The organism is Thauera sp. WH-1, from assembly GCF_047806685.1.
Taxonomy (GTDB): Bacteria; Pseudomonadota; Gammaproteobacteria; order Burkholderiales; family Rhodocyclaceae; genus Thauera.
Genome location: NZ_JBLQGP010000005.1, coordinates 169,388 through 224,382 on the forward strand (window position 1 = coordinate 169,388; position 54,995 = coordinate 224,382).

At 66.9% G+C, this 54,995-nt stretch carries 58 protein-coding genes and 1 pseudogene (1 of these 59 cut by a window edge); 18 read left to right on the forward strand and 41 right to left on the reverse strand.

All coding sequences use genetic code 11. The features are described from left to right. The 10 genes from ACMV5O_RS07485 to ACMV5O_RS07530 all read right to left on the reverse strand — a co-directional run. Positions 1-844, reverse strand: partial view of a TIGR00730 family Rossman fold protein gene (locus tag ACMV5O_RS07485; RefSeq protein WP_013721839.1) — the 5' portion only. Its footprint begins 23 nt before the window's first position; only the first 844 of its 867 coding nucleotides appear in the window; its start codon is at positions 842-844; its stop codon lies beyond the left edge, outside the window. After that, on the reverse strand, positions 844-2,253 hold the full coding sequence (locus ACMV5O_RS07490) for an MBL fold metallo-hydrolase RNA specificity domain-containing protein (protein WP_416162880.1): 1,410 nt from the start codon (positions 2,251-2,253) through the stop codon (positions 844-846). Before ACMV5O_RS07490 ends, ACMV5O_RS07485 begins: the two co-directional genes overlap by 1 nt. Before the next feature lie 7 nt (positions 2,254-2,260). Beyond that, complete coding sequence (locus ACMV5O_RS07495; RefSeq protein ID WP_010792188.1) at positions 2,261-2,464, reverse strand: DUF2892 domain-containing protein; 204 nt, start codon at positions 2,462-2,464, stop codon at positions 2,261-2,263. Between the two features lie 20 nt (positions 2,465-2,484). Then, entirely contained in the window at positions 2,485-4,023 is a 1,539-nt protein-coding gene (locus tag ACMV5O_RS07500) for an efflux transporter outer membrane subunit (RefSeq protein WP_416162881.1), read from the reverse strand. Continuing rightward, complete coding sequence (locus ACMV5O_RS07505; protein ID WP_017244799.1) at positions 4,020-5,138, reverse strand: ABC transporter permease; 1,119 nt, start codon at positions 5,136-5,138, stop codon at positions 4,020-4,022. The genes ACMV5O_RS07500 and ACMV5O_RS07505 overlap by 4 nt, the downstream gene beginning before the upstream one ends. Positions 5,139-5,142: 4 nt before the next feature. Beyond that, positions 5,143-6,312 carry an ABC transporter permease gene (locus ACMV5O_RS07510; RefSeq protein WP_416162882.1) on the reverse strand — a complete coding sequence of 390 codons (1,170 nt, stop codon included), beginning with the start codon at positions 6,310-6,312 and terminating at the stop codon, positions 5,143-5,145. Next, positions 6,309-8,081, reverse strand: coding sequence for an ATP-binding cassette domain-containing protein (locus ACMV5O_RS07515; RefSeq protein ID WP_416162883.1), 1,773 nt, complete (start codon positions 8,079-8,081; stop codon positions 6,309-6,311). Before ACMV5O_RS07515 ends, ACMV5O_RS07510 begins: the two co-directional genes overlap by 4 nt. Position 8,082: 1 nt before the next feature. Next, positions 8,083-9,123, reverse strand: coding sequence for a secretion protein HlyD (gene hlyD, locus ACMV5O_RS07520; protein WP_263476980.1), 1,041 nt, complete (start codon positions 9,121-9,123; stop codon positions 8,083-8,085). Positions 9,124-9,150: 27 nt separating this feature from the next. Continuing rightward, positions 9,151-9,576: a hypothetical protein gene (locus tag ACMV5O_RS07525; RefSeq protein ID WP_083768689.1), complete on the reverse strand. Its 426-nt coding sequence runs from the start codon at positions 9,574-9,576 to the stop codon at positions 9,151-9,153. Positions 9,577-9,763: 187 nt separating this feature from the next. Then, positions 9,764-10,372 (reverse strand): TetR/AcrR family transcriptional regulator, encoded by a 609-nt coding sequence (locus tag ACMV5O_RS07530; RefSeq protein ID WP_062798538.1) that lies wholly within the window; start codon positions 10,370-10,372, stop codon positions 9,764-9,766. 335 nt (positions 10,373-10,707) lie between these two features. Between ACMV5O_RS07530 and ACMV5O_RS07535 the strand changes: the two genes are divergently transcribed. The 4 genes from ACMV5O_RS07535 (at position 10,708) to ACMV5O_RS07550 (ending at position 14,942) form a co-directional block, all read left to right on the forward strand. Continuing rightward, positions 10,708-12,462 (forward strand): PHA/PHB synthase family protein, encoded by a 1,755-nt coding sequence (locus tag ACMV5O_RS07535; protein ID WP_416162884.1) that lies wholly within the window; start codon positions 10,708-10,710, stop codon positions 12,460-12,462. Between the two features lie 118 nt (positions 12,463-12,580). After that, positions 12,581-13,024, forward strand: a complete 444-nt coding sequence (locus ACMV5O_RS07540) for a phasin family protein (RefSeq protein WP_066921861.1) — start codon at positions 12,581-12,583, stop codon at positions 13,022-13,024. Positions 13,025-13,034: 10 nt separating this feature from the next. Further along, positions 13,035-13,781 carry an acetoacetyl-CoA reductase gene (gene phbB, locus ACMV5O_RS07545; RefSeq protein ID WP_416162885.1) on the forward strand — a complete coding sequence of 249 codons (747 nt, stop codon included), beginning with the start codon at positions 13,035-13,037 and terminating at the stop codon, positions 13,779-13,781. Between the two features lie 264 nt (positions 13,782-14,045). Further along, the gene (locus tag ACMV5O_RS07550; RefSeq protein WP_013721833.1) at positions 14,046-14,942 is read left to right on the forward strand and encodes a LysR family transcriptional regulator; all 897 of its coding nucleotides are present in this window, start codon (positions 14,046-14,048) and stop codon (positions 14,940-14,942) included. 280 nt (positions 14,943-15,222) lie between these two features. On the opposite strand, the gene ACMV5O_RS07555 is transcribed toward ACMV5O_RS07550, so the two are convergent. Further along, entirely contained in the window at positions 15,223-15,486 is a 264-nt protein-coding gene (locus ACMV5O_RS07555; RefSeq protein WP_416162886.1) for a hypothetical protein, read from the reverse strand. 136 nt (positions 15,487-15,622) lie between these two features. Here ACMV5O_RS07555 and ACMV5O_RS07560 point away from each other — a divergent pair, with 136 nt between their 5' ends. Then, complete coding sequence (locus ACMV5O_RS07560) at positions 15,623-16,393, forward strand: hypothetical protein (protein WP_416162887.1); 771 nt, start codon at positions 15,623-15,625, stop codon at positions 16,391-16,393. On the opposite strand, the gene ACMV5O_RS07565 is transcribed toward ACMV5O_RS07560, so the two are convergent. Further along, positions 16,372-16,839: a winged helix-turn-helix transcriptional regulator gene (locus tag ACMV5O_RS07565; protein WP_324542837.1), complete on the reverse strand. Its 468-nt coding sequence runs from the start codon at positions 16,837-16,839 to the stop codon at positions 16,372-16,374. The genes ACMV5O_RS07560 and ACMV5O_RS07565 overlap by 22 nt on opposite strands. A gap of 133 nt (positions 16,840-16,972) precedes the next feature. Here ACMV5O_RS07565 and ACMV5O_RS07570 point away from each other — a divergent pair, with 133 nt between their 5' ends. Further along, complete coding sequence (locus tag ACMV5O_RS07570) at positions 16,973-18,283, forward strand: D-amino acid dehydrogenase (protein WP_416162888.1); 1,311 nt, start codon at positions 16,973-16,975, stop codon at positions 18,281-18,283. Positions 18,284-18,390: 107 nt separating this feature from the next. Continuing rightward, positions 18,391-19,452, forward strand: coding sequence for an alanine racemase (alr, locus tag ACMV5O_RS07575; protein WP_416162889.1), 1,062 nt, complete (start codon positions 18,391-18,393; stop codon positions 19,450-19,452). Positions 19,453-19,472: 20 nt separating this feature from the next. Here the strand turns inward: alr and ccmI are convergent, their stop codons facing one another. The 18 genes from ccmI to ACMV5O_RS07665 all read right to left on the reverse strand — a co-directional run bounded on the left by ccmI (position 19,473) and on the right by ACMV5O_RS07665 (position 36,024). Next, the gene (gene ccmI, locus ACMV5O_RS07580; protein ID WP_416162890.1) at positions 19,473-20,696 is read right to left on the reverse strand and encodes a c-type cytochrome biogenesis protein CcmI; all 1,224 of its coding nucleotides are present in this window, start codon (positions 20,694-20,696) and stop codon (positions 19,473-19,475) included. Next, entirely contained in the window at positions 20,693-21,256 is a 564-nt protein-coding gene (locus ACMV5O_RS07585; protein ID WP_416162891.1) for a cytochrome c-type biogenesis protein, read from the reverse strand. Before ACMV5O_RS07585 ends, ccmI begins: the two co-directional genes overlap by 4 nt. Beyond that, the gene (locus ACMV5O_RS07590) at positions 21,246-21,839 is read right to left on the reverse strand and encodes a DsbE family thiol:disulfide interchange protein (protein WP_416162892.1); all 594 of its coding nucleotides are present in this window, start codon (positions 21,837-21,839) and stop codon (positions 21,246-21,248) included. The genes ACMV5O_RS07585 and ACMV5O_RS07590 overlap by 11 nt, the downstream gene beginning before the upstream one ends. Before the next feature lie 20 nt (positions 21,840-21,859). Further along, positions 21,860-23,842 (reverse strand): heme lyase CcmF/NrfE family subunit, encoded by a 1,983-nt coding sequence (locus ACMV5O_RS07595; protein ID WP_416162893.1) that lies wholly within the window; start codon positions 23,840-23,842, stop codon positions 21,860-21,862. A 4-nt stretch (positions 23,843-23,846) separates the two neighbouring features. After that, positions 23,847-24,293: a cytochrome c maturation protein CcmE gene (gene ccmE / locus ACMV5O_RS07600; RefSeq protein ID WP_416162894.1), complete on the reverse strand. Its 447-nt coding sequence runs from the start codon at positions 24,291-24,293 to the stop codon at positions 23,847-23,849. Continuing rightward, positions 24,290-24,517, reverse strand: a complete 228-nt coding sequence (gene ccmD, locus ACMV5O_RS07605) for a heme exporter protein CcmD (protein WP_416162895.1) — start codon at positions 24,515-24,517, stop codon at positions 24,290-24,292. Before ccmD ends, ccmE begins: the two co-directional genes overlap by 4 nt. After that, entirely contained in the window at positions 24,517-25,305 is a 789-nt protein-coding gene (ccmC, locus tag ACMV5O_RS07610) for a heme ABC transporter permease CcmC (RefSeq protein WP_416162896.1), read from the reverse strand. The genes ccmD and ccmC overlap by 1 nt, the downstream gene beginning before the upstream one ends. A 64-nt stretch (positions 25,306-25,369) precedes the next feature. Next, positions 25,370-26,038, reverse strand: coding sequence for a heme exporter protein CcmB (gene ccmB / locus ACMV5O_RS07615; RefSeq protein WP_416162897.1), 669 nt, complete (start codon positions 26,036-26,038; stop codon positions 25,370-25,372). After that, the gene (gene ccmA / locus ACMV5O_RS07620) at positions 26,032-26,658 is read right to left on the reverse strand and encodes a cytochrome c biogenesis heme-transporting ATPase CcmA (protein ID WP_416162898.1); all 627 of its coding nucleotides are present in this window, start codon (positions 26,656-26,658) and stop codon (positions 26,032-26,034) included. The genes ccmB and ccmA overlap by 7 nt, the downstream gene beginning before the upstream one ends. A 157-nt stretch (positions 26,659-26,815) precedes the next feature. Then, positions 26,816-27,445: a NapC/NirT family cytochrome c gene (locus tag ACMV5O_RS07625; RefSeq protein WP_324542815.1), complete on the reverse strand. Its 630-nt coding sequence runs from the start codon at positions 27,443-27,445 to the stop codon at positions 26,816-26,818. A 21-nt stretch (positions 27,446-27,466) separates the two neighbouring features. Further along, a complete protein-coding gene (locus ACMV5O_RS07630; protein ID WP_416162930.1) occupies positions 27,467-27,919 on the reverse strand; it encodes a nitrate reductase cytochrome c-type subunit in 453 nt (150 codons plus the stop codon). Between the two features lie 158 nt (positions 27,920-28,077). Then, positions 28,078-29,022, reverse strand: coding sequence for a quinol dehydrogenase ferredoxin subunit NapH (napH, locus tag ACMV5O_RS07635; RefSeq protein ID WP_416162899.1), 945 nt, complete (start codon positions 29,020-29,022; stop codon positions 28,078-28,080). Continuing rightward, positions 29,019-29,894, reverse strand: a complete 876-nt coding sequence (gene napG, locus ACMV5O_RS07640; protein WP_416162900.1) for a ferredoxin-type protein NapG — start codon at positions 29,892-29,894, stop codon at positions 29,019-29,021. Before napG ends, napH begins: the two co-directional genes overlap by 4 nt. 74 nt (positions 29,895-29,968) lie before the next feature. After that, a complete protein-coding gene (gene napA / locus ACMV5O_RS07645; protein ID WP_416162901.1) occupies positions 29,969-32,515 on the reverse strand; it encodes a nitrate reductase catalytic subunit NapA in 2,547 nt (848 codons plus the stop codon). Position 32,516: 1 nt separating this feature from the next. Beyond that, positions 32,517-32,771, reverse strand: coding sequence for a chaperone NapD (locus ACMV5O_RS07650; protein ID WP_416162902.1), 255 nt, complete (start codon positions 32,769-32,771; stop codon positions 32,517-32,519). Then, a complete protein-coding gene (napF, locus tag ACMV5O_RS07655; RefSeq protein WP_416162903.1) occupies positions 32,768-33,289 on the reverse strand; it encodes a ferredoxin-type protein NapF in 522 nt (173 codons plus the stop codon). The genes ACMV5O_RS07650 and napF overlap by 4 nt, the downstream gene beginning before the upstream one ends. A gap of 147 nt (positions 33,290-33,436) precedes the next feature. Then, entirely contained in the window at positions 33,437-34,081 is a 645-nt protein-coding gene (narL, locus tag ACMV5O_RS07660; RefSeq protein ID WP_416162904.1) for a two-component system response regulator NarL, read from the reverse strand. After that, the gene (locus tag ACMV5O_RS07665; protein ID WP_416162905.1) at positions 34,078-36,024 is read right to left on the reverse strand and encodes a HAMP domain-containing protein; all 1,947 of its coding nucleotides are present in this window, start codon (positions 36,022-36,024) and stop codon (positions 34,078-34,080) included. Before ACMV5O_RS07665 ends, narL begins: the two co-directional genes overlap by 4 nt. Before the next feature lie 254 nt (positions 36,025-36,278). On the opposite strand from ACMV5O_RS07665, the gene ACMV5O_RS07670 reads away from it, so the two are divergent. Further along, positions 36,279-36,977: a Crp/Fnr family transcriptional regulator gene (locus ACMV5O_RS07670; protein WP_416162906.1), complete on the forward strand. Its 699-nt coding sequence runs from the start codon at positions 36,279-36,281 to the stop codon at positions 36,975-36,977. 234 nt (positions 36,978-37,211) lie between these two features. Beyond that, positions 37,212-37,478, forward strand: coding sequence for a MerR family transcriptional regulator (locus tag ACMV5O_RS07675; RefSeq protein ID WP_416162931.1), 267 nt, complete (start codon positions 37,212-37,214; stop codon positions 37,476-37,478). 458 nt (positions 37,479-37,936) lie between these two features. Here ACMV5O_RS07675 and ACMV5O_RS07680 read toward each other — a convergent pair. The 6 genes and pseudogenes from ACMV5O_RS07680 to ACMV5O_RS07705 form a co-directional block, all read right to left on the reverse strand. Continuing rightward, positions 37,937-38,404, reverse strand: a pseudogene (locus ACMV5O_RS07680) (PolC-type DNA polymerase III); the annotation flags it as partial. A 55-nt stretch (positions 38,405-38,459) separates the two neighbouring features. Next, positions 38,460-38,648 (reverse strand): DUF3460 family protein, encoded by a 189-nt coding sequence (locus ACMV5O_RS07685; protein ID WP_416162907.1) that lies wholly within the window; start codon positions 38,646-38,648, stop codon positions 38,460-38,462. Positions 38,649-38,724: 76 nt separating this feature from the next. After that, positions 38,725-40,953, reverse strand: coding sequence for a RelA/SpoT family protein (locus ACMV5O_RS07690; RefSeq protein WP_416162908.1), 2,229 nt, complete (start codon positions 40,951-40,953; stop codon positions 38,725-38,727). A 21-nt stretch (positions 40,954-40,974) separates the two neighbouring features. Continuing rightward, positions 40,975-41,190, reverse strand: coding sequence for a DNA-directed RNA polymerase subunit omega (gene rpoZ, locus ACMV5O_RS07695; protein ID WP_416162909.1), 216 nt, complete (start codon positions 41,188-41,190; stop codon positions 40,975-40,977). 2 nt (positions 41,191-41,192) lie between these two features. Further along, positions 41,193-41,807 carry a guanylate kinase gene (gene gmk / locus ACMV5O_RS07700; protein WP_416162910.1) on the reverse strand — a complete coding sequence of 205 codons (615 nt, stop codon included), beginning with the start codon at positions 41,805-41,807 and terminating at the stop codon, positions 41,193-41,195. Positions 41,808-41,821: 14 nt separating this feature from the next. Next, positions 41,822-42,688: a YicC/YloC family endoribonuclease gene (locus ACMV5O_RS07705; protein ID WP_416162911.1), complete on the reverse strand. Its 867-nt coding sequence runs from the start codon at positions 42,686-42,688 to the stop codon at positions 41,822-41,824. Between the two features lie 91 nt (positions 42,689-42,779). On the opposite strand from ACMV5O_RS07705, the gene ACMV5O_RS07710 reads away from it, so the two are divergent. The 8 genes from ACMV5O_RS07710 (at position 42,780) to ACMV5O_RS07745 (ending at position 49,356) form a co-directional block, all read left to right on the forward strand. Then, positions 42,780-43,730 carry a serine/threonine protein kinase gene (locus tag ACMV5O_RS07710; protein WP_416162912.1) on the forward strand — a complete coding sequence of 317 codons (951 nt, stop codon included), beginning with the start codon at positions 42,780-42,782 and terminating at the stop codon, positions 43,728-43,730. A gap of 8 nt (positions 43,731-43,738) precedes the next feature. Next, the gene (locus ACMV5O_RS07715; RefSeq protein WP_416162913.1) at positions 43,739-44,665 is read left to right on the forward strand and encodes a PP2C family protein-serine/threonine phosphatase; all 927 of its coding nucleotides are present in this window, start codon (positions 43,739-43,741) and stop codon (positions 44,663-44,665) included. A gap of 8 nt (positions 44,666-44,673) precedes the next feature. Beyond that, positions 44,674-45,393 (forward strand): ribonuclease PH, encoded by a 720-nt coding sequence (rph, locus tag ACMV5O_RS07720; protein ID WP_416162914.1) that lies wholly within the window; start codon positions 44,674-44,676, stop codon positions 45,391-45,393. 4 nt (positions 45,394-45,397) lie between these two features. Next, positions 45,398-46,003, forward strand: a complete 606-nt coding sequence (gene rdgB, locus ACMV5O_RS07725; protein ID WP_416162915.1) for an RdgB/HAM1 family non-canonical purine NTP pyrophosphatase — start codon at positions 45,398-45,400, stop codon at positions 46,001-46,003. Further along, a complete protein-coding gene (gene hemW, locus ACMV5O_RS07730) occupies positions 46,000-47,223 on the forward strand; it encodes a radical SAM family heme chaperone HemW (RefSeq protein ID WP_416162916.1) in 1,224 nt (407 codons plus the stop codon). Before rdgB ends, hemW begins: the two co-directional genes overlap by 4 nt. 26 nt (positions 47,224-47,249) lie before the next feature. Continuing rightward, positions 47,250-47,579, forward strand: coding sequence for an OmpA family protein (locus ACMV5O_RS07735; RefSeq protein WP_416162917.1), 330 nt, complete (start codon positions 47,250-47,252; stop codon positions 47,577-47,579). Positions 47,580-47,684: 105 nt separating this feature from the next. Then, positions 47,685-48,323, forward strand: coding sequence for a TetR/AcrR family transcriptional regulator (locus tag ACMV5O_RS07740; protein WP_345793474.1), 639 nt, complete (start codon positions 47,685-47,687; stop codon positions 48,321-48,323). A 49-nt stretch (positions 48,324-48,372) separates the two neighbouring features. Continuing rightward, entirely contained in the window at positions 48,373-49,356 is a 984-nt protein-coding gene (locus ACMV5O_RS07745; RefSeq protein ID WP_416162918.1) for an MDR family oxidoreductase, read from the forward strand. Between the two features lie 428 nt (positions 49,357-49,784). On the opposite strand, the gene ACMV5O_RS07750 is transcribed toward ACMV5O_RS07745, so the two are convergent. The 5 genes from ACMV5O_RS07750 to ACMV5O_RS07770 all read right to left on the reverse strand — a co-directional run bounded on the left by ACMV5O_RS07750 (position 49,785) and on the right by ACMV5O_RS07770 (position 53,873). Further along, complete coding sequence (locus ACMV5O_RS07750; protein WP_416162919.1) at positions 49,785-50,537, reverse strand: SDR family NAD(P)-dependent oxidoreductase; 753 nt, start codon at positions 50,535-50,537, stop codon at positions 49,785-49,787. Between the two features lie 183 nt (positions 50,538-50,720). After that, entirely contained in the window at positions 50,721-51,170 is a 450-nt protein-coding gene (locus tag ACMV5O_RS07755; RefSeq protein ID WP_416162920.1) for a DUF2703 domain-containing protein, read from the reverse strand. Positions 51,171-51,549: 379 nt separating this feature from the next. Further along, entirely contained in the window at positions 51,550-51,771 is a 222-nt protein-coding gene (locus tag ACMV5O_RS07760) for a hypothetical protein (RefSeq protein ID WP_416162921.1), read from the reverse strand. 79 nt (positions 51,772-51,850) lie between these two features. Continuing rightward, positions 51,851-52,498: a potassium channel family protein gene (locus ACMV5O_RS07765; RefSeq protein WP_416162922.1), complete on the reverse strand. Its 648-nt coding sequence runs from the start codon at positions 52,496-52,498 to the stop codon at positions 51,851-51,853. A 40-nt stretch (positions 52,499-52,538) separates the two neighbouring features. Beyond that, entirely contained in the window at positions 52,539-53,873 is a 1,335-nt protein-coding gene (locus ACMV5O_RS07770; RefSeq protein ID WP_416162923.1) for a TrkH family potassium uptake protein, read from the reverse strand. 463 nt (positions 53,874-54,336) lie between these two features. On the opposite strand from ACMV5O_RS07770, the gene ACMV5O_RS07775 reads away from it, so the two are divergent. Next, on the forward strand, positions 54,337-54,987 hold the full coding sequence (locus ACMV5O_RS07775) for a hypothetical protein (protein WP_416162924.1): 651 nt from the start codon (positions 54,337-54,339) through the stop codon (positions 54,985-54,987). Positions 54,988-54,995 lie beyond the last annotated feature (8 nt).

Here is a 54,995-nt window from a genome sequence, read left to right on the forward strand (position 1 = left end):
CCCTGTTGACGTAAAAGCGTTCGAGGGCACTGACGATTTCCTCCGCATCGTCTACGCAGGTGAACAAGTCGAGATCGGATGAAGAGACATAGCCTTCGTCGAGCAGAAGATCGAAATCAACTACGCGACGCCAGAATGCACGGCCGACCAGCACCACCGGAACACGCTGCATCTTTCTGGTCTGGATCAAGGTGAGCACCTCGAACAGCTCATCGAGCGTTCCATAGCCACCGGGGAAGGCCACCAAGCCCTTGGCGTGCAACAAGAAGTGCATCTTGCGCAGCGCGAAATAGTGGAATCGGAACGCCAAATCCGGGCACATGTAGGGGTTGGGTGCCTGTTCGTGGGGCAGCGTGATGTTGAGGCCAATCGAACGTGCGCCGACCTCGAAAGCACCGCGGTTGGCGGCCTCCATGATGCCGGGCCCACCCCCGGTGACGACGACGAAATCACGGCGGTTTTGCTGCTGGAAACGCGCCGAAATAAGGCCCGAGAAACGCCTCGCTTGCTCGTAGTGACGTGCCTGTTCGACCCGGCGATTGGCCCGCGCAAGCTCTTGCCGCAGCCCGACATCCTCCGGAGTGACGAGCGCCTGACGCTCCAGAACGCCAAGACGGGCTTCTGCCGTCTCGGCATCGCTCACGCGTGCGCTGCCGAAGACCACTACCGTCGAGCGAATGCCTTGCTCGTGCAGGATGCGCTCGGGCTTGAGCAGTTCGAGCTGTAGTCGCAGCGGCCGCAGTTCGTCCTGGCCAAGCAGCTCGATGTCTTCGTACGCAAGCCGGTACGTTGGCGACTCGCGGATGGCGCGCAGGCGTTCATCGAGATCTTCTGCGGGCTTCATCACTCGTGCGCCAGAAAGTCCGGCCAGCGCAGCGCATGGCCATACTCGGGCACCGTGACCTGCCAGCCGAGTTGCTGCTGCAAGAGGTCAGCGAAGGCTTGCGCGGCCGACGATTCCCCATGCACCACGAAGGTTTGCGCCGGTGCTTGAATGAAAGCACGGGCCCAATCCAGCAGCGCCTTCTGGTCGGCATGCGCCGAGAGGCCGTCCACGCTGTGGATCGCCGCACGTACCGGGATGTCCTCGCCGAAGATGCGTACACGTTCGGCCCCCTCGATCAGGCGCCGGCCAAGCGTCCCCTGCGCCTGGAAACCGGGAAACAAGATGCTGCATTCGCGGCGTGGCAAGTTGTGGCGCAGGTGGTGCCGGATACGTCCCGCGTCGCACATGCCGCTGGCAGAAATAATGATGGCCCCGGAGCGAATCCGGTTCAGCGCCATGGACTCCTCAGCGCTCGCTGTGAAATCCAGGTACGGGAGGTTCTCGCCGCGCGCGTGCCATCCGGCCAACCGCTTCGCCTGTTCGTCGAACAATTCGAGATGTTCACGCGTGATGCGTGTGGCCTCGGTGGCCATCGGCGAATCGACAAACACCATTGGACGCTGCAGACGCCCTTCGCAGGTGAGACGATGTAGGTGGTAGAGCACCTCCTGGGTTCGGCCGACCGCAAAGGCCGGCACGATGACGTTGCCGCCGCGCTCGAACAGGGTTTTCTCGACGATGCCGATCATGTCCGCTTCGGTCGCCGAAAAATCCTTGTGCCGGCGGTCACCGTAGGTGGACTCGATGACGAGGATGTCGGCTTCCTCAATGGGTGTCGGGTCGCGCAGGATGGGGCGTCCCGGCTGGCCCAGATCGCCGCTGAACACGATCTTCGTGGGGTAACCGTACTCGGTAATCCACACTTCCACGATGGCCGAACCAAGGATGTGTCCGGCATCACGAAAGCGGGCGCGCACCCCGACGCGGAGTGCGAACTCCCGGTCGTATTCGATACCTCGTACCTGCTGCAGGCATTCGTGTGCATCCTGCAGGGTATACAGGGGTGGCGGCACGGTCTTTTCTTTGAGCCGCTTGGCAACCCGCTTGGCATCGCTTTCCTGGATGTGAGCGCTATCGGGCAGCATCACCCCGAGCAGATCAACCGTCGCTGGCGTGGCGTAGATGGACCCCTTGAACCCGGCGCGCGTGAGTTTGGGCAATAGCCCGCTGTGGTCGATGTGGGCGTGGGTCAGCAGGACGAAGTCAATGGACGCCGGGTCGAACGCGAACGGCTCGTGGTTGCGTGCTGCTGCTATACGCCCACCTTGAACCATGCCGCAATCGACCAGGAAGCGGACATTAGCCGCTTCGACCAGGAAGCACGATCCGGTGACTTCTCGGGCTGCGCCCAAAAAACTGAGTTTCATAGGGCGTTCACTCGGGTTTTCGCATCGGGCAAGTGCTGAGGCCGAGCAGGCGATAGCCAGGACAGCGGCCTGCCAGGCCGGTGAGGAGTGGCATGATTCCAATGAGTCCCAGCCAACGCCAGGATGAGTCCAGCCACAATGGGAGACTGAGCAAAATCAGTCCGATGACGATGCGCACAATGCGGTCGAGATTTCCAACGTTGATTTGCATGACGGTCTCCTTTTGTTGAGTCAGCGGCTTGAAAACGCGACGGGGGCGGCAGCGCCCCGCAGCGGATGGGTTGCGGTCGATGCCGTCGTGGATACGTCCCAGCCACCACCAAGGGCCTTGTACAGCGCCACCAGTTGCACGGCGGCGTTGGTATGCGCGCGTGCGGCTGCGGTTTCGGCCTCGTGCAGACTGCGCTGGGCAGCCAGCAGTTCGACCAGCGCAATGTCGCCCGCCGCGTAGCGCGCCTTGGCGTGGCCGTAGCTGGTGCGCGCGGCATCCAGTGCCATACCGCGGCGCTCCAGTGTGTCCAGCCCGCCGTGGTAGTCGCCAAGCGCGCGCTCGGCATCGCCCAGCGCCGCCAGCACGGCCTGCTCATAGGCCAGCGCGGCCTGTCGCTCGGCCGCCTCGCGTGCCCGAATTTCGGCTCGCACACGGCCACCGTCGAACAGGCGCCAGGAAATCAGCGGCAGGATGGAAAAACGCGAGCTGGATGCATCGAACCAATCGCCCGTACTGAGCGCTTGGAACCCGCCGCCGACACCGATGGAGAGTTTGGGGAACAACTCGGCCGCGGCCACGCCGATGTCGGCGGAACTCGCTGCCAGGCGACGTTCCGCAGCCAGCACGTCCGGGCGCCGGCGCAGCATCTCTGCGCGCTCGCCCACCGGCAGCGCCCGCAGCGTGCTCGGCGTCAAGGGGCCATCCAGCAGTGCCAGCTCCCGCTCCGGCGGCGCGCCCAGCAGCACGCCCAGGCTGAGTATCGCGGCGCGCTGACGCGCCTGGATATCCGGGATGAGCGCGTTGACTGCTGTCCATTGGGCGTACGCCGCCTCCACGTCGGCGGCCGACGCGTCGCCCAGCGCATGCCGCAGGCGCACCAATTCCAAGGTCTGCTGCAGCGTATCCAGTGTGGCCTGTTGTGCGTGCAACTCGTAGCGGGCGCCGACGGCGGTGAACCAGGTGCGCGCGACCTCGGCCACGATGCGCATGCGTACGCCCTGCGCCTCGGCTTCGGTCGCCTGCAGGCGGGCGCTGGCGCCTTCCAGCGCCCGCCGCTTGGCCCCGAACAAGTCGGCCTCCCAGGCCGCGTCGAAGCCCGCGTCGTAGATGGTCTGCGTGGCGTCAAGGCCGGGGATCGAACCTACGGGCAGGGGTCCGTTCTCGCTTTGACGGCGCCGGTTGACGCTCGCGCCAGCGGCGGCGGTGGGCAATGCCTCGCCGGCCACACGATCGCGCAGGGCGCGTGCCTCATCGATGCGTGCCGCAGCCTGGCGCAGATCCAGGTTCTGTGCCAGCGCCGTGGCCATCAGGCGATCGAGGATGGGATCGTCCAGTGCAGACCACCATTGGCTCAAGTCTGCGGACTGGGATTCGCTTGCCAACGGCAAGCTCCAGCCGCTGCCGACGTCGACCGGCGGCGGCTCGCGGTAGTCGGGGCCCACGCTTGCGCAGGCAGTCAGCAGCACGCAGGACAGGGCCAGCGCGAGCGGACGCGCGCGCCCAGGGGTCAGGCCGGTGACGGTTGCGCGAAGAAAGGGAGTGCGGGGCTTGGATTTCATTGCAGGCGTCCTCGGACGAATACGGTGGCCATCGTCAGCGTGGCCAGGGCGATGACCGCCAGCGGCCACAGGCTGGCGAGAATGTCACCGGGCGGCATGGCCTTGAGAAAGCTGCCTTCGACGATGATGAGGAAATGGGTCAGTGGAATGGCCTGAGCCAGCCATTGCAGGACGACAGGCATGTTTTCCACAGGTGTCGCAAAGCCGGACATCAGCACCGCCGGCACGCCGATGGCGAACGCCCCCAGGATGGCCTGCTGCTGCGTCATGCTGACCGCGGAAATCATCAGACCGATGCCGACCACCGACAGGATGAACAGCACCAAACTGGCGAGCAGGAGCGCAAACGAGCCCGTAAACGGGATGCCGAACAGGAAGACGCCCGCGCTGATCATGAACAGGCCCAGCGCAGTGCCAATTGCGAGTGCCGGCAGTGATTTGGAAATGATGATCTCTGGCGTCGAGGTGGGCGACACCAGCAACTGGTCGAAGGTTCCGAGTTCACGTTCGCGCGCAATCGACAGCGAGGTGATGAGCAGCGCGCTGAACAGCGCCAGGATGCCCGTCAGGCCGGGCACGATGAACCAGCGGTAGACCAGATTCGGGTTGAACCAGTGGCGCACGACCACGGGCGTTGGTGCCTGGGCGTCGGGCACGACCTCGGCGCCGACATCGGCGGCGATGGTGGACAGATAGGCCACGGTGATCTGCCCGGAGTTGCTGCGCCGGCCATCGACCAGTACCTGCGCGCGGCCACTTTCGCCGGCGGCGATGGAGCGCGAGAAATCCACCGGGATGGCGAGCGCGGCGATCACCTCGCCACGGTCGATCAGCTCGTGCAGCTGCTGCTGGCTGTCGACATGCCGGACGTGGGTGATGAAGCGGGCGCTGTCCAGGCGCTGTACCAACTCGTGCGACCACCGCCCCGCATCCTGATCGTAGACGGCGATATCGACGTTACGCACTTCCAGCGTCGCGGCAAAGGCGAACACCAGCAACTGCAGGATCGGCGGCACGAACACCACCATGCGGCTGCGCGGGTCGCGCAGGACGCTGAGCACTTCCTTGATGAACTGGGCGCGCAGGCGGGTGAACGAGAATGCGGAAGTCAACATCGCGTCACTCCAGGTTCTTGCGCGTGGCGCGCTTGGCGATCACGAAGAACAGCACCCCGATCGCCGCCATGGCCGCCAGGTTGGGCAGGAACACGGCCCAGATGTCGCCGGCCAGGAACACCGTCTTCAGCGAATCGACGAAGTAACGCGCCGGAACCAGCCGGGTGATGGCCCGGATTGGCGCGGGCATCGCGTCGATCTCATACAGAAAGCCCGACAGCATGAAAGCCGGCAGAAAACCCGTGAACAGCGCGATCTGCGCTGCCAGGAACTGGTTGCGTGCCAAGGAGGAAATCAGCAGACCCTGACCCAGCGCCGGCACCATGAACACCGCCGACAGCAGCAGCAGCGCCGCCAGCGAGCCCCGCATCGGGACCCCGAACACGAACACCGCCAGCGCCGCCGCACCCAGCGTGGACAGCATGCCGAGCACGAAGTACGGCAGCAGCTTGCCGATCAGGATTTCGGCCACCGAGGCCGGCGTGGACAGCACCGCCTCCATGGTGCCGCGCTCCCATTCACGCGCCACCACCAGTGCAGTCAGCATGGTGCCGATGATGGTCATGACGATGGCGATGGCACCGGGAATCAGTGCGCGGCGGCTTTCCAGCTCGGGGTTGAACCAGTAGCGCGGTTCCAGCATGACGGCCTGCGCTGGTGCTCCGACGTCCAGTCCGGCACGCCAGGACTGGACCACGCCGCGGGCGTAGTTCTCGACGTAGTTGGCGGTATTGGGGTAGGAGCCGTCGGTGACGATCTGCACCAGCGGCTCGCTGCCACGCTGGGCCAGCCGCTGCTCGAAATCCTGCGGGATCACCACGTAGCCGCGCAGGTCGCCTGAGACCAGCTGGTCGGCCACTTCGCGCCGGTCATGGGCGAAGTGGGCATCCAGGAACTTTGTGCCGGCAAAGGCCGCCGCAAGCTCCTGCGCTGCAGCGCCGGGCGACTCCAGCACCACGCCGACGCGGACATCCTTCGCATCCAGCGACACCGCATAGGCGAACAGCAGCAGCAACACCACCGGCAGCACGAACGCGATCAGCAGCGTCGAGGGGTCGCGCAGCGCCTGGTAGCTTTCCTTGGTGACCAGGGCGATCAAGCGCCGCAGATCAAAATCGCGCAGGTCGGTCTGCTGTGGTCCATTCCCGTCCTTGTGCTTTGTGGTGCCGTTCATGTGGCGGCCTCCAGCTCGCGGTCCGCCGACTCCACCAGGTGAATGAAGGCGTCCTCCATCGTCGGGTCGGGTCGTTCGGGGCTGACCGCCGAACGTTTGAGCGCGTCGGGCGTATCCAGCGCAATCAGTTGCGCACGCGAGAGCATGGCCACGCGGTCGCAGTATTCGGCCTCGTCCATGAAGTGGGTGGTGACCATGATGGTCACGCCCTTGCGGGCCAGTCCGTTGATGTGGGTCCAGAATTCGCGCCGGGTGATCGGGTCCACGCCCGAAGTGGGTTCATCTAGGAACAGCACGGGCGGCCGGTGCATCAGCGAACAAGCCAATGCCAGGCGCTGCTTGTGGCCCAGCGGCAGGGAATCGGGCGTGGCGGACAGCCAGTCGCCCAGATCGAAGGTTTCGATCATCTCGGCAATGCGCTCGCGACGGGTGTTGCCTTCCAGTCCGTAGACGCCGGCCGAGAATTCCAGGTTCTGCTGCACCGAGAGCAGGCCGTAGAGCGAAAACTTCTGCGCCATGTAGCCGAGCCGGCTCTTGGCTGCGCCGGTGGCGCGGCGCAGATCATGGCCCACCACATGCGCTTCGCCAGCCGTGGGTTTCAGCAGGCCGCACAGCATCTTGAAGGTGGTGGACTTGCCGGCGCCGTTGGGGCCGAGCAGGCCGAAGATTTCGCCCTTTTGCACCTCGAAGCTGACGTTGTCGGTGGCGGTGAACTCGCCGAAGCGCTTGGTGAGGTTTCGGCACGACACGGCAATGTCGGAACCCAGCTCAACCGGCGGCAGACGCTCGGCCAGCGTCGAAGTGCCGCCGGGGCCACCACCGAGCAGATCGATGAAGGCGTCTTCGAAGCGCGCGGGCACCTGCGCCAGCTCCACTCGCGCCTGATCGGACAGGGCCTGGAGCTGCTCCGCTTGAGCGCCCTCGCGCAACACCACGCGCACGCCGGCGCCCTGGATCACGCCATCGCTCACGCTGGGCAGGTCGAGTGCCTGGGTCAGGACCGCTCGTCGCTCGGCACCGACGTCTTCCAGACGGAAACTGCGGCCTTCGAGCTGCGCGGTCAGCTCCTGCGGCGGGCCATCGAACAGGAGCTGCCCTTGGTTCAGCAGCAGCACGCTCTCGCAGCGCTCGGCTTCGTCGAGATAGGCGGTGGACCAGACCACGGCCATGCCTTCATCGGTCAGCGCCTGCACCATGCGCCACAAGTCCTGGCGGCTGACCGGGTCGACACCCACGCCCGGCTCGTCCAGCAGCAGCACCTTCGGCCGCGCCATGAGCGCACAGGCAAGGCCCAGCTTCTGCTTCATGCCGCCGGAGAGCTTGCCGGCCAGGCGTTTGGTGAAGGGTCCGAGCCGCGTGAAGTCCAGCAGCTCGGCAAACAGATCGGCGTTGCGGTCCGCATCCATGCCGCGCAACTGCGCATACAGGCGCATGTTCTCCATCACCGACAGGTCTTCGTACAGTCCAAAGCGTTGCGGCATGTAGCCGCTGGCGACGTGAATGGCGTCGTTGTCCTTGACCACGTCATAGCCTGCCAAGGTGACGTGGCCGGCGTTCGGCACCAGGAGGCCGGTCAGAATCCGCATCAGCGTCGTCTTGCCAGCGCCGTCGGGGCCGACCAGACCCGTCAGCCGCCCATAGTGGATGCGCGCGCTCAAGCCCCGCAGCGCCTTTACGTCGCCGAAATGCTTGTCCACGCCCTCGATGACGACGGCAGCGTCTTCGCCCGCACCCGCAGACACGGCGGCGATGGCAGGGCTTGCCTGCATTTCAACGCTCCCCCGCCGGGATACTGGTGCCGGCTTTCGCATCGACCTCGATCGTCACCGGCATGCCCTGGCGCAAGGCACTGTCGCTGTCGGCTTCGTCGATGACGATGCGCAGGCGGTAGACCAGATCCGTGCGCAAATCCGTCGTCTCCACCGTCTTGGGGGTGAACTCGGCGCGCGGCGAGATGAAGCCGATCTGGCCGCGATAGACCTTCTCTGATGAATCGCTTTTGACGCGCACCACAGTACCGGGCGCGATGCGCCCCAAGTCCGACTCGCCCACGTAGGCGCGCACGTAAACCGGCTTGTCCAGGCTCAGGCTGTAGACCGCGCTCTGGCTTGCGACCATGCTGCCGGGCTCCCGCACTCGTGCGATGACGGTGCCGCTACTGGGCGCCATCAACTCGGTGTCCGCCAAGGCTGTCGTGGCTTGCGCTGCGGCAGCCTGTGCGGCCGCAAGGCGAGCTTCTGCCGCGGCGATGTCTTCCTTGCGAAAACCTTCGGATGCTTGCGACAGGGCCGCCTTGGCCGCTTCGACGCCAGCGGCTGCCTGGTCGCGCGCCGTGCGGGCTGCATCGACCGTGCGCTGGCTGCTGGCGCCCGATGCCAGCAGGCCACTCTGGCGCTGGAAATTGCGCTCGGTCTCGGTGGCGAGCGCCTGGGCCTGCCTGAGGGCTTCGCGCGCCTGGGTGATTTCCTGCGGTCGCAGGCCGCGGCGCAGCTTGGCCAGTTCGGCCTGCGCGACCTGCACTTGGGCTTGCGCGGCGGCCAGCGCATCCCGGTAGGGCTGCGCGTCCAGCGTGGCCAGGCGATCGCCGGCGCTGACGGCATCGCCCTCGTCGAAAGCCATTTGCATCACGCGCCCGGGCTGACGGAAGGCCAGTTGCACCTCGCGGATGTCGACGTTGCCGTAGAGGCGCAATGCATCTTGTTGTCCATGGTCGCGCGACAACCAGAACGCCAGTGCGCCGCCAAGAGCGAGCACGACGACGGCGATCACGACCCAACGGGTTTTCTTGAAGAGGAGGTTTGGAGTTTTCATCGATGGGTTTCCGCTGGATAAAGGTGCTCAGTGCTCGCGTGCGACCGGCGCATTCGCCGCTGACCGGCGCCAGGCGATGGCCGCTATGCCAGCCCACACCAACGTGCGCAGCGTCATGGCGACCACCGTGCGTCGCTCCCAGGCGCCACCCAAAGCCACATGCACTCCGAAAGCGAGGAACACGAGTGCGGTCGCCACCGTGATGACAATCGCTAACCACGCGGCCCAGCGCCGGCGCATCCACAAGCCGACGCCGGCGACGATGTAGGCGAACCCGGCCAGAAAATTGAACCAGAGCACGAAGGGCACATAGTGGCCGGCGGCTTGGCGCGCCGCGCCGTCGACAAACAGAACGGCGCCGCCCTCCCGAAGAGTGAGCAGACCGAAGCCGATCGCGAGCAGGGAGATCAGCCAGTTCCAGAGGCTGCGTTGTGGATGAGTGGTCATCTTCATGGCCTTTACTTGATCGCGGAAACTCCCAAGCCTTCGCCGTCGTCGCGGCGTGCGTGTGCGTTCCGCCGGGCGGTCGGGCTGAGTGTTGAATGACGCGGATTCGCGCTGGAGGCGCAACGCGATCGCATGACCGTGGTGTGCCTCTCGGCCGACCGGGCAACTGCGTGGCGGCAGGATGGAAGGCGTTTCATCGGGTGTGCGTGATGCCACGGAGATAGATGGCAAACACGGCTGGCGCATCACGACGAATGCGACTGACCTTGCCGGCCAACAGCGACTGCATGACCAGTCCCTGGATCGTGCCGATGAACAACACGGCGGCGGCATCCACGTCCAGATCCGCATCCAGGTCGCCTTGCGCCTTGCCTGCCTCCATCAGGCGGCGCAGGCGCTGTTCGTATTGACGGAGCAAGGTCTGCACCATCCGCTTGGCGAGCGTCTCGCCAGAGCGTTGCAGTTCTCCGAACAGCATGCGCGGCACGCCGGGATGCTTGGCCACGAAGTCGATGTGCGTCATGAACATGGCTTCGAGTGCTGCGGCAGGAGACGCGGCGCCCTCGGCCGCCTTGTCCACGCGCACCAGTAGACGCTCACCGACCCAGGTCATCGTTGCCTCCAGGATCGCGTCCTTGGTGGGGAAGTGGCGAAACAGCGCGCCCTGCGTCAAACCCATTCGATCGGCGATGGCCGTGGTCGTGATTTCGGCCGGGTTTTGCTCCGCGGCCAAGTCCACCACCGCTTGCACTGTGGCAGCACGCCGCTCTTCAGCGGACAGATATTGAGGACGTTCGCTCACCGATCAGACTCCATAAAGTAAGTGACCTATTACTATCCTAACATGCAAAACATCCGCGTCGCAAGATCGGGAATACGGTTCATCGCACGGGAAAGGATGGTTCCTGCCCCATCCATGGATCGTGGCCAAGTGAGCTGACGAGACCCAGGAAGCGAACACACCCCTCAGGCGGATCATGAGTAATCGGTCGGCAAGTCGGCCACCTCAGTCAGAGCAAGAGAAGCGATTTCGTTCGAGCGAAGGCGGAAATCCCCCGGGCGTTCTTCAAGGCTTTGCATCTTTTCCCGTAGGCATTATGATAGTAATAAGTTACTTACAACATCGGAAGATCAGAGATGAACACCCTTGCCATACCTGACAAGCCCGCGCCGGCACCGTCCGTCTGTCACCCCGATGTCCTGGATACGCTTGCGAACGCGTGCCGGGCACGCGGCACTGGCGGGTTGTCGCCGGCGGCGGGTTTGCTGGCTTGGTACGACTGGGCGCTGCACCTGAGCCTTTCACCGGGCAAGCAGCGCAGCCTGATCGACAAGGGGTTGCACAAGCAGCGACGCTTGGCGCGTTACGTCGCGCACGCTGCAAGTGCCCACGGCTGCCCCACGTGCATTGAGCCGTTGGAACAGGATCGGCGCTTCGAGGCGCCGGCCTGGCAGCAATGGCCGTTCAACGTGATCCACCAGGGCTTCTTGCTGCAGCAGCAGTGGTGGCACAACGCCACGACCGGCGTGCGCGGCGTGTCGCGCCATCACGAGAACATGGTCACTTTCGCCGGGCGGCAGTGGTTGGACATGTGGTCGCCATCGAATTTCATCTGGACCAACCCGGAAGTGCTGGAAGCCATCAAAACCAGCGGCGGCGTCAACCTGTGGCGCGGCGCGATGAACTTCCTCGACGATGCACAGCGTCTTGCGCTTGACGATGAACCGGCCGGGGTCGAAGGCTTCAAGGTCGGCCAGGACGTGGCGGTCACGCCAGGAAAGGTGGTGTTCCGAAACCACCTCATCGAACTGATCCAGTACACGCCGACGACGCCCGATGTGTATGCCGAGCCGGTGTTGATCGTGCCTTCCTGGATCATGAAGTACTACATCCTCGACCTGTCACCGCACAACTCGATGGTGAAGTACCTGGTCGACCAGGGGCATACGGTGTTCATCCTTTCCTGGAAGAACCCGACCGCGGCCGATCGCGACCTCGGCCTCGAGGATTACCGGTGGCTGGGGGTCATGGATGCACTGGACGCGGTCACGGCCATCGTGCCCGAGCGCAAGGTGCAGGCGGTTGGCTATTGCCTGGGCGGCACCTTGCTGACGATCGCCGCAGCCGCGATGGCGCGCGATGGCGACGAACGGCTGCGCAGTTTGACGCTGCTGGCGTCGGAGACCGACTTCCGCGAGTCGGGCGAAATCGCGCTTTTCATCGACGACAGTCAACTCGCCTGGCTGGAAGCCGGGATGTGGGACAAGGGCTATCTCGACGGCAAGCAGATGGCCGCCTCTTTCCAGATGCTCAACTCGCGCGACCTGATCTGGTCGCGCCGCGTGCGCGAGTACCTGCTGGGCGAACGGCAGGAGTTCAATGACCTGATGGCATGGAATGCCGACGTGACGCGCATGCCGTATCGCATGCACAGCGAGTACCTGCGGCGTTTGTATCTGAACAACGATCTGGCCGAGGGACGCTACCGGGTCGGCGGACGGCCGGTGGCGATCGCCGACATCGAAGTGCCGATGCTCATCGTCGGCACGGTGCGCGACCACGTTGCCCCCTGGCCATCCGTGTACAAGATGCATCTGCTCAGTGATGCGGAGCTGACCTTCGTACTGACCAGCGGCGGGCACAACGCCGGCGTGGTCAGCGAGCCGGGGCACCCCCGGCGCAGCTACCAGATTGCGACCCGCAGCGTCGGCGCTCGCTACGTCGATCCGCAAACGTGGCGTACCGAAACCCCTCTGAACGAGGGCTCCTGGTGGCCAGCCTGGCAGCAGTGGCTGGCACGACATTCGACCGAGCGGGTATCGCCGCCCGCCATGGGCGGCACGCAGGTCCCGCTTGGTGATGCACCGGGAACCTATGTGGCAATGCGCTGATACGACGCGCCGAAGCCGAGACAAGACAAGACAAGACAAGACTATTTCAACAGGGACATCGCTAGGGATGGCCTACACCCGCCCCGAAGGGGGCCCACCATGACCGAAGGGCACTGCAATGAGCAACGAACTGCCAATCCATCTCTACAAAGCCAATGCCGAGCTGCAACTGCAGATCACGCGCTTGCTGCAGGAGAGCAGCCATCACTGGCTCGAAGTCATGCAACAGCTCAGCGCTGGCGGCGTGCTGGAGACCACCTCGCGCATCCAGGGCCTCCAACAGGCGGCCGACTGGCAAGCGCTCGCGACCTTGCCGTCCGAGGTGTTCTGGCGTCTGTGCCAAGGCCGCATGGGCGATGCCCAAGCGGTCGGGCAAGTAGCAGCCAAGAGCCAGACGGCCTTTGCCAATGGACTGCGCCAGGCGCTCACGACTTGGCAGGAGTCTGTCTCCGAGGCATTCGGCGCGAGTGGCGACGCAGCCTCTTTCACGCAGCTTTGCCAGCGCTGGACGCAGCCCTGGACCGCCCCAAGCGCCGTACCCCAGGGCAAGACCAAGAAATGAGGGGACGGCAATGAATACGACGCAACGGACGGCGCTGGTGACGGGAGGCAACCGGGGGTTGGGCGCTGCGATCGCCCGTGCCCTGCACGATGCCGGCCACCGCGTGATCGTCACGCATACCCCCGGCAACACCACGATTGGCCAGTGGCAGCAAGCGCAAGCGACACAGGGCTACACATTTGCTGCCTACTGGGTGGATGTATCCGACTACGAATCAACGCAGGAACTGGCGCGGCGCATCCACGCCGACGGTCATCGGATCGACATCCTGGTGAACAACGCCGGCATCACCCGCGATGCAACGCTGCGCAAGCTCGACAAGACCGGTTGGGATGCCGTACTGCACACCAACCTGGACTCCATGTTCAACGTCACCAAGCCGTTCATTGATCCGATGGTCGAGCGCGGCTGGGGTCGCATCGTCAACATCTCGTCGATCAACGGCAGCAAGGGCCAGTTCGGGCAGACCAATTATTCGGCGGCCAAAGCCGGCGTGCACGGGTTCACGAAGGCGCTGGCGCAGGAGGTCGCGCGCAAGGGTGTGACGGTCAACACCGTGTCGCCGGGTTATCTGGCCACCGAGATGGTGATGGCGGTGCGGGAGGACATGCGCCAGAAGATCATCGATGCGATTCCGGTTGGCCGTCTGGGCCAGCCGGACGAGATTGCGGCACTTGTCGCCTTCATCGCCAGCGAAGCCGCCGCCTTTATGACCGGCAGCAACGTGGCGATGAACGGCGGCCAGCATATGTATTGAGTAGTCGAGGGGCCTGCGGCATGAAAGTCTGGACCATTCGCTTGGGCAGTTCACCGAAGAGCATCCTTTACACACTCGGGTGCTCGGACACGAAGCATGCGCATTGACACGAGGGTGTTTGCGTGCTGACGGATAGTGATCTGCAAGTCCTCCGGTTGACCGCACGTTTAGCAGGCGTCGTCACCCTGATCCTGATTGACATCCCCATCGTTTGGTGGCTGGCTCGTACCAAGACCTGGTGGAAAGGGCCGATGGGAGGCTGCCTTGGAGCCTAGATTGCTACGCTATTTCGTTGCAGTCGCGGAAGAGCTGCATCTCGCCCGCGCGGCCGAGCGTCTCGGGATCGAGCAATCTCCCGTATCGCGAGCAATGCGCGACCTGGAAAGCCAGCTTGGCGTGCAGTTGTTCGACCGCAGCACCCGCCTGACGCGGCTGACCTGGGCCGGCCAGGTGTTCCTAGGCGAATGCCGACGCGTGATGGCCACCGTGGAGCAGGCAGTCAAGAGTGCCAAGGCGGCGGCACAGGGCTACCAGGGCCATCTGCGCATCGCGATCTGCGACGGCCTGGCGCAGCCCCGCATCGCCACCTTGCTGGCACGCAGCCGCGAGGAGGAGCCCGAGATGGAGATTCGCGTCTTCGAGCTGCCGTTCGCGCAGCAGCTCAAGACGCTGCACGACGATCTGCTGGACATCGGCTTTGCGTTGTCAAACGCGGTACATGATGGCCTCGTCGCCGAGCCGGTGTGGACCGATCCGCTGTCGGTGATCGTGCCCGCACGCCACCCCTTGCTGGCACACGTGCAGGTGCCGCTGGCCGAAGCCCTGAAGTTCCCGCTGGTTCTGTGCCATCCCGAATCGGGATCGGGCTGCCGCCATCAGATTCAAGCGCTGCTGCAGGACGCAGGCACGCCGCTCAAGCTGGTCGATGAAGTGACCAGCCTGGGCGTGATGCTGACCCTGGTCGGTGCCGGCTACGGCATCGGTTTCGCCATCGCCTCGCAGGTGCAGACGCTACAGCGCCCGGACATCTCCATTCGTCCCTTGGCCGGCAGCCCACCGGTGCTCTCTACCTACCTGCTGCGCCGCCGGGGCGAACCCTCGGAGCCCATGAAGCGGTTCATCGAGCGGGCGAAAGGCGGGCGGGACCGCGCCTGTCGATGATGAGTCAATCCTTTGAGGACGCAGCTCACCTGTCCGTAGCGGCCTGTGGCGTGATGTGCCAGTGGACAGATAGACTTCGGTATGAAATCCGATGCTCTGGCTGTTGATGGATGTGCTTGGCTCGCTTTGGATCACCCGCAACGGCCTGCGTTGACCAGGCCGAAGACTTGAGTCCACAATCGAGTCCATTCCGTGACGCTTGGATCGGAAAAAACGTTCGTAATAAACGAGTTAGCGACCGGGTGCTGTTCCCTTCACCCGCTCCACCAGTCCCGCGCCATCACTTGTCGCTTGCGCCGCGTGTGCGCCAGGCCTCAAGGTCGGCGCGCTCGATGTAGGTTTCGAGCCGGTTGATGTTGCCCGGGAGCTGGCGCCCTTCCCATTGCTCGGTCGCCCAGCGCTTGACGTTGGCGCGCAGCGCGCAATGCTGGATTGCGTCGGCCAGCATGACCTCGGCGTCATGCTGCGACATCGCCTCGCCGGCCAGCAGCTTTGCGGCCTGCTGCAGCGTCAGGGTGGTGGCATGCTCGATCTCGGTGCTCATCGTCGTCTCCCTGGAAGCCCGGAATGGGCCGGTACGCCCTGTCGACCGCCGCGGGCGCGCAAGGTGCGCGGGACGCGTTTCCTGCAGGCCCGATTCAGCGCTAGGCTTGCAGGGCGGCATTCATTTCAGGATAGCCATGAAAACCGTCCTTGCGCGCCACGCCTGGTGGCTGGGGCCGGCCCTGCTTTGCGTGCTGGCCGTCGCCCTGCTGCTGGCACCGCCAATCGCCCAGCCGCAGGAATATCACCGCCTTGCCGACGCCAGGGCGCTGGCCATTGGCCACTGGCGCTTGCCTAATGCGGCCGATGTGCTGAGCAGCCTGGCCTTCGTCGCCGTCGGCGTCGCAGGCCTCGGTCTGATCCGCCGCGCCCCTGTGCCGCAGCAACTGGCGCTCGGGATCTTCTTCGCCGGCCTCGCACTGATCGGCCCCGGCAGCATCCACTATCACCTGGCGCCCACCGACACGACGCTGTTCTGGGACCGCCTGGCGATGAGCATTGCCTTTGCCGGCGCCGTCGGCGCAGTCGCCGCTGAGCGCCTGGGGCCGGTCGCCGGGCGTGTCTGGCTGTGGAGCTGGCTGCTGCTGGGCGTGCTGGCGCTGGCGCAATGGCGCGTTGCCGACGACCTGCGGCTCTACCTGCTGCTGCAGTTCGGCGGCTTCGCCCTGCTGAGCATGTGGCTGGCGCTACCCTGCCCGCCCGGCCACCTGCGCCTGCCGTGGGGCTGGCTGCTGCTGGCCTATGCGCTGGCAAAGATCTTCGAAGTGGCCGACCAGGCGGTGTGGACGCTGAGCGGCGGCTTCGTCGCCGGCCACGCCCTCAAGCACGGGGTCGCCGCGCTCGGCGTGCTGCCGCTGCTGCACGCCCTCGCCCACCATGGACGGCCTCACAGCTCGGGCGGCAGATAGAGGCTTTCCTTGACCTCTTCCATCACCACGTAGCTGCGCGACTCGGTTGCCGACGGCAGCTTGAGCAGGATGTTGCCGAGCAGGCGCCGGTAGTCGCTCATCTCGGCGATGCGGGCCTTGATCAGATAGTCGAAGTCGCCCGACACGAGGTGGCATTCCATCACCTCGGGCACGAAGGCGAGTTCCTTCTTGACGCGGTCGAAGGTGTCGTTCGACTTGGCAGCGAGCTTGAGCTCGACGAACACCAGCAGCGGCCTGCCCAGCGCGCGCGGGTCGATGCGCGCGTGGTAGCCCATGATGACGCCCTCGCGTTCGAGCCGGCGCACGCGCTCGGTGCACGGGGTAGGCGACAGGCCCACCCGATGCGCCAGTTCGGTCATCGACAGACGCCCATCCTTTTGCAGCAAGTCGATGATCTTGCGGTCGATGCGGTCGAGTTCGCGCATTTCACTGCCCCCGGCTGATCTTAGCACTCAGTTTAGTTTATTCCACTATTTCTTTGCCAATCCTGAGCGTCTTTCACTGCCATATCGTCAATAAACTGCCGACATTCAACAGCAAAACGGCAGGAGACTTGAGATGAACGTAATCGTACTCGGAAGTGGCGTGATCGGTACCACCACGGCCTGGTATCTGGCCCAGCGCGGCGCGCGCGTGACCGTCATCGACCGCCAGCCGGGCGCCGCGCTGGAGACCAGCTTCGCCAATGCCGGCCAGGTCTCGCCAGGCTACTCCACGCCCTGGGCCGCGCCCGGCATCCCCCTCAAGGCCATGAAGTGGCTGTTCCAGCGCCATGCGCCGCTCGCCATCCGAGCCGACGGCAGCCTGTTCCAGCTGCGCTGGATGGCGCAGATGCTGGCCAACTGCACCAGCGCGCGCTACACGGTCAACAAGGAGCGCATGATGCGCGTCTCCGAGTACAGCCGCGACTGCCTGCGCGAGTTGCGCGCCGACACCGGCATCCACTACGAGGAACGCAGCCGCGGCACGCTGCAGCTGTTTCGCACCGAGGCCCAGTTCGAGGCCGCCGCGCGCGACATCGCGGTGCTGGAAGAATGCGGCGTCCCCTACGAACTGCTGAGCGCGGACGAACTGGGCCGTGCCGAACCCGCCCTCGCCGGCCGCGGCGCAAGCCTGGCGGGCGGCCTGCGCCTGCCCAATGACGAGACCGGCGACTGCCACCTGTTCACCGCCCGGCTCGCCGAGATGGCTCGTGCCGCGGGCGTGGAGTTCCGCTTCGGCGTCGACGTGCATGAGCTGCTGCACCAAGGCGGTCACATCGACGGCGTGCGCATCGGCAGCGGGGCGGACGCGCAAGTGCTGCGCGCCGACCGCTACGTGCTGGCCTTCGGCAGCTACTCGCGCCAGATGGCGGCCAGCCTGGGGCTCGACCTGCCGGTCTATCCGGTCAAGGGCTATTCGCTCACCGTGCCCCTGGTGGACGCCGACGCCGCACCGGTGTCGACGGTGCTGGACGAAACCTACAAGGTCGCGGTGACGCGCTTCGACGACCGCATCCGCGTCGGCGGCATGGCCGAGCTCGGCGGCTTCGACCTGCGTCTCAACCCGCGCCGGCGCGAGACCCTGGAAATGGTGGTGGGCGACCTCTTCCCCGGCAGCGGCGACCTCGCACGGGCCGAGTTCTGGACCGGCTTGCGGCCGATGACGCCGGATTCGACGCCGATCGTGGGCGCCACGCCCTATCCCGAGCTGTTCCTCAACACCGGCCACGGCACCCTCGGGTGGACGATGTCCTGCGGCGCCGGCGCGCTGCTTGCCGACCTCGTCTGCGGCCGCCAGCCGGCGATCCGCTGCGATGACCTCGGCCTGGCGCGCTACGGCCGCGCCGCTACCCGCGGCGCGCGCGGGCTCAGCCTGTCGCCGGCCTGACGCCGGCAGACCGCACACGTGGCACCGGCAGGGGGATGCGCGAGATTGCGCACCCCCTGCTTTGCCTGCACCATTTCGACCTCCAAGCTGCCAACCGGATGCCTCCCATGCGCCCCGCCCGCGCCCTGATCGATCTCGCCGCCCTGCGTCACAACTACCGCCTTGCCCGTGAGCGCCACGGCGGCCGTGCCCTCGCCGTGGTGAAGGCCAACGCCTACGGCCATGGCGCCGTGCAGTGCGCCTGCGCCCTGGAGGGCGAGGCGGACGGCTTCGCCGTCGCCTTTCTCGAGGAGGCGCTGACGCTGCGCGCGGCCGGCATCCGCAAGCCGATGCTGCTGCTGGAAGGGGTGTTCGAGGCCAGCGAGCTGGCCGACGCGGTGCGCGAAGACCTGTGGATCGTGATCCATCACGAAGCCCAGCTGCGGATGCTGGAGACGACGACGCTGGCCGCGCCGCTTCATGTCTGGCTCAAGATCAACACGGGCATGAACCGCGCCGGTTTCCTGCCCGAGGCGGCCAGTGCCGCCTGGCAGCGTCTGCAGGCGAGCGGCAAGGTGGCCGACATCACGCTGATGACCCACTTCGCCCGTGCCGACGAACCGCAGGTGATCACCACGAGCGAACAGATCACACGCTTCGACGCCGCCACCGCGGCACTGCCGGGCGCGCACAGCCTCGCCAACTCGGGCGCCATCCTGGGCTGGCCGCAGGCGCGGCGCGACTGGGCGCGGCCGGGCATCCTGCTCTACGGCGCCGACCCGCTGCCACAGGAGGGCAACGGGCTGCAGCCGGTGATGACGCTCGAAAGCGCGGTGATGGCGGTGCGCGAGATCGCCCCCGGCGAGGCGCTGGGCTATGGCGGCCGCTTCGTCGCCGACGCCCCCACGCGCGTCGGCCTGGTCGCGATGGGCTACGCCGATGGGTATCCGCGCGGCGTGCCGGACGGCACGCCGGTCAGCGTCGATGGTCACCCCAGCCGCATCATCGGCCGGGTGTCGATGGACATGCTGACGGTGGATCTGAGCAGGCTCCCCACGGCTACCATCGGCAGCCGCGTCGAGCTGTGGGGGCGCGAGGTGCCGGTCAACCGCGTTGCCGCCGCGGCCGGCACGATCGCCTATGAGCTGCTGTGCAACGTGAAGCGGGTGCGCTTCAGCTACCAGGGCTGAGCGCGGCCCGGCCTTCCGGTTCAGTCGCGAACGCGGTCGATCACCACCCGCAGGCCGCTCGCATCCGGCGCCACCGCGGCGCTGGCACCCTCGAGGTCGCCGCTGCGTGCGGTGGCATCGCCCCCCTTGGCGACGCGCGCGGCGACGATGATGCGCTCGGGCACCGGCATGTCGCCCATCATCATGGTCGCGCCGTTGAAGCTGAAGTCGAGCGGCAGTTCGCGCGCGGTGAAGCGCAGCGCCGCCAGCGGCGGTCCGCCCGCCTCGCCGCGCGCGAAGACGAACACCACGTCTTCCGGCGCGACCTTGTCGCCAAGGGCCTCGGCAAGCTCGAGGCGGCCGCTGGCCGTCAGCGCCGTCGTCGCCGCAGGGGCCGCGCCTTCGTCGGCGGCGAGGGGCGCCATGCCCGCCCTCGCGCGCGCATTGTTGATGCTTTCGCGCACCCCCGCCGCCATCTCGTTGCCGGACGGGATCTGCGCCAGGATGCGCTCCCAGTGGCTCGCGGCGCCGGCAAAGTCGCCGCGCTGGTAGGCGGCGGTGCCGGCCAGCGCGAGGGCCTTGACGTGATTGGGCGCGACTTCCAGCGCACGCTGCACCAGCGCCTCGGCCTCACCCTGCACCGAGCCGCTCACCACCGCCGTGACGTCGGCCCAGTCGGTGAGCACGTCGGGATCCTGGGGCGTGAGCGCACCCAGCCGCGCATAGGCGGCAAGCGCCTTGGGGTAGTCCTCGAGCACCACGTAGGTGCGCGCGAGCATCGTCCACCCCTCGACGTTGTTGGGCTCGTTCTCGAGCCGAGTAACGAGTTGCCCGACCATCTCAGTCACCTGCTCGCGGGTGAAGCCCTGCTGCGTCGTGAGATTCTGCGGGTCGAGGGCATCGGGCTCGCCGATCGCCAGGTAAACCGCCACTGCCACGGCCGGGATCGTCAGGGCCATGCCGATCGCCCACGAGCGGCTCGGGCGCACATCGGCACTGTCGGCCGCCTCGGCCGCCGCCTCGCCCTCCTCGAGGGCGCGACGCTCGAGCTCCTCACGGCTCCTGGCATGGCTGGCGGCATCGATCTGGCCTGAGGCGAGGTCGGCATCGAGCTCGGCGAGCTGTTCGCGCAACACGGTCAGCACCATCGTGCTCTGCTGCGCCTGCTGGCGCCGCTTGCGCGCGCCGGCGCCAAGCAGCGGCGGCAGGATCAATAGCAGGGCACCGGCCAGCAGCAGGCCGGCGAAAAGGATGAACGCGGTCACGAACGGGACTCCGGAGATTCAGTGTTTGACGGCGCCGTCTCGGCGCCCGCGAGCAGCGCGCGGGCGCGCTCGCGCTCCGCCGCCGACAGGCCACGCTCGGCCTCGGCCTCCGCACGCCGCCGGCGCAGGCGGAAGGCGAGCCAGCCCGCGCCGCCCACCAGCAGCATCGCCGGCCCCAGCCACAACAGGGCGGTCGCAGCACGGAACGGGGGCTGGTAGAGCACGAACTCGCCATAGCGGGCAACGACGTAGTCGACGACCTGCTCCTTGGTGCTGCCGGCCTCGAGCTGCTCGCGCACCTGGTCGCGCAGGTCGACCGCCAGCGGTGCGTTCGACTCGGCGATCGACTGGTTCTGGCAGACGAGGCAGCGCAGCTTGTGCGCAAGCTCCATCACATCGGCCTCGAGCTCTGGGTTCGCCGCCACAGTAGGCGCCAGGCCCGGATCGGCTGCCGCCTGGCCGTCCTGCGCCCAGGCCGCTGCGCTCAGCGCCAGACCGAGGCCGCAGACGAAGGCGAATGCGGTGCGCCGCAGCGCGAACAGGGATCCCTCAGCCCGCACGGCGGACCTCCTCGATCTTGGGGATCAGCACGTTCTGCAAGGCCTCAGGCGTGATCGGTCCGATGTGCTTGTAGCGGATCTTGCCTTCGCGATCGATAAGGAAGGTCTCGGGCACGCCATACACGCCGAAGTCGATGCCGACGCGGCCGTCGATGTCGAGCACCGACAGCACGTAGGGGTCGCCATGATCGGTGAGCCAGCGCCGCGCGCGCTCGATCGCCATGCCGGTCTCGGCCTCCAGCGCCAGGCCACGCGGGTTGATGGCGCCGTCGCCGCGCACCTCCTTGTAGTTGAGGCCGACGATCGGCACCAGCTTCTGCTGCGCCATGCGCACCAGCACCGGATGCTCCTCACGGCAGGCAACGCACCACGACGCCCACACGTTGAGCAGCCACACCTCACCACGCATCTCCTCGAGCGCAAAGGCCTGCTCGGGCTGGTCGAGGCGGGCCAGACTGAAGTTGGGTGCCGGCTTGTCGATCAGTGGCGAAGGCACTTCGCGCGGGTTGAGGGTGAGGCCGAAGGCGAGAAATCCGGCGAGGCCGAAGAACAACAGCAGGGGAACGAGAAACTTGGCTTTCATGGGCTTCCTTGGGACTTCACTCAGGCTGCGCCAGCGACACTTTGCGCAGCCCCGACCTTGGCATCACGCTCGGCGAGCCGGCGGTAGCGACGATCCGCCGCGGCGAACAGCCCCCCCAGGCCCATCAGCGTGCAGCCGAGCCAGATCCAGCTGATGAAGGGCTTGTAGTACAGACTGACGATCCAGGCGCCATCCTCGAGCTGCTCGCCAAGCGAGACATAGACGTCGCGGAACGGCCCGATATCGATCGAGGCCTCGGTCATCGGCATGCCCTGCGCCCAGTACAGGCGCTTCTCGGGAGTCAGGGTGGCGATCGCACGGCCGTCGCGGGTGACGTCGATGACACCGCGCTCGGCATCGTAGTTGGGACCGTCGGCCTCGATGGCGCCGCGGAAGGTGAAGGTATAGCCCGCCATCTCGGCGCGCTGACCCTGCTGCATCTTGACGTCGAGTTGCTGCTCGAGGCTGCCGACCAGGGTCACCCCGATGATGAACACGCCGACGCCGAGGTGGGCCAGCCACATGCCCCACCACGCAGCGGTGATCGAGCGCAGGCGCGAACCGGCCGACGCACCGGCGCGCTCCTTCAGGCGGCCGACCAGCAGCTGGAGGCTGGTCAGCACCACCCAGGCGGCGAGGAACAGGCCCAGCGCGGTACGCCAGGTCAGGTGATCCACGGCCATCGCCACGCCGACGCCAATCAGGATGCTGGCGATGAAGGCCGGCGCCACCTTGCGCGCGGCGGCGACGAGGTCGTCATCCTTCCAGCGCAGGAAGGGGCCGAACATCATCAGCACTACCACCGGGGTCATCAGCGGCACGAACACCGCCTCGAAGTACGGCGGGCCGACCGAGATCTTGCCAAGGTTGAGTGCGTCGAGGAACAGCGGATACAGCGTGCCGATCAGCACCGAGCTCGAGGCCACCGTGAGCAGCACGTTGTTGCCGAGCAGCGCGGTCTCGCGCGACACGAAGCTGAAGCTGCCACCGCCTGCCAGCTTGGGCGCGCGCATCGCATACAGCAGCAGCGAGAAGCCGATCACGAGCACCAGCAGCGCCAGGATATAGAGGCCGCGCTTGGGGTCGGTGGCGAAGGCGTGCACGCTGGTGATGACGCCCGAGCGCACGAGGAAGGTGCCCAGCAGCGACATCGAGAACGCCGCGATCGCGAGCAGCACCGTCCAGCTGCGGAAGGCGCCGCGCTTTTCGGTGACGGCCAGCGAATGGATCAGCGCCGTGCCCAGCAGCCAGGGCATGAAGGACGCGTTCTCGACCGGATCCCAGAACCACCAGCCGCCCCAGCCCAGCTCGTAATAGGCCCAGCCCGAGCCGACCGCAATCCCGGCCGTCAGGAACACCCACGCCACCGTCGTCCACGGCCGCGACCAACGCGCCCAGGCGGCGTCGAGGCGGCCCGACAGCAGGGCGGCGATGGCGAAGGCGAAGGCGACCGAGAACCCGACATAGCCCATGTAGAGCAGCGGCGGGTGGATGATCATGCCCGGGTCCTGCAGCAGCGGATTGAGGTCGCGTCCCTCGGCCACGCCCGGCAGCAGGCGATCGAAGGGGTTGGAGGTGACCAGGGTGAAGGAGATGAAGCCGACGCTGACCCAGCCCAGCACGCCGAGCACGCGCGCCAGGAAGGCCTCGGGCAGATGGCGCGAGAACACCGTCACCGCCACCGTCCATAGCGACAGCGACATCGCCCACAGCAGCAGCGAGCCCTCGTGGTTGCCCCACACGCCGGTGATCTTGTACATCAGCGGCGTCGCGCTGTGCGAGTTGGAGGCCGCGAGCTGCACCGAGAAATCGCTGGTGATGAAGGCCCAGGTCAGGCAGACGTAGCTGAACAGGATGAAGAAGAGCTGACCCTGTGCGGCCGGCCGGCCGACCGCCATCAGCGCCATGCTGTTGCGCTGGGCGCCGACCATCGGCACGACGGCCTGCACCAGCGACAGCACCAGGGCAAGGATGAGGGCGAAATGTCCGAGTTCGGGGATCATGATGTCACTGGCTCACGGTCTGGGCGGCCTTTTGCGCCTGCTCGACGGCATGTGCGGCTTCGGGCGGCATGTAGTTCTCGTCGTGCTTGGCGAGCACCTCGGTGGCGCGGAACACGCCGTCTTGCTCGAGGCGGCCCTGCACCACCGCGCCCTTGCCTTCCTTGAAGAGGTCGGGCAGCGTGCCGCGGTAGGTGACCGGGATGACCTTGGCGGTGTCGGTGATCGCGAAGCGAACGGTCAGGCCGTCGCCCTCGCGCGCAATCGAGCCGTCCTCGACCATGCCGCCGATGCGGAAGGTCTTGCCCAGCGGCGCCTTGCCTTCGGCGACCTCGGAGGGGGTGTGGAAGAACACCAGGTTCTGCTGGAAGGCGCTCAGCACCAGGGCGACGGCCGCCACCAACAGGGCGACACCGCCGCCGACCAACATCAGACGCTTGCTACGGGCTTTCATGTTTCAGACTCCAGGGCGGGCTCGCGGGCGCCGCCGTTATGCTTGCCAACCTCTTTGCCGACCGCACGCCGCCAGCGCAGCAGCCGGCGCGTCGTGTCCTTCCGACGCTGGAACAGGAGCACGAGTTCCAGCGCGATGAGGCCGAAGGTCAGGGCGTAACTGCCCCACACGAAGACGGCGGCCCCACCCATGTCCCAGAATGCGGACCAGCTTTCCCATTGCATCAGGCACGCCCTCCCTTGTTCGCGGCCTCGGCCTGCAAGGCCTTCTCGAGCACCGCGCCCACCCATTCGGTGTGGCGCTCGCGCTCGAGGATCATCGGGCGCACGCGCCACAACACCACGGCGATGGTGTACATCCACGCCGCGATCGCCATCACCAGCATGCCGGCGAGCATGGTCGCCGCCATCGACGGCGCCTTGGTGAGGCTCACCGAGGCGCCCTGGTGCAGGGTGTTCCACCAATTGACCGAGAAATAGATGATCGGAACGTTCACCGCGCCGACCAGCGCGATGATGGCGCCGGCGCGGTCGGCGCGGCGCGGGTCCTCGATCGCGCGGGTAAGCGCGATGAAGCCGAAATACAGGAAGAGCAGCAGCAACTGCGAGGTCAGTCGCGCATCCCACACCCAGTACGCGCCCCAGGTCGGCTTGCCCCACAGCGCCCCCGTCCACAGCGCCAGGAAACAGAAGATCGCACCGGTGGGGGCGAGCGCCTGGCTCATCACGAAGGACAGGCGCGTGTTCATGACCAGACCGACTGCAGACCAGAAGGCCATCACCAGGTAGATGAACATCGACATCCAGGCCGCCGGCACATGGATGAAGATCACGCGGTAGACCTCGCCCTGGGTGGCGTCGGTCGGGGCGACGAAGAAGCCGAGCCACAGGCCCACCACGGTCAGCACGACTGCGATCGCGGCAAACCAGGGCGCCAGGGTTCCGGCCAGGGGGTAGAAGTGCTGCGGGGAGGCAAAGCGGAACAGGCTGCGCCCGCGTTCGGAAGTCGTCATGCGTCGAAAGGTCGCTTTTACGGTCGGCCGCAGCCCGGTTGCAGGAGGCGCGGTCTTTTCATCATCAATCGGTCGATATGCGCAGTGCCGCTGCACATGCCCATGGCGCCAGCGCAATGGCTCCGGTCAGGCCGCCGCCAAGCAGCAGCAGATGGGCGACGGCCCCACTTCCGGACAGCTGCGCCTCGACCGCTCCGGCGCCGAATATCAGCACCGGCACGAACAGCGGCAGCACCAGCAGGGCCAGTAGCATGCCGCCACCGCGCAGTCCCAGCGTCAGCGCCGCACCTACCGCACCGAGGAGCGTCAGGATCGGCGTGCCCAGCGCCAAACTTATTACCAGCACGGGCAGGCCACCTTGCTCCAGGTCAAGCAGCAGCGCCATCGCCGGCGCCACCGCGATCACGGGCAGGCCGGTACTAAGCCAGAAGGCCAGCACCTTTGCCATCACCCATACGGCAGCCGGTTCCCTAGACAGGAGCAGCTGTTCCAAGGTTCCATCCGCGTAGTCCTGCGCGAACAGCCGGTGCAGGGACAACAGGCAGGCGAGCAGCGCGGCGACCCATAGCACGCCGGGCGCGATCGCGCGCAACTGGTTGGGCTCGGCGCCGACGCCGAAAGGGAACAGGCAGACGACGATGACGAAGAAGGCGAGCGTGACCAGTACGTCGGCGCGGCCGCGCCAGGCCAGCAACAGGTCGCGCCGCAGCACGGCGAGGAAGGCGCTCAGCATGCGAAGGCGCCGACGTCGAGCACGGCGGGCGGGCGCGCAAAGGGGGCGTCCTGATGGGTCGTCATCATGACGATGCCACCGGCCGCGCAGTGCTCCGACAGGGTCGCGGCGAGATCGGCCACGGCATGCACGTCGAGCGCGGTGAAGGGCTCGTCGAGCACCCACAGCGGGCGCCGGCCGGACAGGAACAGGCGGGCGAGACCGACGCGGCGGCGCTGCCCCTGGGACAGCACCCGGGCCGGCAGGTCGAGCTGATTCTCCAGGCCAATGCGCACCAGGGCCTGCACGCAGTGCTCTGCAGCGACGTGGTCGCCAGCGGCCGCGCAGGCAAAGCGCAGGTTCTCGAGCGGGCTCAGCAGGTCGTTGAGCGCAGGCGCATGGCCCAGGTAGAGCAGTTCGCCGTGGAAGGCCTCGCGCTCGCGACGGATGCAGTGCCCACGCCAGCGCACTTCGCCGGCTTCAGGCAGCGCCAATCCAGTGACAAGGCGCAGCAGGCTGGTCTTGCCGACGCCGTTGGGGCCGGCAATGCGCAGCATCTCGCCGTCCTGCAGACGGAAGGCGAGGTCGCGGAACAGCAGGCGATCGCCCTTCAGGCAGGCGAGTTCTTGGGCTTCGAGCATGGGGACGAATTGAACCACAGGGACGGCAGGCGGCGCCATCGGAACGACAGCCGGGACAATGAAGTACCCCTCGCGGCGCCGATCGGGCGCGGCGACACGAGGGGTGCCTGCATGCGGGGGGCGCGGGGACGGCAACGCCCCCACGACGCGGACAGGCTTACTGCTGGGCGGCGGGCGGCACCGGATGCATCATCTCCGGCGGCACGCCGCTACGCTCGGCCCCGATGTTCTGCACCACCGGCGGCAGCGAATGGGCGATACCCTTGTGGCAGTCGATGCAGGTCTTGCCCTCGGCGAAGCCGGCCTGGTGCATCTGGTTGGACCGACGGCCCTGCACCGAATAGTCGAAATACTCGTAGTTGTGGCAATTGCGGCACTCCTGCGAGTTGTTCGCCTTCATGCGGCGCCATTCGTTCTCGGCCAGGCGCAGGCGTTCGTTGTTGAACTTCTCCGGCGTCGAGATCGTACCCATCACCTTGCCGTACAGCTCACGCGAGGCCTTGACCTTGCGGACCATCTTCGGCCCCCACTCCTTGGGCACGTGACAGTCCGGGCAGGTCGCGCGCACGCCGGTGCGGTTCTGATAGTGGATGGTGTTGCGATACTCCTTGAAGACGTTCTCCTCCATCTCGTGGCAGGAGATGCAGAACTTCTCGGTGTTCGTCATCTCCAGGGCCCAGTTGAAGCCGCCCCAGAAGATCACGCCCGCGGCAAACAGCAGCACGATCGCACCCCAGCCGGCGTTGCGAATGCGCTGCACGATTCCCTTCTTGTTGTCGTCGGTCATTTCATACCCCGTTCGTCATCTTCAGCGCAGGCCCTGGGCGCGCTGGAACTGGTTCTCGACCAGCGGGCGGGCGTCGGTCTGCGGCACGTGGCACTGCAGGCAGAAGTAGCGCCGCGGCGAGATGTTGGAAAGCTCCGTGCCTTCACGATCCTTGAAATGGGTGATGCTGACCTTGGTGGCACCGGTCTCCCGGTAGCGGGTCCAGGAGTGGCAGTCCATGCATTTGTTGAAGTTGATCGTAACCTCGTAGCCCTCGACCTTGTGGGGGACCAGCGGCGGCTGCTGCACATAGTCGCGCGGCAGCGGGGCCTGATCCGGAATCAGCTTGTAGTTGCCGACCGCCAGCTCGGGGTCGGCGACGTCGGCGCCACGGATGCTGCGGACGCTCTGGGCCTCCGCGACATCGGGCAGTGCAGCGCCGATGCCGAGTGCGGCGACGAGCGCGATCACAAGGTGACGGGTTTGTCGTTTCAGCGCCGGGCCGCCCCAAGCTGAAACAGCCCCCTCGGGGGGCAGCGCCCCCGCAGCGCGGGGAAGCGTGGGGGTCTCCTTCAGCGCCGGGCCGCCCCAAGCTGAAACAGCTCCCTCGGGGGGCAGCGATCCTGCGCAGCGGGCAAGCGTGGGGGTCTTTTTCATGACTCGCTCCTGTTGAATCGGGTCGTAATACGGAAAACGTCGTTGCCGCACACATCCACACAACGTCCGCAGGTGGTGCAGTCGGCATCGAGAATGAGGGGGTGGGTCTGGCCGACGCCCTTGAGCGCAGGGCGGATGACCTGTGGCTCGGGGCAGACGGCGAAGCAATCCATGCAATCGTTGCAGGCGCTGCGCCTGGCCGCAGAGATCTTGAGGACCGAGGCACGGCCGAGCAGGCCGTACAAGGCGCCTTGCGGGCACAGGTGGCCGCACCAGCCGCGCGGCGCGATCAGCAGGTCGTAGAAGAAGATGCCACCGACGATCCCCCAGGCCAGGCCGAAGCCGAAGATCAGCCCGCGATGAAACATCGACACCGGGTTCACCCACTCCCAGGCCAGCGAGCCGGTGGCAGCCGCAATCACCAGCACGAAGCCGAGCAGCCAGTAACGCGTGTTCGCCGCCGGCGCCTTGCCGCCCTTGAGCCCGAGCCGGCGCCGCAGCCAGGCCGCGGCGTCGGTGACGAGGTTCACCGGGCACACCCAGGAGCAGAACAGCCGCCCGCCGAGCAGCAGGTAGAAGGCCAGCACGATCCCCCCGCCCAGCAAGGCCTCGCGATAGGGCCAGTTGCCCGCCGCCAGCTGCTGTGCGATCAAGAAGGGGTCGGTGAGCGGCAGCACGCCCAGGGTCAGGCTGGAAGCCAGGTTGCCCTTCACGATCCACCAGCCGAGCCAGGGCCCGGCGAGGAAGAGCGCGAGGATGCCGAGCTGGGAAGCACGCCGCAACAGCAGCCACTTGTGAGCGCCGAGCCAGCCCTTGGCCTCGATCGCCTCATGTCCGGGGCGCGCGACGACGCCGCGCATCGCTGCGCCACGCACGCTGGTGGCTGGCACCGCGCGCTCGGGCTTGCCGCCGTCCATCGGGGAAGTCGTCTGCGTGCTCATGGCTTCCACCCCGAATCGAGTCCGCCGGGCGCGGCCGGTACGTAATCGGGCACACGGGCCGGCGCTTCGCCGGGACGCACCCGGGTGTCACCGAAGGGCTTGTCCTCCAGGCCACGCACCGGCAGCTCGATCTGATCGCCGATCAGCGACTGGCCGGCCGCCTCCTTCTCTTCCCAGCCGCGCAGGTAGTGATCGGCCTTCGAACCCTGGGCAAGCTTGATCGGCAACACCTTGATCGCCGACTCGCCCGGCAGCACGCAGGCCTGCTCGCACTTGCCGCAACCGGTGCAGTGCTCCGAATGGACGGTCGGCAGCAACATGGCGTGCCGGTCGGAGCGCGGGTTGTGCATGCGCTCGAGCGTGATCGCCTTGTCGATGACCGGGCACACGCGATAGCACACGTCGCAGCGCAAGCCGAGGAAGTTGAGGCAGTTCTCCTGGTCGATGAGCACGGCCAGCCCCATGCGCGCCTGCTCGATGTCGGTGAGCGCACGATCGAGCGCTCCGGTCGGGCAGGCGACGACACAGGGGATGTCCTCGCACATCTCGCAGGGGATCCTGCGGGCCTCGAAGTAGGGCGTGCCGGTGGCGACACCGTCGCCCAGCTCGGCCAGCTTCAGGGTGTCGTAGGGACAGTCGCGCACGCACAGGCCGCAGCGCACGCAGGCCGCCAGGAATTCGCGTTCGGGGAGTGCGCCGGGCGGACGGATGGCCGTGGCCGGCAGCGCCGACGCCTGCTTCGCGTACATTCCGGCGCCGAGCGCGAGCAGTCCTGCGCCGCCCGCCACGCCGGCCGATTCCTTGAGGAACCGGCGGCGCGACGACAGCACACCCGCCGCCTTGCGCTCAGTCTTTTCCACTTGCTCGCTCATTTACTTCGTGGCATCCCGTCCCCGCACGCCGTCCCCGGAAGGTCGTGCGGAGAGCGGGATCACGCCTCCGTTGTTCAGGCCTTCATCACCTTGACCGGGCACTTCTTGAAGTCGGTCTCTTTCGAGATCGGGCAGGTCGCATCCAGGATCAGCTTGTTGACCAGGCGGCCCTCATCGAAGAAGGGAATGAACACCAGGCCGACCGGCGGCTTGTTGCGGCCACGCGTCTCGAGACGCGCCACCACCTCGCCGCGCTTGGACACGATCTTCACCGCCATGCCGCGCTGCAGGCCGCGCTTCTGGGCGTCGTCCGGATGCATGAAGATCTGCGCGTCCGGCACCGAACGGTGCAGCTCGGGCACGCGGCGGGTCATCGAGCCGGTGTGCCAGTGCTCGAGCACGCGGCCGGTGCACATCCACAGGTCGTACTCGGCGTCCGGCATCTCGGGCGGGTCCTGGTAGGGCAGCGCGAACACGATCGCCTTCTTGTCCGGGTAGCCGTAGAAGCTCCAGCCCTCGCCGGCCTCGACATAGGGGTCGTAGCCTTCACGGTAGCGCCACAGGGTCTCCTTGCCGTCGACCACCGGCCAGCGGAAGCCGCGCGCGCGATGGTAGTCGTCGAAGTCGGCGAGGTCGTGCGCCTTGCCGCGCCCGAACACCGCATATTCTTCGAACAGGCCCTTCTGCAGGTAATAGCCCAGTTCCTTCGACTCGTCGTTCATGTAGCCGTCCCACGCATGGGCATTGACCTTGGCGACCTCATCGAGCGGGAACTTGTTGACCTGACCGTTGGCGTAGAGCACGTCGTACAAGGTCTTGCCCTTGTACTCGGGCATCTTGTCGAGCAACTCGGCCGGCCACACTTCTTCCATCTTGAAGCGTTTGGAGAATTCGATGTACTGCCACAGGTCGGACCTGGCCTCGCCCGGCGCGCTCACCTGCTGGCGCCAGAACTGGCTACGGCGCTCGGCGTTGCCGAAGGCGCCCTCCTTCTCGGCCCACATCGCGCACGGCAGGATGAGGTCGGCCGACAGCGCGGACACGGTCGGATAGACGTCGGAGACGACGACGAAGGCTTCCGGATTGCGCCACCCCGGGTAGATCTCGTCATTGACGTTCGGGCCCGCCTGCATGTTGTTGGTGGTCGTGGTCCAGTAGCACTTGAGCGTGCCATCCTTGAGCGCGCGACTCTGGGCCACGGCGTGTAGCCCGACCCAGTCGGGGATCGTGCCCTCGGGCAGCTTCCACACCTTCTCGGCGAAGGCGCGGTGCTTGGGATCGGTGACCACCATGTCCGCCGGCAGGCGGTGGGCGAAGGTGCCGACCTCGCGCGCGGTGCCGCAGGCCGAGGGCTGGCCGGTGAGCGAGAACGGGCTGTTGCCCGGCTCCGAGATCTTGCCCACCAGCAGGTGAACGTTGTAGATCATGTTGTTCACCCAGGTGCCGCGGGTGTGCTGGTTGAAGCCCATGGTCCAGAAGGACGTCACCTTGCGGTTCGGGTCGGCGTAGGCCTCGGCCATGCGCTTGAGGTGGGTCTCGGGCACGCCCGACAGCTGGGCGGTCTTCTCCAGCGTGTATTCGGAGACGTAGGCGGCGAACTCGTCGAAGCTCATGTCCTCGGACTTGCCCGGGTTGCCCTTGGGCTTGCCGTCGGCGCCCGGATAGCCGTTGTTGGTCGCCTTGGCCTCGAGCGGGTGGTTACCGCGCAGGCCATAGCCGATGTCGGTCTCGCCGCGCTTGAACTTGACGTGCTTGGCGACGAAGTCCTGATTCACCGCACCGGTCGAGATGATGTGGTGGCAGATGTAGTTGAGGATCGCCAGGTCGGTCTGCGGCTTGAAGATCATCGGGTTGTCGGCGAGCTCGTAGGAACGATGCTCGAAGGTCGACAGCACGTGCACCTCGCAGCCCGGGTGAGTCAGGCGGCGATCGGTGATGCGGCTCCACAGGATGGGGTGCATTTCGGCCATGTTCGAGCCCCACAGCACGAAGGCGTCGGCGTTCTCGATGTCGTCATAGCAGCCCATCGGCTCGTCCATGCCGAAAGTGCGCATGAAGCCGGCCACCGCCGAAGCCATGCAGTGGCGGGCGTTGGGGTCGATGTTGTTGGTGCGGAAGCCGGCCTTGTGCAGCTTGGCGGCGGCATAGCCTTCCCAGATCGTCCACTGGCCGGAGCCGAACATGCCGATCGAGCGCGGGCCGTGCTCCTTGAGCGCCGCCTTCCACTTCTCGGCCATGATGTCGAAGGCCTGATCCCAGCTGATCGGGGTGAACTCGCCGTTCTTGTCGTACTGGCCGCCGCGCATGCGCAGCAGGGGCTGCGTCAGGCGGTCCGCACCGTACATGATCTTGGACAGGAAGTAGCCCTTGATGCAGTTCAGGCCGCGGTTGACCGGGGAGTCGGGGTCGCCCTGCGAGGCCACCACGCGCCCGTTCTGCACGCCCACCAGCACCGAGCAGCCCGTGCCACAGAAACGGCAGGCCGCCTTGTCCCAGCGCACCGAGGTGCCGGAAGGCACAGCGCCCTGCGCCTGCGTCACAACGGGAATGCTGATGCCGGCCGTGGCAGCGGCGGCGGCAATCGCGTTGTTCTTGATGAATTCGCGTCGATTCATGCTCATTTCATGCCTCCTGTAATTCGAGACCGTCATCGGTGTATTCGTAAGCGATCGTCAGCCCCTGCACCTTGGGCGCCAGATTCACGGCCAGGATGGAGTCGGTGACCGTCCAGCCCTCGCCGTCCTCGATGGTGATGACGATGTTGCCCTGCTCGGGCGAGGAGCCATGCAGTTCCACGCCCGGGATGCGCTGCAAGGCCTCGATCACCACGGGAAAATCCGCGGGAAAGGCCCGCACGACCAGACTGGCTATGTTCATTGTTCGCTCTCCGTGGGAATGTCGAAGTTGGCCTGAAGCGCAATCGCCCGCGTCGGGCAGGGCGCGTAACAGGCACCGCAGCCCGTGCAAGCGGCCACATCCAGTGCGGGCTGGGCCACGCCGCCGGCCTGCAGCCGAAACCGGATCGCACCCGTCGGGCAGGACTCGCCGCACACCCGGCACTCGATGCCCCGCTCGGCCAGACAGGCATCGCCAATCGCCGCCCGCAGCGCCCAGGGCACGGAAGACGCACTCGCGCGCTGCAGTGCACGCGGCTCGCAGCGGCTCACGCATTCTGCACAGAAGGTGCACTCGCCCAGGGAGAAGTCGACCGCCGGATAACCCCCTTCGGCGCGCACCAGGATGCCGGTGGGACAGGCTTCGACACAGGCCTCGCAACGCGTGCAGCGGGCGATGAAATCCTCCTCGACCAGCGCCCAAGGCGGGCGTTGCGCCGGCGCAAGCTTGCGCAGTCGACCCCGCAGGAAGCTCCGGCGGGAAATGGGGGCGGATTCCACGTGCTTTCAGGCTCCAATTGGGAAGAGATTAGAGACCCTTCCCACACCCGGGTCGTTGACCAGAGTCAACTTGAGAACCCCCCTCACTTTCACAGGTTCCCGAGCTCTGCCGGCCGCCGCGCCGTGGTCGGGAACCTGCATGCGCCCTCAACCGCGCATGTGCTCCACCGCCCACACCGCGGCCTCGACGCGCGAGCGCAGGTCGAGCTTGCGCAGCAGGTGCTTCACATGCACCTTGACCGTGCCCTCGGCGATGTCGAGCTCGCGGCCGATCTGCTTGTTCGACAGGCCTTCGGCGATCTTCTCGAGGATGCGGACCTCCTGCTCGGTCAGCCCTGCCGCCCCCACCGACTGCGGCCTCGACTCGCCGCGCAAGGCTGCGGCCAGCAGGTGGTTGAGCTGCGGCGGGATGACCACGCGCCCGGCCGCCACGTCGCGCAAGGCCTCGAGCATGGCCTCGGGCTCCATGTCCTTGAGCAGGTAGCCGTCCGCGCCGCCGCGTAGTGCGGCGACGACATCGGCGCCCGCATCGGACACCGTCACCATCACCACGCGGCTGTCGATGCGGGCCGCGCGCAGGCCGCGCAGCACCTCCAGTCCGCTCATGTCGCGCATGTTGAGGTCGAGCAGGATCAGCTCGGGGTGCAACTGGCGCGCGAGCTCCAGCCCCTCCGCGCCGCCTGCCGCCTCGCCGACGAGGCGAAAGCCCGGGATCGTCTGCAGCAGTTGGCTCAAGCCCTTGCGGAACAGGGGGTGGTCATCGACGATGATGACGGACAGGCGTTCGCTCATGCGCTCGAATCTCCAGTGGCAGGGGTCAGGGTCGGCGTCGGCGTCGGGGCCAGACCCGCTGCTGGCGGCGCTGCCGGAATGCTGCCCGCAGCGCGGAACAACACACGCACGCAGGTGCCGCCGGCGGGGTCCGCCGCGAACGTGATGCTGCCCCCCATGCTGCGCGCGCGCTCGCGCATGATCGCAAGCCCGTGGTGGTTGTGCGCATCCGCCGGCGGCTCGCCGATGCCCACGCCGTCGTCCTCGATGGTCAAGGTCACGCTGCCGTCCGCGCCCCCATGCAGGGCCACCCGCGCCCGCTGCGCACGGGCATGGCGGACCATGTTCGACAAGGCCTCGCGCGCGATCTGCAAGACGTTCACTTCCTGGTTGGCACTGAGCGCACAGTTGCCCAGCCCGACCTCGAGCGCCACCTCGACGCCACCGCGCGAGCCATATTCGCGCACCGCGTCCTCGAGCAGGGTCGCGAGGTCTCCCGACAGACCGAGGCGGAAGGACACCAGCAGTTCGCGCAGCTGACGGTAGGCAGCATTGATGCCCTCGCGCAGGTCGGCGAGGATGGGCTCGGCCTCGGCCTTGCGTACCGGATCGGCCAACACCGCCTGCAGCAGGCTGACCTGGATCTTCATGTAGGACAGCGCCTGGGCGAGCGAATCGTGCAGCTCGCGGGCAATCACCGAGCGCTCTTCCTGCAGGGCGAGCAGGCGCTCCTGATCGCTGCGCCGACTGGCGCCGAGCGCCATGCCGATATGCCGCGACAAGGCCTCGACCAACTGGCGCTGCCAGTCTTCCAGGCGTCCACCGTCGGGCAGGGACAGGCGCAGCATGCCGTAATGGTGCTCGCGATCACGCAGCGGAAAACGCAGCAGCGCAGGATTGTGCAGCGCCAGCGCGTCCCCCTCCGACGCCGCGCGGCAGGCTTCGCAGGCCGCCTCCCCGCGCTGCGCGCGATCCGGGCACGGCCCCATCGAGGAGGCGATCACCGTGGCCGGGCCGCCGTGGCGCGGCTCGATGCAGACGAAGCTGCCATCCAGGCCGGCCACGCGGTCGATGTCGCGCAAGGTCGCCTCGTAGGCCTCGGCGGCGGTAGGCGTCTGGTACAGCCGCGCGATGGCGTGATAGAGCAACTCAAGCGAGCGGTTGCTGCGCTGCAGCTCGGCCGTCTTGCCGGCCACGCGCTGCTCCAGCGTGTGATAGTGCCGGGCAAGCTCGTCAGCCATGCGGTTGAAGGCGCCGCCGACGCGACCCAGCTCGTCCTCGCCGGTGTAGCCGACGCGCACGCCGAAGTCCCCTCCCGCAATGCGGCGCGCCGCGTCGAGGAGCCCCCGTAGCGGCTTGAGCAGCGCCCGATGCAGCATGAGAAGGGCAACGAGGACCACAAGCACGATGACGGCCATCGCCGCCGCGAGGATGAAGCGCAAATCGTGAATGCGCTGCTCGGTGTCGCGCTCGAGGACGGCCACCAGGGTGTTGAGCTGCTCGACGAAGGCGTCCACTTCCTCGAGCAGCGCCTCCACCTCCTCGATCGGCGGCGGCGACGACTGGCTGCCGAGCGCGGCGATACGCGGCTTCAGGTTCACCGTCCAGGACGCCTGCACGCCCCGGTGGGTCGCGGCGAACAGCTCGCCGGGTGCGCGATCGATGAAGCGTAGCAGCGCCGGATGCTCGAGCTGCGTCTCGAACTCCCGCACCGCCGCCGCCACCCGCGCGGACTCGACACGGCCGTTCAAGGCATCGACCGCGATCAGGTTGGCGACGCGGTGGGTGTAGCGCCGCAGACTGCCGGCGACATTGATCGCGCTCGCACTGCCACGCGTGCTTTCTACCACCAGCACCGACGCGCTCATACCGGCCAGGCTGATCAGGGTCAGCGCCAGCATCGCCACCGAAACCAGCAGCATGATCGAACGCCGCACCAGCGGACGAGGAATGGCGATTCGCATCACGAGCCTCCTTTCAGGCCTCTGCCCAGCGACAACGTGGACATACTCCCTTCACTCCGTTTTCCCCTCGCCGGATCCTTCACTTTCATTATTTATACTTATTATCAATATGTTAAGAAAGTTCCCGACTACCTCTTTAGAGGTAGTCTCCATCACTGCCTGCGGCGCCGGATTGAACTCGCCGTCATTCAAACGGCACACCAGCGGCTAGTCTATAGTCCGACCGCCCTGCTTAGCGCCCGCTGGAGATCCGCATGAACCGCAGCAAGCCCGCCGTCGTCGAAACCAGCACCATGCTGTCCCGCTTTGCGCCCTTCAACATGCTCGACGAAGCCGAACGTGCGCGCATACAGGCCAGCGCCAGACCGATCCATGCCGCCCGCGGCGAACTGCTGTTGCAGCAGGACGACTGCCCGCGCGGCATCTACCTGGTGCTCGAGGGGCGGGTCAAATGCTTCGTGCTGTCACCCTCCGGCGGCGAGAAGATCGTCAGCCTGGCCGAAGGCGGTAGCTTCTTCGGCGAGGACGCGGCCCTGTTGAACCGCCCGCACATCGTCAACGCCCAGGCGATGACGGCGAGCGAACTGCTGCTGGTGCCGACCGCCGCGCTGCGCGAGGCGATGGTGAGTTCGACGCCGTTCTCGGTCTCCATGGTGATGCGTCTGGCGATGGCCAGCTACGACCTGCTGTCGACGATGCAGGTCCAGTTACAGATGAGCGGCACCCAGCGCGTCGCCCACTATCTGACCCGGCTCGCACCGGAAGATGCCGAGCATTGCGAAATCCGCCTCGAGATCGACAAGCAGACGATCGCCGCCCAGCTCAATCTGACCCCCGAGACCCTGTCGCGCATCCTGTCGCAGCTCGCTCGCGAAGGCATGATCCAGCCCCGCGGCCGGCGCGGCATGGTGCTCAACAAGGTGTCCGAACTGCGCAGCTGTGCCGCTCACTGAGCCGCCAGCGGCTCGACCTGGGCAAGGTGGGCAGGCACGGCCAGCCAGCGCCCGAGGATACGCCACACATCGACATCAAAGGCCCGCGGCACGGCCGCGAGCGGCGCCGGCAGACCGCCGGCGGCTTCGGCACTGCCCAGATGGCACCAGCGGTCGAAGAGGTGAAACGCCTGCCGTGCGCCGTCGGCCTGCTGCTCATGGACCAACACCGGCCCCGCCCACGGCCATGGCTTGATGCCGACCCCGGCAAGCGCCGACTCAAGCCGCGCATCATGCTCGGCCGCCGTCTCGCGCCGCGCGCACACGCCGGCACAGCGCTTGGCCAGATGGGCTGAACAGGGCCCGGTGGCGCCCGGCTCCAGCCCGAGGCGGCGCGGGCACAGGCGATACAGCAGGGCCATTTCGCGCAGCAGATTGTCGGCCTCGCGGCGATTGCGAAACACGCCATGCAGACCGTCCCACGCCGCCGGATCGGTGCCGGCGATCGGCACGCACGCATAGATCGGCGCCCGCTTGCGCCCACGCAGCAGGCGCAGCGCAAACACGTCGGCGCTCGCCTCCTGCGGACGGTTGTAGGGCGGACGGAAACGGCGCAGCAGTTCAGCCTCGCGCAACGAGGTCTCGAGCTCGCCCGCGGTCTCGATCCATTCGACGCGCCGGGTGCGGGTAAGGAGTTCGGCATCGCGCCCCTTGCGCGCATGCGCGCCGAAGTGCTCCTTGACGCGTGCGCGCAGGCTCTGCGCCCGACCGATGAACAAGGGACGTTCCTCGCGGCCCTCGGCCGGCGGTTCGGACTCGGCCAGGAAGAAGTACAGCCCGGGCACGTCGGGCAGGGCCTCGAGCGTGCCTTCGGGCAGACCCGGCGGCTGCACCGGCGCCTTCATCGCGCGCTCGACCGCACGAGCGAGCACCTCGGGGGTGAAGACGCCCTGCACCCCCTGGACGAACTGCCACAAGGCCTGCACATCGCCCATGGCGCGATGGCGGGCGTCGCACACCAGCGCATGGCGCTCGATCAGGGCATCCAGGCCATGGCGGTGATGTTCGGGGAACAAGGCGCGCGACAGCTTCACGGTGCACAGCACCGGAGCGTCGAACTCGCGCCCGATGCGGGCGAAGGCGTTCTTGATGAAGCCGAAATCGAAGCGCGCGCTATGGGCGACGAAGACGCAGTCGGCAAGCAGCGCGGCGACGGTATCGGCCAGCGCGTCGAAGGGCGGCGCATCGGCCACCATCTCGTCGGAGATGCCGGTGACCTCGCGGATCAGCGGCGGAATGGGCTGACCGGGGGCGACCAGGCTCTCCCAGCTCGCCACGATCTCGCCATCCTCGACCCGCAGGATGGCGATCTCGGTAATGCGGTCGCGCACCGGATGCGCGCCGGTGCTCTCGACATCGATGAAGGCGAGACGCCGGGGCAGGCTCATGCCCGGCGCGTCCGTGCGCGATGGGCCGCGGGCAAGGCGATCAGGACGCCACGACTCAGTGATTGGCGTCGTAGTAGTAGGGCTTGACCGGCACGCTGGCCTGCGCGCGCTGCTGCTGCTCGCTCAGGCTTTGCGGCTTGTCCCACCATAGGGCGCGTCCCTTTTGCTGCTCGACGCGCTCCTCGGGGTGCTTTTCCAGCCATTCACGCATGAACTTCGTGTGTTCGGATTCGTACATCGCCATGTCGGGCCCCAGTTGGAATGTGGTGAACGCTTCAGACCGCGCGCATTCTACCAGCGCCGCACATGATCAGCTCGGATCAACTCGCCCGGCCGTCGCCCTTCACGCGGCCGATGCGCACCACGTCCTGCACCCTGCGCACGGCGCGCATCGCGCGCGCCAGGTGCATGCGGTCATGCACCTGCACGGTGAAGTTGAGCGCGGTGTAGTCGCCCTGACCCCCATCCATGCTCACGCTCTGGATGTTGCAGTCCTCCTCGGCAATCGCGCTCGCCACGCGCGCGAGCACGCCGCGCGAGTTGCGGCTGAGCACGCGGATGCCGACGTCGAACAGGCGATCGTCGACCACATGCTCCCACTCGACGTCGACCCAGCGCCCGCGATCGCCACGCAGCTTGCTCATCACCGGGCAGTCGTGGGTGTGCACTTCCAGCCCCTGGCCCTTGCGCAAGGTGCCGATGATGGGGTCGCCCGGAATCGGGTGGCAGCAGCGCGCGAGCTGCACCGCCACGCCTTCCGAGCCGCGGATGGTGATCGCCCCGGCCGGCTTGGGCTTGACCACGTCGGGGCGGCCGGACTCGAGGTCCTGCGCCTCGGCCAGGCGGCGCGCGACGATGACCGGCAGGCGCTTGCCCAGCCCGAGGTCGGAGAAGATGTCCTTCTTGCTGCGCACGCCGCGGTCCCGCAGGAAGCGGTCCCAGGCGAAGGTCGAGATCTGCCCCAGGGTCAGCCCGTGCGGGCGCAGGGCCTGGTTGAGCAACCGCTCGCCCAGCGCCACCGACTCGTCCTGCTGCGCGTTCTTGAGGAAGTGGCGGATCTGCGAGCGCGCCTTGCCGGTGCGGGCGTAGGACAGCCAGGCCGGGTTCGGGTTGGAGTGCGAGGCGGTGATGATCTCGACCTGGTCGCCATTGCGCAGCTCGCTGCGCAGCGGCATCAGGTCGCCGTTGATGCGGCAGGCCACGCAACGATTGCCGACGTCGGTATGCACCGCGTACGCGAAATCCACCGGTGTCGAGCCCTTGGGCATGGAGAAGATCTTGCCCTTGGGCGAGAACACATACACCTCGCCCGGGAACAGGTCGATCTTGACGTGCTCGAGGAACTCGGTGGCCTCGCCCGAGGTGGACTGCAGCTCGAGCAGCGACTGCAGCCAGGAGTGGGTCTTCTGCTGCAGTTCGGACAGCGTGCGCTCGTCTTCCTTGTACAGCCAGTGCGAGGCCACGCCGGTCTCGGCGATGTGATGCATCTCGCGGGTGCGGATCTGCACCTCGACCGGCATGCCGAAGGGGCCGATCAGCGTGGTGTGCAGGCTCTGGTAGCCGTTGGCCTTGGGGATCGCCAGGTAATCCTTGAACTTGCCCGGCACCGGCTTGTACATCGCGTGCAGCGCGCCCAGCGCCAGATAGCAGCTCGGCACGTCGCGCACGATGACGCGAAAGCCGTAGATGTCGAGCACCTGCGAAAAGCTCAGGTGCTTTTCCACCATCTTGCGGTAGATGCCGTAGAGGTGCTTTTCGCGTCCCTGCACCTCGGCACTGATGCCCCACTGCGGCAGGCGCTCCTCGATGCTGGAGAGGATCTTGCCGACGACCTCGCGGCGGTTGCCGCGCGCCGAGCGGATCGCCTTCGCCAGCACCTCGAAGCGCAGCGGATACTTGTTGCGGAAGGACAACTCCTGCAGCTCGCGATAAAGGTCGTTGAGCCCGAGCCGGTTGGCGATCGGGGCGTAGATCTCGAGCGTCTCGTTGGCGATGCGGCGACGCTTGGCCGGACGCATGTGGTCCAGCGTGCGCATGTTGTGCAGGCGGTCGGCGAGCTTGATGAGGATGACGCGCAAGTCACTCGCCATCGCCAGCAACATCTTGCGGAAATTCTCGGCCTGGGCCTCTTCCTGCGAGCGGAACTCGATCTTGTCGAGCTTGGACAGGCCATCGACCAGCTCGGCGGAGACCTTGCCGAAGCGCTCGGCGATCTCCGCCTTGGTGATGTGGGTATCCTCCATCACGTCGTGGAGGAGCGCGGCGATCAGGGCCTGGGGGTCGAGATGCCAGTCGGCGACGAGCGAACACACAGCCACCGGATGGGTGACATAGGGCTCGCCGCTGACGCGAAACTGCCCGGCATGGGCGTCGGCCGAGAAATGGTAGGCGGCCTCGACCCGGCCCACGTCCTCGGCCTTGAGATAAGTCTCGAGCTTGGCCTTGAGCTGCTGGAAGTCGAGCGACAGCACGCTCGACACCGGGGGGCTGAACGCCTCTTGTCGGGGTTGCGCGGAGTCAGGGGGTGCGCCGACCTCGTTGGCTTGCATGCGTCACCCCCGTCCCCGGGGTCAGGCCTGGCCGCGGTTGAGCATCTCGAGCCCGACCTTGCCTGCCGCCACTTCGCGCAGGGCGATCACGGTGGGCTTGTCGTTGTCGCCCGGCTCGAGTTCGATTTGCGGCGTGCTGCCGATGGTGAGCTGGCGGGCACGATAGGTTGCTGCCAGGGTGAGCTGGAAGCGGTTCGGAATCTTCTTCAGGCAGTCTTCGACGGTGATGCGGGCCATGTTCAATCCTGTTCTAGAAAGGCGAAATATGCGGGATGCCGCTGGTGCTGGTTGGCGTAGCGCAAACGCGCAGCCCGCACCACGGCGACCAGGTCGTCGAGTGCGGCATCGATTTCGTCGTTGATTATAACGTAGTCGAATTCGGCGACATGCCGCATTTCCCCGCGCGCACCCAGCAGGCGACGATTGATCACCTCGGCGCTGTCGGTGCCGCGCCCGACCAGACGCTCTTCCAGCGCGTCCATCGACGGCGGCAGGATGAACACGCCGACCGCGTCGGGGAAGTGCTTGCGCACCTGCTGCGCGCCCTGCCAGTCGATCTCGAGCAAGGTGTCACGACCGGCTTCGAGTTGCTCCTTCAGCCAGACTCGGGAAGTGGCGTAATAGTTGCCATGCACCTCCGCCCACTCGAGGAACTCGCCGCGATCGCGCAGGGCGCGGAAGCCGGCGACGTCAACGAAGTGGTATTCACGGCCGTCCTGCTCGCCGGGGCGCGGGTCGCGGGTGGTGTAGGAGATCGACAACTGCACGCGCGGATCACGCTGCAGCAGGCCGCGCACCAGGGTCGTCTTGCCCGCGCCCGAAGGCGCGGTGACGATGAAGAGGGTTCCGGGCATGGGGCTCGCGTTCCTTACTCGATGTTCTGCACTTGCTCGCGCATCTGCTCGATCAGCACCTTCATCTCCATCGCGAGGCTGGTGATGTCGGTGGCCGGCGACTTGGAGGCCAGGGTGTTGGCCTCGCGGTTGAGCTCCTGCATCAGGAAGTCGAGCCGCTTGCCGGCGGCGCCGCCGGCTTTGAGGATGCGTTCGACCTCGTCGAGGTGGGTGACGAGGCGGGTGAGCTCCTCGGCCACGTCGATGCGCTGGGCGTAGAGCGCGACTTCCTGGCGGATGCGGTCCTCGTCCAGGCTGGCGAGGGCATCGCGCAGCTTGCCAGTGAGGCGGTCCTGGTACTCGGCGACCACCGCCGGCATGCGCGGCGTGGCGATGGCGACCAGCTCGCGCATGCGGGCGACGCGCTCGCGGATCATGTCGGCGAGCTTGTCGCCTTCGCGGCGGCGGGTGGCGACAAGCTCGTCGAGCGCGGCATTGGTCAGCTCGATGATCACCGGCAGCATCTCGTCGAAGCCGAGGCTGTCGTCGGCGAGCATGCCCGGCCAGCGCAGCAGCTCATTGACCGACAGCGGCGCCGCATCGGCAAAGCGCGCGCGCAGGCTGGCCTGGGCATCGGCGAGCTGGTCGAGCAGCGCGGCGTTGAGCGCCAGGCTGCGTGGCGCGCCATGGCCGGCCTGCAGGTTGAGACGGCATTCGACCTTGCCACGGCCCAGGCGCGCGCTCAGGCGCTCGCGAATCGCCGGCTCGGCCGCGCGCAGATCATCGACAATGCGAAAACCGAGGTCGAGATAGCGCGAATTGACGCTGCGCAGTTCGAGGTGAAGGCAGACGCTGCCCAAGTCTCGCGTCTGGACCGCGAAACCCGTCATGCTGTGGATCATGTGGAGTCTCCGGGAACCCTGCGCGATCGATTACACTCGGGGTCCCATTCAGGAATGAAGCTGCGAAGGCCCGATTCTAGCGCCCACGAAGATGCCGTCTCAAGCCAACTGCGCGCTGCCACAGGGCTTCCAGCTCGATCAGTACCGCATCGAGCGGCAGCTCTCGCTCGGCGGCTTCTCGATCGTGTATCTGGCCTACGACGAGGCGGGCGTGCCGGTGGCGATCAAGGAGTACCTGCCGAACTCGCTCGCGCTGCGCAAGGACGGCGAGACCGAGCCGCAGGTGAGCGACGAGCACCGCCCCGCCTTCCGCTATGGCATGAAGTGCTTCTTCGAGGAGGGCCGCGCGCTCGCCAAGCTGATGCACCCGAACGTGGTGCGGGTGCTCAACTTCTTCCGCGCCAACGGCACTGTCTATATGGTGATGCAGTTCGAACGCGGCCGCACCCTGCACGACTACATCCAGCGCCACCGCGGCCAGCTCAAGGAGATGTTCATCCGCGCCGTCTTCGCCCGCATGCTCAATGGCCTGCGCGAAGTGCATGCACACAAGCTGCTGCACCTCGACATCAAGCCCTCGAACATCTACCTGCGCATGGATGGCACGCCGGTGCTGCTCGATTTCGGCGCCGCGCGCCAGACGCTGCTGTCCGACCAGCCGGTGCTCAAGCCGATGTACACCCCGGGCTATGCCTCGCCGGAACAGTACGACAAGCGCGACAACCTCGGACCGTGGACCGACATCTACAGCGTCGGCGCCAGCCTGTACGCGAGCATCACCGGCAGCGCGCCCCCGCGCGCCGACGAGCGCAGCGTCAAGGACAGCCTGCTGCCGCTGGCAAGGACGCACGCCGACCGCTACGCCCCGCAACTGCTCGAGCTGGTGGACTGGTGCCTGCAGCTCGATCCCCTCGCCCGGCCGCAGAGCGTGTACAGCCTGCAGAAGGCCCTGATCCAGCGTGAACCCGGCGCACCGCCCGCTGCGCACTGGTTCTCCGATCTCGGCAGCCGGCTCAGATCCTTCATCGGGCGGAGTGGATGAGGCACAGCATGCGTTTCACGATCTATCAGGAAAGCCGCACCGGCAAGCGCAAGAGCAACCAGGACCGCATCGTCCATTGCTACTCGCGCGACGCCCTGCTGATGCTGGTCGCCGACGGCATGGGCGGCCACCTGCACGGCGAGCTCGCCGCCCACGTCGCCGCCCAGCACATCACGCAGGCCTTCCAGCGCGAGGCCCGCCCTGCCCTGGACGATCCGTCCCTGTTCCTGTCGCGGGCCCTCAGCGCCGCCCATCACGCCATCCTCGACGACGCCCTCGACCGCCAGTTGCCCGAGGCCCCGCGCACCACCCTCATCGCCTGCATCGTGCAGGGCGGCGCGGCCTACTGGGCGCACGCAGGCGATTCGCGCCTCTACCTGCTGCGCCGCGGCCACCTCGTCACCCGCACACGCGACCACTCGCGCACCCAGTTGCTGATCGACCAGGGTCTGCTGCAGGCCGACGAGGCGGCCGAGCACCCCGGCCGCAACCGGCTCTACTCCTGCCTCGGCGGCAACCACTCGCCGCAGATCGAACACTCGCCGCGCACGCCGCTGCGCGATGGCGACATCCTCGCCCTGTGCAGCGACGGCGTGTGGGGCCCCATCGGCGACGATCAGCTGGTGGCCGGCCTCAGCGGCGGACCGCTCAACCGCCGCGTGCCGCTGTTGATGGACCAGGCCGAGCGCGCCGCCGGCGCGAGCGCCGACAACCTGTCGATGGTGGCGATGTGCTGGCACGACGAGACCAGCGCCGGCGCCGCCACGGTGGACGCCATCTCCACCCGCACCATGGCGCTGGACGACTTCACCACCCGGCTCGACGTGTCGAGCATGGGCGCCGGCGGCGGCGCCCCGGGCGACCTGAACGAGGACGAGATCGAGCGCGCCATCCGCGAGATCAACGCCGCCATCCAGAAATTCGACACGCGATAGGAAACCCCATGCGACCCAGCCAACGCCAGCCCGCAGAACTCCGCCCCGTCCGCCTCGAGCGCGGCTTCACCCGCCACGCCGAAGGCTCGGTGCTGGTCGAATTCGGCGACACCCGCGTGCTGTGCACCGCCAGTGTGGAAGACAACGTGCCCGGCTTCCTGCGCGGCAAGGGCCAGGGCTGGCTCACCGCCGAGTACGGCATGCTGCCGCGCGCCACCCACACCCGCAGCGCGCGCGAGGCGGCCAAGGGCAAGCAGAGCGGCCGCACCCAGGAGATCCAGCGCCTGATCGGGCGCAGCCTGCGCGCGGTGGTCGACCTCGCCGCGCTCGGCGAGCGCCAGATCGTGATCGACTGCGACGTGCTGCAGGCCGACGGCGGCACCCGCACCGCCGCCGTCACCGGCGCCTGTGTCGCGGTGCATGACGCGCTCGTCGGCCTGGTCGCCGCCGGCAAGCTCGCCCACAACCCGATGCGCGAGCTCGTCGCCGCCGTCTCGGTGGGCATCTACCAAGGGGTGCCGGTGCTCGACCTCGACTACGCCGAGGACGCCGACTGCGACACCGACATGAACGTGGTGATGACCGAGGGCGGGGGCCTGATCGAGGTCCAGGGCACGGCCGAAGGCGCCGCCTTCTCGCGCGCCGAGCTCAACGCGCTGCTCGACCTCGCCGAACTCGGCGGCCGCCAGCTGTTCGAACTGCAGCGCGCAGCCATCCATGGAGGCTGAAAAAATGAGCAAACGACTCGTCCTCGCCAGCAACAACGCCAAGAAGGCCGCCGAGATGCAGGCCCTGCTCGCCCCACTCGGCATCGAGGTGGTGCCGCAATCGGTGTTCGGCGTCGGCGAAGCCGAGGAGCCGCACCCCACCTTCGTCGAGAACGCGCTCGCCAAGGCCCGCCATGCCGCAGCCGCCACCGGCCTGCCGGCGGTCGCGGACGACTCCGGCCTGTGCGTCGAGGCGCTCGACGGCATGCCGGGGGTGATCTCGGCCCGCTTCGCCGGCGAGCCCAAGTCGGATGCGCGCAACAACGCCCTGCTGCTGGAAAAGCTCGCCCATCTCAGCGAGCCCGCGCAGCGTGCCGCCTACTTTTATTCGGCCGTGGTGCTGGTGCGTCACGCCGAAGACCCGCGCCCGCTGATCGCCGACGGCGAATGGCACGGCGAGATCCTCACCGCCGCGCGCGGCGAGGGCGGCTTCGGCTATGACCCGCTGTTCTGGCTGCCCGAGCTCGAGCAGACCGCCGCCGAGCTCGACGGCGCGCTCAAGAACACGCTGAGCCACCGCGGCGCCGCCATGCGCCATCTGCTCGACCGCCTCAAGTACCACCCGCTGTGAGTAACCGCCGCATCATCCCGCTGAGCCCGGTCACGGCCCCGGCAAAGCCCCTGCCGCTGCCCGAGCGCCCGCAGCTCGAGGCCCCGCCGCCGCTGTCGCTGTATGTGCATTTCCCCTGGTGCGTGAAGAAGTGCCCCTATTGCGACTTCAACTCGCACGCCCCGCGCGAAGGCGGCATCCCCGAACAGGCCTGGCTCGAGGCCGTGCTCGCCGACCTCCAGCATGCCCTGCCCCAGGTCTGGGGCAGGCGGGTGCACAGCGTCTTCATCGGCGGCGGCACGCCCAGCCTGATGTCGGCCACCACGCTGGACGGCCTGCTCACCGGCATCCGCATGCTGCTGCCGCTCGACCCGCTCGCCGAAGTGACGCTCGAGGCCAACCCCGGCACGGTCGAGGCAACGCGCTTTCGCAACTACCGCGCCGCCGGCGTCAATCGCCTGTCGCTCGGCATCCAGAGCTTCGACGACGCGATGCTCGCCAGGATCGGCCGCATCCACGGTGGCGACGAAGCGCGACGCGCGATCGACACGGCGCGCACCCACTTCGAACGCGTGAACCTCGACCTGATGTACGCCCTGCCCGGCCAGACCCCGGACATGGCGCTCGCCGACCTGGAGACCGCGATCGGCTTCGGCGTGCAGCACCTGTCCTGCTACCACCTCACCCTCGAACCCAACACCCCCTTCGCCCACAACCCGCCGCCGCTGCCCGACGACGACAGCGCCGCCGACATGCAGGAAGCGATCGAGGCCCGCCTGGCGGAGGCCGGCCTCGCGCACTACGAGACCTCCGCCTTCGCCCGCCCGCACGAGCAAAGCCGCCACAACCTCAACTACTGGACCTTCGGCGACTACCTCGGCATCGGCCCCGGTGCCCACGGCAAGCTCTCCAGCCATGAGGGCATCCGCCGCGAGATGCGCCACAAGCACCCGGGGCGCTACCTCGAAGGCGCGGCACGCGGGGATTTCATCCAGGAGGCGCGCGAGGTGTCGGTGGCGGAGCTGCCCTTCGAGTTCATGATGAACGCGCTGCGGCTCACCGAGGGCGTGCCGGCGAAGCTGTTCGCGGCCCGCACCGGCGTGCCGCTCGAGGCCATCAGCGACGAGCTGGCGCTGGCGCGCGAACGGGGGCTGCTGGAGACCGCCGAGGGCCAGCTACGGCCGACGCTGCGAGGGCGGCGCTTCCTGAATGAGCTGCTGCAGGTGTTCCTGCGGGATTGAGGGTGCAGGCCCTCACGACCATGGGGATGAAGCGCGGCCGCCTCGCTCAGCCAGCGGTCGAGGCTCGCTGGCCTTGCCCTCATGCAGCGCCGGATACCGCGCCTGATCAGATCGCCACCGTGGCCGCCGCCCTCGTCGCCGCACCGCAGGCCAGCGCGCTGCTGTCCGGCTATCACGATGAAACCGGCGGCGCGGCCGTCAACGCCGAGGTCGCAAAGAACCGCGCGCTGTCGGTGCGCCAGGCGCTGATCGCCGCCGGCGTATCCGCCGAGCGCGTGCTGATGCGCCGCCCGGCCGTCACCCTGGGCAGCGCCGACGCCGCCGAAGCGCGTCGGGTCGAGGTGCGGGTGCAGTAAGTTCGCAGCACCGGCCCGAGCTCGGGGAGCCTTCATCCTGATCGGGATCCTCGCAAGGCGAAGAACTGCTTGCATTTAATTAGACGCTCGGTCTAATATTGTTTCATGGAAGCACAGCAAACCCCTGTTCGCCGACGCGGCCGCCCCCCCAAGCGGCCCGAACAATCCCTCGAAACGCGGGAGTTGCTGGTGCGTGCCGGGCTCGAGGCGCTGACCGAGAAGGGCTTTTCGTCCACGGGAATCGACGAGGTGCTCAAGCGGGTGGGCGTGCCGAAGGGCTCCTTCTATCACTACTTCGACAGCAAGGAAGCCTTCGGGGCAGAGTTGATCGAGCGGTACGCGCGCTACTTTGCCCACAAGCTGGAGCGCCACTTCGGTGATGCGTCGATGCGGCCGCTCGATCGCCTGTGGGCCTTCGTCGAAGACGCCCGGGCAGGCATGAAGCGACACGATTTCCGCCGCGGCTGCCTGATCGGCAACCTCGGTCAGGAGATGGCCGCGTTACCGGAAAGTTATCGGGCGCGTCTCAACGCGGTGTTTCACGACTGGGAGCAGCGCTTCGCGCGCTGCCTCGAAGCAGCACAGCAGCAGGGAGAGATTCCCCGTTCCGTGGACTGCGAGCAGGCGGCCGTCTTTTTCTGGATCGGCTGGGAGGGTGCGGTCTTGCGGGCGAAGCTCGAACGCAGTGACAAAGCCCTCGAGCTCTTTGCCCGCGGTTTTTTCGCCGGGCTGAAGAAGGCCTAATTTTTTTCATTTTTAGTAGACGATCAGTCTAAAACAGGAGGAGCGAAGCATGTTCAAGGGCATTCTGATTGAGAAGGACGACGCCGGTTACCGTGCCGCCATCAAGGACATCGACGAGGCACAGTTGCCCGATGGCGACGTCACGGTTCGCGTCAGCCACTCGACGCTCAACTACAAGGACGGCCTTGCAATAACCGGCAAGGGGCCTGTGGTTCGCCGCTTCCCGATGGTTCCGGGCATCGACCTCGTGGGCGCCGTCGAATCGAGCAGCCACCCCGACTACAAGCCCGGCGACCAGGTGGTGCTGAATGGCTGGGGCGTCGGCGAAGTACATTGGGGCGGACTCGCACAGAAGGCGCGCCTCAAGGGCGACTGGCTGGTGCCGCTGCCCGAGCGGTTCTCCCCCCGGCAGGCGATGGCGATCGGCACCGCCGGCTACACCGCCATGCTCTGCGTGCTCGCGCTGGAGCGCCATGGCGTGACCCCGGCCCACGGCGAGATCCTCGTCACCGGCGCCGCAGGCGGGGTCGGCAGCGTGTCGATCGCGGTGCTGGCGAAGCTCGGCTACACCGTCGTCGCGGTCAGCGGTCGCACCGAGGAGGCCGACTACCTCAAGCGCCTGGGCGCCTCCGAAGTGCTCGGTCGCGCGGAGTTCGCGACGCCGGGCAAGCCGCTTGGCAAGGAACGCTGGGCGGGGGCGGTCGATGTCGTCGGTAGCCATACCCTCGCGAACGTCTGCGCCACGACCAAGTACCGGGGCGTCGTCACCGCTTGCGGGCTTGCCGGCGGAATGGACTTTCCGGCCTCGGTCGCGCCCTTCATCCTGCGCGGCGTCACGCTTGCCGGCATCGATAGTGTGATGTGTCCGCGTGCCGAACGCCTCGAAGCCTGGCGTCGCCTCGGCGCCGACCTCGACATCGCCAAGCTCGAGACGATCAGCACCGAGATCTCGTTGGCCGAGGCGATCCCTGCCGCATCGAAGCTGATCAATGGCGAGATCCGCGGCCGCGTGATCGTGGACGTCAATCGCTGAACCAGGTGAGCCAGGGTGACCGGCCGTCTCGCGCGGCCGGTCACCCCTTTCACCGGAGGAGCAGCGCCTGGTCGACCAGTTCTGGGAAGAATCACTGACATATCTCGGTCAGTAATTGCGGGCCTTGGAAACCCCGACGGGCGAGTGCAAGGATTCCGCAGAGGCGACGATTCAAACACAACGAACAGTCGACACGGCTCTGCAAGTCACCAGGCGGGGGCAAGGTCATGCAACCCGACGACACGGCGGTGTGCGAACTGCGCGACTGGACACCCTGATTCAGCTGATGGCTGGGCGGTACGGAGAATACGAAACCGCCCCAACCGCGCGCGAAATGCAGGCTCAGGTCTTTCACTTGCCCGCTCCGCCGGGCGGCCGGCAAAGGCCGCCAACGGCGGGCGGCTCAGATGCGGGAGATCACGACCGCGTCACCCTACGGTATAGCCGCCATCCACGACGATCTCCTGCCCGAAGATGTTCTTGGCAGCATCCGAGGCCAGGAACACCGAAAGCTCGGCAATATCCTCCGGCTGGCCGAATGCGCCGGGCATCAGCCGGGAATTGATCTTCTCCGCGACCGCAGCCAGGATCTCGGGCGGCAGTCCGACCGTTCCCCACAGCGGCGTGCCGATCGGGCCCGGTGCGATGGAATTGACCCGGATGCCCTGGGGCGCGAGCTCTGCGGCCAGAGTCTGCGAGAGCGACTTTAACGCCGCCTTGCTGGCGCTGTAGATGGCCAGACCGGGGAAGCCGACCTGGGTGAGGAAGGTGGTGATGAACTGGATCGATCCGCCCTTGCGAATGTGCGGAACGAACAGGCGCGCGGTTTCCGCCGCGCCGAAGAGATTGACCGAGAACTGGGTGTTGAAGGCTTCGGCCGTGCTGTCCTCGAAAGACACGACGCGCGCAATGCCGGCGTTCGGCACGACGATATCCACGCCGCCATGGGCGCTCACGGCTTCATCGACCAGGCGCTTCAGGTCTTCGGGGTTCGTCACATCGCCCGCCACCGCCGTGACCTGCCCGGGATAGCTCGCCTCCAGCGCCTTCAGCGCGTCGAGATTGCGCGCGAACGCGACGACCCGAGCGCCCTCTTCCACGTATTTCTGGACGATCGATTTTCCGATCCCGCTGCTGGCGCCGGTGACGACTGCGACCTTGCCTTCAAGCTTTCTTGCCATGTCTCGCTCCTGAAATGATCCCGAGCCCGGGGTCGTCGAAGCGTGTTTGAAACGAAAGCAATTCTCGTTGACGCTGATCAAGACGGTCCGGCGCCGCAGGCTCAGGGCACGAGCCTCAGGCTGATGAGGGTAAAGAGAAAGCGGGCGACCGGATCGGGCCGTCGCTTGTCGGGCGTCTGCTGATCAGGCATCGCCGCAGCACCCCGGTTTGCACCCACCCGGCGCGGCCGCTGCGTCACTGGCAGGGCTCAGGGCGGCGGACGCGGCAAGCAGCGCGGCCTTGAGGATCAGCGCTTCCGGAATCGCCTCGAAGGTTTCCGCTCCCACTTCCAATGTCCGGCACGCCGCGCCCCCACAGGCCGCGCAGCAGGTGCTCTTGCCGACGGTCGCGCTGAGCCAGTCCTCGATCGAACGGCCGCCGATCCAGATGCGATTCGACTCCGAGGGCATGCACTTGAAGGCGTCGAGCGCGATCTCCCGCGTTTCCAGGACGGGCTCGATGCCAAGCGGGCGCAGCGCTTGTTCAAGCTTGGGGAGCGCCTGGACGATGGCGTCGTACGTGCCGCCGCAGCGCTCGCAGGTCTCCCCTTCCGGCGTCACGAGTCGCTGCCAAAGGATGCTCAGGGTCTTCATGTTGATCGGGATCCTCGTTGGGCAGACGGCTATGGGAGCGACGACCGGGAGGCAGGGAGCCGTTCATTGGCGGAACTCTGGCCGCCGATGTTATCCGCGTCGCGCGACTTCGAGCGCCTAAGGCTTGGCGCTTCGGTCGCGACGTATATTGCTTGTTCGGCTGCCGATAGAGCGACTGATCTGGCATCAAATTGCCCCCCATCGCCTCGCGCCTCATGTGTGGAACACGGCGGCGTGCGCGGGGGGTCTTAAGGATCGCAGTCGGCAGCCGACCCCGAACGAGACATTCGTCAACTCGATGCTGCAGCGGCGGGTTTCTGAATGGAAAGGACCTTCAAGAGAGGGCGTAATGGCGCTTCAGCGTCATGCACCGCCAGACTCACAACTCGCCGCGATGACTGAGGTAACGTCTGATGGCGTGAACAACCTCATCGGCGCTTGCATGGACCTCCACTTCGACCCCGAGCGCCCGCGCAAGCTCACGTGCGTTCGATAGGCTCACATGTGCCCCTCCCCGCTCGGCAGCCTTGACAAGTTCTAGCGCCCGCTCGAGATCTTCAGCCGATTGTCGCTTGAATTGACTCAGGATCCAGTTGAGCATTTCGCGGTGGCCTTTTCGGAGACGACACGATGGAAAGGCCGTCTGACTGTGGGTCGGCTGCCCTTAACGGGGTGGCCGGTTAACGTTTGCGGCCACTGGCTGCAAACGCCTCCACCTTCTTGGTGGGCCCCGAGACGATCAGCAGATCGCCGGGCAGCACGACACTGCTCGGCTTGCCGTGCTGAAAGTCCTCGTGCGCGCGCTTGATACCCACCACCGTGACGCCGAAGCGCTCGCGCACCAAGGACTCGGCGAGCGAGAGGTCGTGCGTGGCTGGCGGCGCCTGTATCTTAGCGATCGCAAAGCCGTCGTCGAATTCAATGTAGTCCATCATTCGCCCGCTGATGAGGTGGGCGACGCGCTCCCCCATGTCGGCCTCCGGGTAGACCACGTGATGCGCGCCGATGCGCTCGGCGATCTTGCCGTGCTCGGGCGTCATCGCCTTGAGCCAGATGTCGCGGATTCCGAGTTCGGTCAGCGCCATCACCGTCATCAGGCTGGCGGCCAGATCGCCGCCGATGCCAACGATGGCGTGCGAGAAGTCCGCCACGCCGAGCTGGCGCATCGTCATCGCGTTGGTCGAATCCGCCTGGACCGCGTGCGTGAGCAGATCCGCCCACGCATGCACCGGCTCGGGATCACGATCGATCCCCATCACGTCGTGCCCGAGTTGCATCAGGGAGTTGGCCACGGAGCCGCCAAAGCGCCCCAGGCCGATCACGACCACACTGTCGCCCTTCGAGAAGGCGAACTGCTCTGTAAATAGCCTAGCCAACAACGGGATGCTCCTCTGGATAGCGGAACGGCATGCGATGCTCGCCCAGTGCGAGCGATGCCGCCAGCGTGATCGTTCCAACCCGGCCGACGTACATCAGCAACACCAGCATCAGCTGGGCGGATTCGGGCAACTCGGCGGTGATGCCGGTGGACAGGCCCACTGTTGCAAAGGCCGAGACCACCTCGAAGATGACCCTATCGGTGGCGATGTCGGTGGTGTGGAGGATGAACACCGTGCCCAGCACGATCACGGCGCTGCTGAGGACAAGCACGGTGATGGCCTGGCGCTGGGCCGAATGGCTGATACGCCGGCCGAAGGCCTCCGTGTCCATACGGCCCCGGATCTCGGCGATCACCAGCAACACCAGGATCATCGCCGTGCCCACCTTGACGCCACCGGCCGTGCCGGCACTACCGCCACCAATGAACATCAGGAAGTAGTGCAGCCCGAGGCTCTCATGCGTCAGCCCGCCGATATCGATCGAATTGAATCCGGCCGTGCGTGCCGACACCGACGCGAAGATCGCTGACAGCAGCTTTTCCCCGGCGGCCATTGGACCGAGCGTGCGCGGATTGGACCACTCGAAGCCAAGCAGCAGGATCGTGCCGCCCACCAGCAGCACGGCCGTGCCCAGGAGCGTCAGCTTGGTGTGCACCGACCAGCGGTGCGGGCTGGCGAACTTCCGGCGCAGGTCATGCAGGACGGGAAAGCCCAGGCCTCCGATCACGATGGCCAGCATGATGGGGGTGAGGATGAAGACGTCGGTCGCATGGCGAACGAGGCCGTCTGCGTGGATCGAGAATCCCGCATTGTTGAAAGCGGACACGGCGTGGAAGAGTCCGCTCCAGGCGGCATCGGCCCAGGGCAGCTCGTAAGTGGTGCGCAAACGCAGCATCAAGGTCAGCGCCGCAAACAGCTCGACGATCAGGGTCACGACCAGCACGAGCTTGGCCACGCTGGTGATGTCGCCGATACCGACGGCGTGTGTTTCGGCCTGCGCGGTGAGCCGCGTGCGCAAGCGCAAGGAGTGGTTGACCATCAGCCCGAGCAGCGTGGCGGCTGTCATCATGCCGAAGCCGCCGACCTGGAACAGCGCCATGATCACCCACTGCCCGAACGACGACCAGTAGGTGCCCGTATCCACGGTCACCAGGCCGGTCACGCAGACCGCCGATACCGAGGTGAACAGTGCGGTCAGCCAGGGCGTGGCGACGGCATCTGCGCGAGCGATCGGCAACATGAGCAGCCCCGTTCCGATCAGGATCGTGATCAGGAACGCGAGCGGAACGACACGAGCCGGGTGCTGGACCTCGCGAATCTTCAATTCGCACCATCCTTCGAGTCATGTTGCGGCGCGGAAAACAGCGCACATCGGGTGCGAATCATACGCCCGGCTGGTGTGAATTGCCCGGGTCAGAACCTTCGTGCCGGCAAACGTGAAGCGGTGGATGGTGATGCGTAGGCCGCGCTCTCGGTTGCTTGAGTTCGTACGTGCGACAGGCTTGCGCATTGCTCATCCCGACGCGAATCGGCTCTCCGGCAAGTTCTTGATCCAAGCTGCCGTTCTGGCGACCGGAGCTTGAGAATTGAGAGACAGCTTGTGGCCGAATGTGTGAGTTCGCGTTGAACGCCCCCACCCACTTCCGTTTATCCTTCGCCCGAATATAGATCACCTTACTTGCCCCACCCGGCGCGCCCGTGCTTCCGGGCACCCGCACGATGTGCAAAGCCTCGCCCTGCCGCCGCGATTCCCTGGCGGCCTCCGGCATCGCGCATGGAACACAAGCATGACCACACTGACCCACGCCCAGCGCCGCGCGACCTGCATCCACGAGGCCGGCCACGCGGTGGCGTTCGCGCTCGGCGGCGTGTCGGTCCATCGGCTCGCAGTCGCCGACGAAGGAGCCGTGGCCTGGCGCACCGACATCCGCAATGGGCGGATGTGCACCGGCCTTTGGGGGCTGTGCGAGAAGGCGGACCTGGTGCTGCCGAGGCAGTTCCTGCGCTGGCTGATGAACGAGGGCTGCCTGCAGCCGGACGGCAAGGGCCACCCGTCGCTGCTGCAGCGTCCCGAGGGCCGGGCGCAGGTGGAAGGTTTTTCCGCGCGCCAGCAGCGCGAGATCCGCGCGCAGATGGTGGGCCTGATGGCCGGGCCGGCGGCCGAGCAGATCTTCAGGGGCGAGGCGGTGCGCCTGAGCCCGACGGGCGAGTTCGGCGAAGTGCGGCAGGCGGAGGATCTGTCCTGGCTGCTGCCGGCGTATGGCGCGTTCGCCCACGTTGCGGCGCTGACGGTGCGCACCTTGCAGCGGCCGGATGTATGGGCCGCGGTCGAGCGGGTGGCGGGCGAACTCGAGCGCGCGGGCACGCTCACCCACGGCCTGCACGCGCTGCTGCCTGCCGCGCTGCCCGACTGGCCGCCCGGCGGCGTCGCGGTTTAGCGCAGCGG

Excerpts from the sequence above, each read along its gene's own strand:
- ACMV5O_RS07490 (WP_416162880.1), bottom strand. The coding sequence starts at position 2,253 with ATGAAACTCAGTTTTTTGGGCGCAGCCCGAGAAGTCACCGGATCGTGC.
- ACMV5O_RS07495 (WP_010792188.1), bottom strand. The coding sequence starts at position 2,464 with ATGCAAATCAACGTTGGAAATCTCGACCGCATTGTGCGCATCGTCATC.
- ACMV5O_RS07500 (WP_416162881.1), bottom strand. The coding sequence starts at position 4,023 with ATGAAATCCAAGCCCCGCACTCCCTTTCTTCGCGCAACCGTCACCGGC.
- ACMV5O_RS07505 (WP_017244799.1), bottom strand. The coding sequence starts at position 5,138 with ATGTTGACTTCCGCATTCTCGTTCACCCGCCTGCGCGCCCAGTTCATC.
- ACMV5O_RS07510 (WP_416162882.1), bottom strand. The coding sequence starts at position 6,312 with ATGAACGGCACCACAAAGCACAAGGACGGGAATGGACCACAGCAGACC.
- ACMV5O_RS07515 (WP_416162883.1), bottom strand. The coding sequence starts at position 8,081 with ATGCAGGCAAGCCCTGCCATCGCCGCCGTGTCTGCGGGTGCGGGCGAA.
- hlyD (WP_263476980.1), bottom strand. The coding sequence starts at position 9,123 with ATGAAAACTCCAAACCTCCTCTTCAAGAAAACCCGTTGGGTCGTGATC.
- ACMV5O_RS07525 (WP_083768689.1), bottom strand. The coding sequence starts at position 9,576 with ATGAAGATGACCACTCATCCACAACGCAGCCTCTGGAACTGGCTGATC.
- ACMV5O_RS07535 (WP_416162884.1), top strand. The coding sequence starts at position 10,708 with ATGAACACCCTTGCCATACCTGACAAGCCCGCGCCGGCACCGTCCGTC.
- ACMV5O_RS07540 (WP_066921861.1), top strand. The coding sequence starts at position 12,581 with ATGAGCAACGAACTGCCAATCCATCTCTACAAAGCCAATGCCGAGCTG.
- phbB (WP_416162885.1), top strand. The coding sequence starts at position 13,035 with ATGAATACGACGCAACGGACGGCGCTGGTGACGGGAGGCAACCGGGGG.
- ACMV5O_RS07555 (WP_416162886.1), bottom strand. The coding sequence starts at position 15,486 with ATGAGCACCGAGATCGAGCATGCCACCACCCTGACGCTGCAGCAGGCC.
- ACMV5O_RS07560 (WP_416162887.1), top strand. The coding sequence starts at position 15,623 with ATGAAAACCGTCCTTGCGCGCCACGCCTGGTGGCTGGGGCCGGCCCTG.
- ACMV5O_RS07565 (WP_324542837.1), bottom strand. The coding sequence starts at position 16,839 with ATGCGCGAACTCGACCGCATCGACCGCAAGATCATCGACTTGCTGCAA.
- ACMV5O_RS07570 (WP_416162888.1), top strand. The coding sequence starts at position 16,973 with ATGAACGTAATCGTACTCGGAAGTGGCGTGATCGGTACCACCACGGCC.
- alr (WP_416162889.1), top strand. The coding sequence starts at position 18,391 with ATGCGCCCCGCCCGCGCCCTGATCGATCTCGCCGCCCTGCGTCACAAC.
- ACMV5O_RS07590 (WP_416162892.1), bottom strand. The coding sequence starts at position 21,839 with ATGAAAGCCAAGTTTCTCGTTCCCCTGCTGTTGTTCTTCGGCCTCGCC.
- ACMV5O_RS07595 (WP_416162893.1), bottom strand. The coding sequence starts at position 23,842 with ATGATCCCCGAACTCGGACATTTCGCCCTCATCCTTGCCCTGGTGCTG.
- ccmE (WP_416162894.1), bottom strand. The coding sequence starts at position 24,293 with ATGAAAGCCCGTAGCAAGCGTCTGATGTTGGTCGGCGGCGGTGTCGCC.
- ccmD (WP_416162895.1), bottom strand. The coding sequence starts at position 24,517 with ATGCAATGGGAAAGCTGGTCCGCATTCTGGGACATGGGTGGGGCCGCC.
- ccmC (WP_416162896.1), bottom strand. The coding sequence starts at position 25,305 with ATGACGACTTCCGAACGCGGGCGCAGCCTGTTCCGCTTTGCCTCCCCG.
- ccmB (WP_416162897.1), bottom strand. The coding sequence starts at position 26,038 with ATGCTGAGCGCCTTCCTCGCCGTGCTGCGGCGCGACCTGTTGCTGGCC.
- ccmA (WP_416162898.1), bottom strand. The coding sequence starts at position 26,658 with ATGCTCGAAGCCCAAGAACTCGCCTGCCTGAAGGGCGATCGCCTGCTG.
- ACMV5O_RS07625 (WP_324542815.1), bottom strand. The coding sequence starts at position 27,445 with ATGACCGACGACAACAAGAAGGGAATCGTGCAGCGCATTCGCAACGCC.
- napH (WP_416162899.1), bottom strand. The coding sequence starts at position 29,022 with ATGAGCACGCAGACGACTTCCCCGATGGACGGCGGCAAGCCCGAGCGC.
- napG (WP_416162900.1), bottom strand. The coding sequence starts at position 29,894 with ATGAGCGAGCAAGTGGAAAAGACTGAGCGCAAGGCGGCGGGTGTGCTG.
- napA (WP_416162901.1), bottom strand. The coding sequence starts at position 32,515 with ATGAGCATGAATCGACGCGAATTCATCAAGAACAACGCGATTGCCGCC.
- ACMV5O_RS07650 (WP_416162902.1), bottom strand. The coding sequence starts at position 32,771 with ATGAACATAGCCAGTCTGGTCGTGCGGGCCTTTCCCGCGGATTTTCCC.
- narL (WP_416162904.1), bottom strand. The coding sequence starts at position 34,081 with ATGAGCGAACGCCTGTCCGTCATCATCGTCGATGACCACCCCCTGTTC.
- ACMV5O_RS07665 (WP_416162905.1), bottom strand. The coding sequence starts at position 36,024 with ATGCGAATCGCCATTCCTCGTCCGCTGGTGCGGCGTTCGATCATGCTG.
- ACMV5O_RS07670 (WP_416162906.1), top strand. The coding sequence starts at position 36,279 with ATGAACCGCAGCAAGCCCGCCGTCGTCGAAACCAGCACCATGCTGTCC.
- ACMV5O_RS07675 (WP_416162931.1), top strand. The coding sequence starts at position 37,212 with ATGCCGACCCCGGCAAGCGCCGACTCAAGCCGCGCATCATGCTCGGCC.
- ACMV5O_RS07685 (WP_416162907.1), bottom strand. The coding sequence starts at position 38,648 with ATGGCGATGTACGAATCCGAACACACGAAGTTCATGCGTGAATGGCTG.
- ACMV5O_RS07690 (WP_416162908.1), bottom strand. The coding sequence starts at position 40,953 with ATGCAAGCCAACGAGGTCGGCGCACCCCCTGACTCCGCGCAACCCCGA.
- rpoZ (WP_416162909.1), bottom strand. The coding sequence starts at position 41,190 with ATGGCCCGCATCACCGTCGAAGACTGCCTGAAGAAGATTCCGAACCGC.
- gmk (WP_416162910.1), bottom strand. The coding sequence starts at position 41,807 with ATGCCCGGAACCCTCTTCATCGTCACCGCGCCTTCGGGCGCGGGCAAG.
- ACMV5O_RS07705 (WP_416162911.1), bottom strand. The coding sequence starts at position 42,688 with ATGATCCACAGCATGACGGGTTTCGCGGTCCAGACGCGAGACTTGGGC.
- ACMV5O_RS07710 (WP_416162912.1), top strand. The coding sequence starts at position 42,780 with ATGCCGTCTCAAGCCAACTGCGCGCTGCCACAGGGCTTCCAGCTCGAT.
- ACMV5O_RS07715 (WP_416162913.1), top strand. The coding sequence starts at position 43,739 with ATGCGTTTCACGATCTATCAGGAAAGCCGCACCGGCAAGCGCAAGAGC.
- rph (WP_416162914.1), top strand. The coding sequence starts at position 44,674 with ATGCGACCCAGCCAACGCCAGCCCGCAGAACTCCGCCCCGTCCGCCTC.
- rdgB (WP_416162915.1), top strand. The coding sequence starts at position 45,398 with ATGAGCAAACGACTCGTCCTCGCCAGCAACAACGCCAAGAAGGCCGCC.
- ACMV5O_RS07735 (WP_416162917.1), top strand. The coding sequence starts at position 47,250 with ATGAAGCGCGGCCGCCTCGCTCAGCCAGCGGTCGAGGCTCGCTGGCCT.
- ACMV5O_RS07740 (WP_345793474.1), top strand. The coding sequence starts at position 47,685 with ATGGAAGCACAGCAAACCCCTGTTCGCCGACGCGGCCGCCCCCCCAAG.
- ACMV5O_RS07745 (WP_416162918.1), top strand. The coding sequence starts at position 48,373 with ATGTTCAAGGGCATTCTGATTGAGAAGGACGACGCCGGTTACCGTGCC.
- ACMV5O_RS07750 (WP_416162919.1), bottom strand. The coding sequence starts at position 50,537 with ATGGCAAGAAAGCTTGAAGGCAAGGTCGCAGTCGTCACCGGCGCCAGC.
- ACMV5O_RS07755 (WP_416162920.1), bottom strand. The coding sequence starts at position 51,170 with ATGAAGACCCTGAGCATCCTTTGGCAGCGACTCGTGACGCCGGAAGGG.
- ACMV5O_RS07760 (WP_416162921.1), bottom strand. The coding sequence starts at position 51,771 with ATGCTCAACTGGATCCTGAGTCAATTCAAGCGACAATCGGCTGAAGAT.
- ACMV5O_RS07775 (WP_416162924.1), top strand. The coding sequence starts at position 54,337 with ATGACCACACTGACCCACGCCCAGCGCCGCGCGACCTGCATCCACGAG.